Genomic DNA, 50981 nt, shown 5'->3' on the forward strand with positions numbered 1-50981 from the left:
CGGCAACGCCAGGGCAAAATCCTGAACGATCTGAATCGCACGGGACTCGACTTCGCTGTCGGCCTGCGCGCTGTGGCGGGCGACGTAACGCAGTTCCAGTCGCGTTTGCGCGAGCAATGCGTTCAACGCCACATCAAGGGTATGGCCGACGTAGAAGTCTTCACTTTCTTCGCGCAGATCCACCGGGCCCAGGCGCATCGGGAACAACGCGCCGCACAGCGCTTCAAGAATCTCCGCCATCGCCGCCCGCGACGGCAACTCGCGACCACCCTGCTCGCCGGACGCCCGGCCGTTCTGTGCCCGCCACTGATCCCGCGCGCTGCGCAGCTGGCTGACGATGGTCTGCAATTGCCAATGGCTGGAACGTTCGCTCACGGTTAAGACTCCTCACGGGCGGCCGGACTGTCTGGCCGCGTCAACGGCGACCACTTTACGGCATGCCTGCGAGGGCGAATTAAGAACCGATAGTGCTGGGCTCAGTCCATTTGGCTATAAGCGATTCACGGTTGCCCCTGCAAAAGCGCGTGCCTATAGTCCTTTCATCTTCCTCCGCCAGTACGGACTCATGATCAAACAACAGCTGGACCGCTTTAACCGCCTCGACCTGCTCGGCCACCCTACCCCTCTGGAAAAACTCGAGCGCCTGTCCACCTGGCTCGGTCGCGACGTGTACATCAAGCGCGATGACCTGACGCCACTGGCCATGGGCGGCAACAAGCTGCGCAAACTCGAATACCTCGCCGCCGACGCCCTGGCGCAAGGCGCCGATACGCTGATCACTGCCGGTGCACTGCAATCGAACCACGTACGCCAGACCGCCGCGCTCGCCGCCAAACTCGGTCTCGGCTGCGTGGCGCTGCTGGAAAATCCGCTGGGCACTGACGACAGTGATTACACCGGCAACGGCAACCGCCTGCTGCTGGATCTGTTCGATACCAAGGTCGAACTGGTCGACAACCTCGACAATGCCGACGGCCAACTGCAGGCCCTGGCAGATCGCCTGCGTAACAATGGCAAGAACCCATATGTAGTGCCGATTGGCGGTTCGAATGCCTTGGGTGCACTGGGCTACGTGCGCGCCGGCCTTGAGTTGGCCGAGCAGATCAAGGATACCGGCCTGACCTTTGCCGCCGTGGTCCTTGCCTCCGGGAGCGCCGGGACCCACAGCGGTCTGGCCTTGGCTTTGAGCGAAGTACTGCCGGATTTGCCAGTGATCGGGGTGACCGTATCGCGCAGCGATGAAGAGCAGCGCCCCAAGGTGCAGGGGCTGGCCGAGCGCACGGTAGAGCTGTTGGGTATGAGCCTGCCACCAGCCTTCAAAGTGCAACTGTGGGACGAGTATTTCGGCCCGCGTTATGGCGAGCCCAACGCCGGGACCTTGTCGGCCGTGAAACTGCTGGCGAGTCAGGAAGGCTTGTTGCTGGACCCGGTGTACACCGGCAAGGCCATGGCTGGCATGCTCGATGGGATTGGACGGCAGCGTTTTGATGAGGGACCGATCATTTTCCTGCACACGGGTGGGGCGCCGGCGTTGTTTGCTTACAAGGATTTCCTTTGACGGGTTGCAAGATCAAAAGATCGCAGCCTTCGGCAGCTCCTGCAATGGTGTGCCGCTTATTCTTTTAACGAATAAAAGAAGCTATATTTATTATTTTATTATCTATCGCCGTCATCTTATAGTCTCGCCGCAGGCGAATTTCGCGCAAGACGCATAAGCTGCTTTAGGGCACGATAACGCAGTCGCACGAATCACCCATTCGTCCACTTTCCTTCAGCGTCTTCCATAAGAAAACACAGGGGCTCGTCATGAATTTTTCCGCACTACGTCGCAATCTGCTGGTCGGTTCGCTGGGCCTGGCGCTGAGCGCTGGTCTGATTGGCCAGGCAGTGGCCGGTGAGCAGCTGCAACAGATCAAGGACAAAGGCGTTATCAACGTCGGCCTGGAAGGCACCTACCCACCGTTCAGCTTCGTCGATGCCGACGGCAAACTGTCCGGCTTCGAAGTCGAGCTCTCCGAAGCGCTGGCGCAAAAACTCGGTGTCAAAGCCAAGATTCAGCCGACCAAGTGGGACGGCATTCTCGCTGCGCTGGAATCCAAGCGTCTGGACGTTGTAGTCAACCAAGTGACCATCTCCGACGAGCGCAAGAAGAAGTATGACTTCTCCGAACCGTACACGGTCTCCGGGATTCAGGCGTTGGTGCTGAAGAGCAAGGAAGCCGCGCTGAACATCAAGACCGCCAATGACCTGTCCGGCAAGAAAGTCGGTGTCGGCCTGGGCACCAACTACGAACAATGGGTTCGCGCCAACGTGCCGGGCGCTGACGTGCGCACCTACGATGATGATCCGACCAAATTCGCCGACCTCAACAACGGCCGCACCGACGCCATCCTGATCGACCGTCTGGCCGCGCTTGAGTACGCCAAGAAAGCGCCGAAAACCGTCGCTGCCGGTGAAGCCTTCTCGCGTCAGGAATCCGGTATCGCCGTGCGCAAGGGCGAGCCTGAACTGCTGGCAGCCCTGAACAGGGCGATCGACAAGCTGCGTGCCGACGGCACACTGACCAAGCTGTCCGAAGAAGTACTTCAACGCTGACGTCACTAAATAATGGAAGAGGCTTTCCAACTCGCGCTGGATTCCGCGCCTTTCCTGCTGAAGGGCGCGTACTACACGGTGATCTTGAGCCTGGGCGGCATGTTTTTCGGCCTGCTGATGGGCTTTGGCCTGGCCTTGATGCGCTTGTCGCGCTTCAAGCTGGTGAGCTGGATCGCCCGCATCTACGTGTCGTTCTTTCGCGGCACACCGTTGCTGGTGCAACTGTTCGTGATCTATTACGGCTTGCCGCAACTGGGTGTCGAACTTGATCCGTTGCCAGCGGCCCTGATTGGCTTCTCGCTGAACATGGCCGCCTACGCCTGCGAAATCCTGCGGGCCGCGATCAGCTCCATCGAACGCGGCCAGTGGGAAGCCGCCGCGAGTATCGGCATGACCCGTGCGCAGACCTTGCGCCGGGCCATTCTTCCGCAAGCGATGCGCACGGCCCTGCCGCCACTGGGCAACAGCTTCATTTCGCTGGTCAAGGACACCGCCCTGGCAGCCACCATCCAGGTGCCGGAACTGTTCCGCCAGGCGCAGCTGATCACCGCTCGTACCTTCGAAATCTTCACCATGTATCTTGCCGCCGCACTGATCTACTGGATTCTGGCCACGGTGCTGTCGCACCTGCAGAACAAGTTGGAAGAGCGGGTCAATCGGCACGACCAGGAGTCCTGACCCAATGATTGTCGTGGAAAAACTGACAAAGCAGTTCAAGGGTCAGGTGGTGCTCAACGGCATCGACCTGCAGGTGAAGGCCGGCGAGGTGGTGGCGATCATCGGGCCTAGCGGCTCGGGCAAAACCACCTTCCTGCGCTGCCTGAACTTTCTTGAAGAACCCACCAGCGGCCGGATCAAGGTCGGCGACATCGAAATCGATGGCAGCCGTCCACTGAACCAGCAGCAAAGCCTGGTGCGCCGCCTGCGCCAGCATGTGGGCTTTGTGTTCCAGAACTTCAACCTGTTCCCCCATCGCACGGCGTTGGAAAACGTCATCGAAGGCCCGATCGTGGTCAAGAAGATGCCGCGTGAAAAAGCCACTGCCCTGGGCATGAAGCTGTTGGCCAAGGTCGGACTCGCCGGTAAAGAAGACGCCTATCCGCGTAGGCTCTCCGGTGGTCAGCAACAGCGTGTGGCGATTGCCCGGGCGCTGGCGATGGAGCCGGAAGTGATTTTGTTCGATGAACCGACTTCAGCGCTGGACCCGGAGCTGGTGGGTGAAGTGCTGGCGACCATCCGCGGCCTCGCCGAAGAAAAACGCACCATGGTTATCGTTACCCACGAAATGGGTTTCGCCCGTGATGTGGCCAACCGTGTGGTGTTTTTCGACAAGGGCGTGATCGTCGAGCAAGGTGAGGCCAAGGCGCTGTTTGCCAACCCGAAAGAAGAGCGCACACAACAGTTTCTCAGCAAGTTTCTGAACAACACCCACGCATAACCTCCCCGCAATACTTTTAACTTCCAAGGATGGAAGTCTCCCTTGCGTTACAAACTCAAAACCTGTGTGCGGCTCAAACCGGGACGTCTGCGTGGGAGTGAGAGTCAGCCATACCTTCTATGCATATTCCTAAAAGTTAGTTTATTTATTATTTATACACGCTTACGGTATATGCACCGGACCACCGGACATTCTTTCGTTCGCCGCACTTATGCGGCGTTTTTCATGAGATGTGAGGTAGGCAGTATGGTCCGGAACACAATCACCCCAGTGCAGATCGCCAGGGCATTGCGTGCAGCCAAGGAGCGGCACTGATGTCCAGTCTGGCAGATGCAAACGTCCAGTCTGATCTGGACATCGCCCCGTTGTTGTTGCCCGCGCAGGTTTTGCGCAACGACGCACAAGCCATCAAGGCCGCCCATGAGCTGGCGCAAGTCGCCCGTGTGCAGGCCGCCAAGCGCGACCGCCAGCGCAAGTTGCCGTGGTCGGAAATAGAACAGTTCACTCGCAGCGGTTTAGGCAGCATTGCCATCCCGCGCGAATACGGTGGCCCGCAGGTTTCATTCGTCACGTTGGCCGAGGTGTTTGCGATCATTTCCGCGGCTGACCCGGCGCTGGGGCAAATTCCGCAGAACCAGTTCGGCATCATCAACCTGGTGCTCGGCAGCGCCACCGAAGAACAGAAAAAACAGCTGTTCCAGAGCGTTCTCGAAGGCTGGCGCATCGGCAATGCCGGGCCTGAACGCGGCACGAAGAACACCCTGGAGCTGAAAGCGCGGATCACCGTCGATGGCGACGATTACGTGATCAACGGCCAGAAATTCTATTCCACCGGTGCTCTGTTTGCGCATTGGGTGGCCGTGAAGGCGCTCAACGACGATGGCAAGCAAGTGCTGGCCTTTGTCCGTCGTGGTACACCAGGTTTGCGCATCGTTGAAGACTGGTCGGGCTTCGGTCAGCGCACCACCGCCAGCGGCACCATCCTGCTGAACAACGTGCAGGTTGAACCTGAACTGGTCGTGGATAACTGGAAGATCAATGACACGCCCAATATCCAGGGCGCCGTCTCGCAGTTGATTCAGGCAGCGATTGACGCCGGTATCGCCCGAGGCGCCATTGATGACGCCATCGAGTTCGTCAAAACCCGCGCACGCCCCTGGATCGATGCCCAGGTCGAACGAGCCAGCGATGACCTCTACGTGATCGCCGACATCGGCAAGCTGAAAATCGAACTGCACGCAGCCGAAGCGCTGTTGCGCAAAGCCGGCAAGGTCCTTGATCAGGTCAGCGCCACGCCGCTGACTGCCGAGTCTGCGGCCCGAGCCTCGATAGCCGTGGCCGAAGCCAAAGTGCTGACCACCGAGATCTCGTTACAGGCCAGTGAAAAACTCTTCGAACTGGCTGGCAGTCGCGCCACCCTCGCCGAATTCAATCTCGACCGCCACTGGCGTAATGCGCGGGTGCACACGCTGCACGATCCGGTGCGCTGGAAATATCACGCGGTCGGCACTTACCACTTGAACGGCACCCTGCCGGCTCGTCATTCCTGGATTTGACCCCGGAACACTTTTGACCAGATCTCTGGAGAAGCACATGCCTCTTTCTCACCACGTCGCGGTCATAACCAGCGATGAGCAAGCCTTTGGTCGTCGCCAGTGACCTGGCCGATGATTTCAAACGCGACAGCGCCCTGCGCGACCGCGAACGCCGTTTGCCACACCCGGAACTTGAAGTGTTTTCGCGCTCGGGCCTCTGGGGCATCAGCGTGCCTAAAGAATATGGCGGCGCCGGCGTGTCCAACGTCACATTGGCCAAAGTTATCGCCCTGATCGCTCAGGCCGATGGCTCGCTCGGGCAGATTCCGCAGAACCATTTTTACGCGCTGGAAGTGCTGCGGGTTAACGGCAGTCACCCGCAGAAACAACGGCTGTATGCCGAAGTGCTCGCCGGCCAACGCTTTGGTAATGCCTTGGCGGAATTGGGCACCAAAACCGCCCATGACCGCGTCACCAGCCTCAAACGCGAGGGTGACGGTTATCGCATCAACGGTCGCAAGTTCTACGCGACCGGTGCGATTTACGCCCAGCGCATTCCGACCTCTGTGGTGGATGAAAACGGTGTGCAGCAACTGGCTTTCGTCCCGCGCACCAGCAAAGGCCTGACCGTGATCGACGACTGGAGCGGTTTCGGCCAACGCACCACCGGCAGCGGCTCAGTAGTATTCGAAGATGTGTTCGTCGCGGCCGAGGACGTGATCCCGTTTCAAAGCGCTTTCGAGCGGCCAACGCCAGTCGGCCCCCTGGCGCAGATTCTCCACGCGGCCATCGACACCGGTATCGCCCGCGCCGCCTACGAAGATGCGCTGCACTTCGTGCGCACCAAGACCCGGCCATGGATTGACGCCACCCACGAAAAGGCCACTGAAGACCCGCTGACCATCAAAAGCTTCGGCCACTTGAGCATTCGCCTGCACGCAGCCGAAGCGCTGCTGGAACGCGCTGGCGAATACCTCGACAAGGCCCAGGCCGACACCCAGGCCGCAACCGTCGCGGCAGCCTCGATTGCCGTCGCCGAAGCCCGCGCCATCAGCACCGAAATCTCTCTCGCGGCGGGCAGCACACTGTTCGAATTGGCAGGCAGCCAGGCGACCCTGATCGAACATGGCCTGGATCGCCACTGGCGCAACGCCCGGGTACATACCCTGCACGACCCGGTCCGCTGGAAATACCACGCCGTGGGCAACTACTACCTCAACGATGAAAACCCGCCACTACGGGGGACCATCTGATGACCGTTGCCAAGAAGAAGATCCTGCTCAATGCATTCAACATGAACTGCATCGGGCACATCAATCACGGCCTGTGGACCCATCCACGGGACAACTCAACCGAATATAAAACCATCGAATACTGGACCGAACTGGCGCAACTGCTCGAGCGCGGGCTGTTCGATGGCTTGTTCATCGCCGACATCGTCGGGGTGTATGACGTCTACCAGAATTCGGTGGACGTGCCGCTCAAAGAATCAATCCAGCTGCCCGTCAACGATCCCCTGCTGCTGGTTTCGGCCATGGCCGCCGTCACCCGCAATCTTGGTTTCGGCCTGACGGCAAACCTCACTTATGAGCCGCCGTACCTGTTCGCCCGGCGCATGTCCACGCTCGACCACCTGAGCCGAGGCCGGGTTGGCTGGAACATCGTCACCGGTTATCTCGACAGCGCGGCCAAGGCCATGGGCTTGCGCGAACAGGTCGAACACGACCGTCGCTACGACCAGGCTGATGAGTACCTGCAAGTGCTCTACAAGCTCTGGGAAGGCAGCTGGGAGGACGGTGCAGTGGTGAACGACCCCGTGCAACGCGTCTATGCGCAACCAGACAAAGTGCACAAGGTCGAGCACAAGGGCGAGTTCTATCAGGTCGAGGGTTATCACCTCTGCGAACCCTCACCGCAACGCACGCCGGTGCTGTTCCAGGCTGGCAGCTCGGATCGCGGGCTGCTGTTTGCCGGGCGTCACGCCGAGTGCGTGTTCATCAGCGGCCACAACAAACCATCGACCAGGGCCCAGGTGGACAAGGTGCGCGCCAGTGCCGTCGAGGCCGGGCGCAAGCCCGAGGACATCAAGGTGTTCATGGGGTGGAACGTGATCGTCGGCGCCACCGAAGAACTTGCCTGGAAAAAGCACGCCGAGTACCTGGAGCTACGCCAGCGCTGAAGCCGGCGTGGCGCACTTCTCGGCGTCTACCGGGATCGATTTTGCCGAATACGAAATCGATGAGCCGATCCAGTACGTAAAGAGCAACGCCATCCAGTCAGCGACCAAAAACCTGCAGAACAATGACTGGACCCGACGCAAATTGCTCGAACAACACGCCCTCGGTGGCCGCTACATCACCGTGGTCGGTTCGCCGGAACAAGTGGCGGATGAGCTGGAATCGTGGATCGCTGAAACCGGTCTGGACGGTTTCAACCTGACCCGCATCGTCACACCGGAAAGCTATGTGGATTTCATCGAGCTGGTGATTCCGGAGTTGCAGCGTCGAGGGTCGTACAAGACCGCTTACGACGACGGCAGCCTGCGGGAGAAGCTGTTCCACGCGCAGGCGCATTTGCCAGCGCAACACATCGGCGCCGAGTTCCGCCGCTAAGAGCATCGCGGGCAAGCCTTGCTCGCGATGACATTCGCACAAACGCCCAAATTCATGCCCTGACTGGAAAAACCATCATGACCAAAAAGCTCATCTCTCACCCAGTCAAAGTACTGGCCCTGGCCCTCGGCCTCTTCAGCTCGGTGACCTTCGCCGCTGACGCCCCACTGAAGATCGGTACCACCGCCGCCTTTGCCATTCCCCTGGAAGCCGCTGTCGAAGAGGCCAACAAGCAGGGCCTGAAAGTCGAACTCGTCGAATTCAGCGACTGGATCGCGCCGAACGTCAGCCTCGCTGCCGGCGACATCGACGTGAACTACTTCCAGCACATCCCCTTCCTCGAAAACGCCAAGGCCGCCGCAGGGTTTGACCTGGTGCCGTTCGCGCCAGGAATCATCAACAACGTCGGCCTCTATTCGAAAAAATACAAAAGCTTCGACGAGTTGCCGGAAGGCGCCAGCGTCGCCATCGCCAACGACCCGATCAACAGCGGCCGTGGTCTGCAACTGCTGGCCAAGGCTGGTTTGATTACGCTGAAACCGGGCGTTGGTTACAAGGCCAGCGAAGAAGACATCGTCGCCAACCCGAAGAAAATCAAAATCCTGCAAGTCGAAGCCGTGCAACTGGTGCGCGCCTACGACGACGCCGATCTGGTCCAGGGTTACCCGGCCTACATTCGGCTGGCGAAGACTTTCGATGCCGGTTCGGCGCTGCTGTTCGACGGCCTCGACCACAAGGAATACGTGATCCAGTTCGTCATCCAGCCGAAGAGCAAAACCGACCCGCGCCTGATCAAATTCGTCGATATCTATCAACACTCGCCGGCCGTTCGCGCCGCACTGGATAAGGCCCACGGCAAGCTGTATCAGGCCGGTTGGGAAAGCTGAACATGACGGCCGCGATCCAACGGCGACTGGAGACTCCAGAGCCACACAATGCTGAGAAGACCGAACTTCACCCTGAGTTGAATCGTGCCCACGTACGCTTCATCGGTTTGGGCAAAACCTACAACGGCCGGCAAGGCCCGGTCGCGGCGCTGCAAGGCATCGATCTGGCAATCCAGCGTGGCGAGGTGTTCGGCATCATCGGCCGTAGCGGCGCCGGCAAGTCGTCGTTGATCCGTACGATCAATCGTCTGGAACAGCCGACTTCAGGGCGCGTGCTGATCGATCAGGTGGACATCGGCGAGTTCGATGAGAATCGCCTGGTTGCCCTGCGCCGGCGCATCGGCATGATCTTTCAGCACTTCAATCTGATGTCAGCGAAAACGGTTTGGCAGAACGTCGAGCTGCCGCTGAAGGTAGCCGGCGTACCGAAAGAACAACGCGAGAAAAAGGTTCGCGAACTGCTCGAACTGGTGGGCCTGCAAGCCAAGCACAAAGCCTATCCGGCGCAGTTGTCCGGCGGGCAGAAACAGCGTGTCGGCATCGCCCGCGCGCTGGTGCATGACCCGGATATCTTGCTCTGCGACGAGGCGACCTCGGCGCTCGACCCGGAGACCACCCAATCGATCCTCGGCCTGCTGCGCGAGATCAATCAGCGCCTGGGCCTGACCATCGTGCTGATCACCCACGAGATGGCGGTGATCCGCGACATCTGCGACCGCGTCGTGGTGTTGGAGCATGGACACATCGTCGAGCAGGGCCCGGTCTGGGAAGTGTTTGGCAACCCGCAGCACGAAGTCAGCAAGACCCTGCTTGCGCCGCTGCAACACACCTTGCCGCAGGAACTGCAAAGCCGTTTGCAGCCGCAACCACCATCGCCGGATGCAGCGGTGGTGCTGCGTCTGCAGTTCACCGGCAGCGCCACCGACGAGCCCGACCTGGCTGCGCTGTTCAGCGCACTCGGCGGTCGCGTGCGCCTGCTGCAAGGTGGTGTGGAACGGATTCAGGGACATGCCCTGGGGCAACTGCTGCTGGCGGTGTCAGGCTCGTCTCTGGGCGCTCAGCAACTGCGCCAACGCGCCGGGCAATGGGCGCAACAGGTAGAGGTGCTTGGCTATGTGGTTTGATCGCTTGCTGCAAGGCTTTATCGACACCTTCCTGATGGTGGGTGTCTCGTCATTGATCGCGCTGCTGGCGGGCATTCCGCTGGCGGTCATTCTGGTCACCAGCGCCAAGGGCGGCATCTACGAAGCGCCGGCGCTCAACCGTGCATTGGGCGCGTTCGTGAACCTGTTTCGCTCGATCCCGTTCCTGATTCTGATGGTGGCCCTGATTCCATTCACCCGGCTGATCGTCGGCACCACCTACGGTGTCTGGGCGGCCGTAGTGCCCCTGACGATTGCCGCCACGCCATTCTTTGCGCGCATTGCCGAGGTCAGCCTGCGCGAGGTGGATCATGGGCTGATCGAAGCGGCGCAAGCGATGGGCTGCCGGCGCTGGCACATTGTCTGGCACGTGCTGTTGCCTGAAGCGCTGCCGGGGATTGTCGGCGGGTTCACCATCACCCTGGTCACCATGATCAACTCATCGGCGATGGCCGGCGCGATTGGTGCCGGTGGGCTGGGTGACATCGCGTATCGGTACGGCTATCAGCGGTTTGACAGCCAGATCATGTTGACGGTGATCGTGCTGCTGGTGGTCTTGGTGGCGATTATCCAGCTGGGCGGGGATCGCCTGGCGCGGGGGTTGAACAAGCGCTGAATCAAGATCAAAAGATCGTCCGATCGCGGCCCGAGCCTGCGGCAGCTCCTACAGGGATAGATGTTCACCGAGGATGTGCGGATCACCACGCTCCTGTAGGAGCTGCCGAAGGCTGCGATCCTGGAGATCGGAAAAACGCTGCAAACCGGGAATTCGCGGGGCTTGAACAAGTGCTGAATCAAGATCAAAAGATCGCAGCCTGCGGCAGCTCCTACAGGGATAGATGTTCACCTAGGATGTTGTGGATGACCACGTCCCCGGTAGGAGCTGCCGAAGGCTGCGATCTTGGCGATCGGAAAAACGCTACAAACCGGGAAGTTTTCTGACAGAAAAATCAGCGTTCCTACACGCATGTTCCCTTCCCTTTGCAGGAAATTTCCTAGATTATTTCGCCCGCTTGCGCCTACTGATTTCCGTGTCTAATCTCGGCCCGTCACTGCTCATCAGTGACCGGGTTTAGTAGCCCGAACAATAGGTGCATAGCGTCCCATGCTCATGCCGGCATTTTTTGCCGGGTATTGAATATGGCGGCTGTGCGTGGGGCACCTCCGGGTGCGCCGGGTTTCCTATTGACCGGTCTACTAACCTGCGCACAGCTGCCACCCTCGTTTTAGTAGGCGAGAAGTGTCGGCTCCCACGTGTCAATAGGAGCAACACGGATGAAAAAGCCTGTCCCCGATCCACCCTCCAATGCAACCAGGAACGATGACCTCCAAAGAGACCGCTCCGCACTCTACCGTGCCATCGATTTCTACCTGGCCGGCGAACAACCGTCGGCTCCCGATGAGCTCAGGTTCTACAACGTCAGCAACGATGTAAGCTTTGAAGACACCCAGCTCTACATCGCCGATTTGTTACGGTGCGCATCGGTCACGGCCTATCAGTGTGGCGACCACCTCAAGGGTGCCGACCGAGCCATGGTGTATTCGATTTGGCATTTGCTGGAGATCGCCAAGGCGATGGTTGACCGGTCGATTGATTGTCTGGGGATGAATCAGGTGAAGGACTGACTTGACGGGTTTTGCTGGAGGCCGCCTTCGCGAGCAAGCTCGCTCCCACAAGGTTGTGCGGCGCACACAGAATCACTGTAGGAGCGAGCTTGCTCGCGATGGACGTCAACGATTACGCGGGCTTACAGAATGCACGCGTCGTTCTTGAATTTTTCGCGAGCACGCTCGCTCCTACAGGGAATGCGGCTTGCTCGCGAATGGCTGCGCGGCAGCCACCAGCCTGATGGCGTATATTTGGCGCATCCCCATTGCCGCGCAGCCCACCATGAAGCAGACCCCCGACGACCTGGAAAAAATCACCGCCACCACCCTGGGCCATTACAACTCGGTGGCCGAGGGGTTTCGCGAAGGCACTCGCGATCATGATGTCAGCCAGAACATCGACGCTCTGCTGCGGCATATCCAGGGTAGCGCGCCTTTCGACATTCTCGATTTCGGCTGTGGCCCGGGGCGCGATCTGCAGACGTTTTCCCGCATGGGCCACACGGCTGTGGGCCTGGACGGCTCGGAGCAGTTCGCGCAGATGGCCCGTGCAGACAGTGGCTGTGAGGTCTGGCAGCAGGACTTTCTGAAGCTGGATTTGCCCGATGAACGCTTTGACGGGATTTTTGCCAATGCCGTGCTGTTTCACATCCCGCGCCAGGAGCTGCCGAGGGTGCTGAAGGAGTTGCGCGGGGCGTTGAAGCCAGGTGGTGTGTTGTTCAGCTCAAATCCTCGCGGGCAGAACGAGGAAGGTTGGAACGGGCCGCGGTATGGGGCCTATCACGACTGGCAGGCGTGGCAGCAATTGCTGGCCGAGGCGGGGTTTGTGGAGTTGGAGCATTACTATCGCCCGGCAGGGCTGCCGCAGGAGCAGCAGCCGTGGTTGGCGAGTGTGTGGCGTAAGCCCGGGTAATCTGGCAGGACGCCATCGCGGGCAAGCCCGCTCCCACAGTGATTCAGGTCGGACCACAAATTGTGATCCTCCCTGATACCTGTGCATTAAGGCAGGACCACAAATTGTGATCCTCCCTGGTACCTGTGCATTAAGGCAGGACCACAAATTGTGTGATCCTCCCTGATACCTGTGGGAGCGGGCTTGCCCGCGATGAGCGCAGAGCGCTCGCTTTACTGCGCTTCCGGTTTCGGCTCGCGAATCTTGTACCAGGCCACATACAGTGCCGGCAAAAACAGCAGCGTCAGCAAGGTCGCAATGATGATCCCGCCAATCATCGCGTAGGCCATGGGCCCCCAGAATACTTCCCGGGCAATCGGGATCATCCCCAGGCTCGCTGCCGCTGCCGTGAGCAGAATCGGCCGGCGCCGATGCTCCGTGGCTTGCACTACCGAGTCCCACGGCGAGTAGCCGTCTTTCTCAAAAGCCTCGATCTGCGTCACCAGGATCACCGAGTTACGGATGATGATACCGATCAGCGCAAGAATCCCCAGGATCGCCACGAAACCCATGGGCGTGCCGGTGGGGATCAGCGCCAGTACCACGCCGATCAATCCGAGCGGCGCGACGCTGGCCACCAGGAACAGCTTCTGCACGCTGTGCAACTGGATCATCAGGAACGTCGCCATCAGGAACAGCATCAGCGGCACGACCTTGGCGATCGGGCCCTGGGCCTTGCCGCTTTCCTCGACCGTACCACCGGTGGCGACCTTGTAGCCGACCGGCAATGTCGAGGCGAACTGCTCGATGGCCGGCTTGAGTTGCTTGACCAGGTCGGTGGGCTGAATCTCGTCCCGCACCGCCGCCTTGATGGTGATGGTCGGCTTGCGATCGCGACGCCACACCAGCGGCTGCTCAAGTTCATAGCGCACGGTGGCGAACGACAGCAGCGGAATCGACGTACCACTGGACGTCACGATCTGCAGGTTCTGCAGGGTCTCCGGCGTGCCGCGTTCGGCGTCCACTGCGCGTCCCACCACGTTGATCAGATAGATATCGTCATCTACCTGGGTCACGGGGGCGCCCACTACGATGCTGTTCATCAGGTTGGCCACGTCTTCCGAGGACAGCCCCAGCTGCCGTGCCTTGTCCTGGGCGATGTCGATGCGCAGGACTTTACCCGGCTCGTTCCAGTCGTAAATGATCTCGCCGATGTGCGAATTCTTGTCCAGCTCGGTGGCCAGCGCGATCGCATGCTTGCGCACTTGATCGATGTCCTTGCCGCTGACCCGGTACTGGATCGGTCGCCCGACCGGCGGGCCCATTTCCAGGGCCTGGACGTAGCTGCCAATGCCGACGAAATCCTTGCGCAGGCGTTCACGCAAGCGCTGGCTCAGGGCCTCGCGCGACTCCAGGCCCTTGCTGACGATGACCAGTTGCGCGTAGTACGGGTTCTGCAATTGCTGGTCGAGGGGCAGGTAGAAACGGATCGCACCTTCGCCGATATAGGTGCTCCAGCGCACGATATCCGGGTCGCCCTTGAGCGTTTCTTCGAGCTTGTTCACCGCCTTGCGGGTTTCGGCGATGGAAGCGTTTTGCGGCAGGTTCAGGTCGACGAGAATTTCCGGACGGTCCGAGGACGGGAAGAACTGGTTCTGCACGAATTGCATGCAGAACACCGACGCCGCGAACAGCGCAATGGTGATGCCGATCGCCCACCAGCGATTGCGCATGGCCCACAACATGCCGCCATTGAACGCCCGCCCGATACGGCCGGGTTCGGCGTTGTGCGGCTTCACATTGGCACTGAGAATATGCACGCCGATCACCGGGGCAAACAGCACCGCCACCACCCATGACACCAGCATCGCCACCGCGATCACCGCGAACAGCGTGAAGGTGTACTCACCCGCCGAGCTGGCGTTGAGGCCGATCGGGACGAAGCCGGCTACGGTTACCAGCGTACCGGTGAGCATCGGGAAGGCCGTGGAGGTATAGGCGAAGGTCGCCGCCTGCTCCTTGGTTTCGCCCATCTCCAGGCGCGTGACCATCATCTCCACCGTGATCATGGCGTCGTCCACCAGCAGGCCAAGGGCGATGATCAAGGCGCCCAGGGAGATCCGCTGCATGGTGATACCGCTGTACTCCATGAAGACGAAGACCATCGCCAGCACCAGCGGAATCGAGCACGCTACCACCAGTCCGGCGCGCACGCCGAGGCTGATAAAGCTCACCACCAGCACGATGATCACCGCTTCGAACAACGCGCTGGTGAAGCCGCCGACGGCCTCCTCCACCACCACCGCCTGATCGGACACCGTGTGCACGCCGACGCCCACGGGCAGGTCAGCGGTCAATTGGTCGATGCGTGCGTGCAGTGCCTTGCCGAACTCCTGCACGTTGCCGCCCTTCTGCATGGCAATCGCCAGGCCGATAGCCGGTTTGCCGTCGAAGCGGAACTCGGGGGTGGCCGGATCGACGTAACCACGGCTGATGTCAGCGATGTCGGCCAGACGATAGAAACGATCATTGAGCTTGAGATTGACCTCGGCCAGGTCCTTCTCGGAGGCAAACTGGCCCGAGGTGCGCACGGAGATCCGCTCGGGGCCGGCCTCGATGACACCTGCCGGGGTCACGGCGTTTTGCGATTGCAGGCTCTGCACCACCTGACGCTGATCGATCCCCAGCGCTGCGAGTTTGCGCGTGGAGAAGTTCAGGTAAATCACTTCGTCCTGCTGACCGACCATTTCGACCTTGCCCAACCCCGGCACGTCGCGGATCTGCGCGCGGACCTGCTCGACGTAATCGCGCAGCTGGCGCAGCGACAAACCATCAGAGGTGAAGGCGTACACCGAGCCGAACACATCACCGAACTCGTCGTTGAATCCCGGCCCTTGAATACCCTGCGGAAAATCACCGCGGATGTCGTTGATCTTTTTGCGCACCTGGTACCAGATTTCCGGGATGTCTTTGGCACTGGTGGTGTCGCGCAGGTAGACGAACACCGTGGATTCGCCGGGCCGGGTGTAGCTTTTGACGTAGTCGAGGGAATCAAGCTCTTCGAGTTTTTCTCGATGCGGTCAGTGACCTGCTTGAGGGTTTCCTCCTGGGTCGCACCCGGCCAGTTGGTCTGGATGACCATGGTCTTGATGGTGAACGAGGGGTCTTCCTCGCGGCCCAGGTTCATGTAGGAGAACACGCCCATCAGCAGCGCGACGAACATCAGATACCAGACGAAAGACTGATGCTTGAGGGCCCATTCGGAGAGGTTGAAAGACCCTTTCATTGTGGGCTTTCCTCGTCGATTTTCACTTTTTGCCCGGGTTTCAGGCTGTTCACGCCGGCACTGACCACACGCTCACCAGATTTCACGCCATCGGCCAGCACCACCGAGTCGTCCGTACGGCTGATCACATTGACGTCTCGCGGGGAAACGGTTTGACTTTGTGCATCGATCACCCAGATTCGCGTCTTGCCATCGACTTCCTGCAAGGCGGTGACCGGCAATTCGATACGCGGTTTGATCGCCGAACTGAGCGTCACGCTGATGGCCGTGCCCAGGCGAAAGCCAGGGGGTGAATCGGCCAGGGTCAGGCGCGCGCGCCGGGTGCGGGTTGCGCTCTGCGCCTGAGGTTCGATTTCGCGAACGATGGCCGTGCTGGTGATACTCGGGTCCAGCTGCGAGGCCACCTGGAACACCACGTCCGGTGGCAACTGGTCGACCAGGGTGTCCGGCAGGTCAATCACTGCCTCCTTGATATCCGGTTGGGCCAGTGTGACGACTTGCTGACCTGCGGTGACGACCTGGCCTGCTTCGGCATTCCACGCGGTGACGATGGCCCTGTGATCGGTCCGCAGCTCGACGTAGCCGAGCTGGTCCTTGGCCTGATTGACGGCGGCCTTGGCTTGATCAAGGGACGCCTGGGTGGTTTTCAGGTCGGTCTGGGCAATGTCCAGCTGAGCCTGCGCGCCGACGCCGCGATTGAACAGCTCCTGCTGGCGCCGGGCATTGGCCTGGGCGTTGATGAGCTGGGCCTGGATCTTCGCCAGATCACCCTGGGCAGCGCGCAACTGGTTCTGCTGATCCGTGGGGTCGAGCGTGGCGAGCAAAGCGCCTTTCTCGACTTCGGCGCCGACATCCACATTACGGCTGGCGATGCGCCCGGGCACACGAAACCCGACGTTACTCTCGTAGCGCGCCTGGATACTGCCGGCGAAGCGACCGAGGGTTTCCTCGTTGAGCGCCTGGACCTTGATCGACAGCACCGGGCGCACCGGCTCCGGCGGTGGCTCTTTCTTCGAGCAGGCTGCCAACATGACCCCGGCCATTACCAGCAACAGGCGCTTCATGGCTGGTTCCCCACTTCCAGATCCTTGTAGGTGTTCTCGGCGATTTCCACTTTTACCCCAGGGTGCAACAATTGCCCGCCGGCGATGATGACTTTGTCGCCCGCATTCAAGCCGTCGCTGATGATGACTTTACCGGTCAGGTATCGGCCGACAGTGACCGTGTGCAGTTGCGCCTTGCCCTCCCCGTCCACTCGCCACACTGCAGGCTCGCTGATGTTTTTGGTCAGCGCCGACCACGGCAGCACCACGGCAGACTTGCCCGGGGTCTTGGCCGTGGCACTCACCACAGAACCCAATTGCATGCCATCAGGCAAATCATGAAGCGTGACCTTGACCTGTACGGTGCCGGTTTGTGCAGAGACCGCAGGCGTGACTTCGCGAACGGTGCCGGTGGTCTTGATTGCCGGGTTGTCCAGCAGGCTGACGACCACCGTCTTGTCTTCCGGGGCTTCGGTCAGCAGCGATTCATAGACGTTGAACACCGCATCGCGCTCGCCATCCCGGGCCAGGCTGAAAATCGGCACCGTGGCCTGCACCACCTGGCCGACTTCAGCCTGGCGCGCAGTAATCACGCCGGGTGCGTCAGCGATCAACGAGGTGTAGCTCAGTTGTTCACGCGCATTGGCCAACTGAGCCTGGGCGGCCGTCAACGCGCTCTGGCTGCTGCGTAAGGCGGCTTGGGCCGAATCGTATTCGCTTTGGCTGGTGTACCCCTTGGGCAGGAGCTTTTGCTGGCGCACGAACGCCGCAGCAGTCTGTTTGACCCGCGCCTGTTCGGCGGTGACCTGGGCCTGCGCCGAGTCGACATTGGTCTGCAGGTCCTTGGGGTCCAGCTTGGCCAACACTTGCCTGGCCGTCACGCGGTCCCCGACATCGACCATGCGCTGGATGATCTTGCCGCCGACCCGAAACGAAAGTTCGGTCTGCACCCGTGCCTGGACATCCCCCGTCAGGGTCACCGAAGCCGCGTAATCCGCCGGTTTGACCTCTTGCACGAACACCCGCGGGCGGTCCTTCTCGACCGGTTTTTCGTCACCGCAGGCAGTCAGCAAAGCCAACAGGCTCAGCCCAACCACCAGTTTTATTCCAGGACCAGCCATGCAGACTCCTTTGCGTAGTACGGGCGTGCGAATGTCGATACGACTGTGAGCTTAGAACAGGGTTCCAAGGGTGCCTCTGATGGGCGTCAAATAAACCGATTATGCTACTGCCGCGCCGGGCTGTTGAACCGCATCAGCACCGGGTTGAAGGCCCGATGTCCATTCCCGCACTCAAATCCAATGGCTGACACCTGTCAGAGATGCTTTTCGGGGGCATAAAAAAACGCCGACGCTCTATCAGCCGTCGGCGTTTGCAACCGTAATGCGGTTAGCGGACAAATCAGAACGCAGGCAGTACCGCGCCGCTGTATTTCTTCGCAATGAACGCTTTCACTTCAGGACTGGTCAACGCCTTGGCCAGTTTCTGGATAGCGTCGCTGTTCTTGTTGTCCTCACGGGCAACGAGGAAGTTCACGTAAGGCGAATCAGCACCTTCGATCACCAGCGCATCCTTGGTCGGATTCAGTTTGGCTTCCAGCGCGTAGTTGGTGTTGATCATGTCCAGATCAACTTCCTTGAGAACGCGCGGCAGCAGCGCCGATTCGAGTTCCTTGAACTTGAAGTTGTGCGGGTTCTTGGCGATGTCTTTCGGGGTCGCCAGAGCGTTTTTCGGATCTTTCAGTTCGATCAGGCCAGCCTTCTGCAGCAGGATCAGGGCACGGCCGCTGTTGCTGCCTTCGTTCGGGATGGCGATGGTCGCGCCGTCCGGCAGTTCAGCCAGGGTTTTGTATTTGCTCGAATAGCCGCCGAACGGTTCAATGTGCACGCCTTGCACGGTCACCAGGTTAGTGCCTTTGCCTTCGTTGAAGCTGTTCAGGTACGGCAGGGTCTGGAAGTAGTTGGCGTCCAGACGCTTCTGATCGACTTGTACGTTCGGCTGAACGTAGTCGGTGAAGACCTTGATTTCCAGGTCCACGCCTTCTTTGGCGAGGGTCGGCTTGATCAGTTCCAGAATCTCGGCGTGTGGAACCGGAGTCGCCGCCACTACCAGTTTTTCGCCGGCCTGGGCCAGGCCCGCGGTCAGGGCAGCCGCCAATGCGGTGAACAACAGAACCTTTTTCATGCAGTGTCCTTATCGAAAATCGCGATCGTCATCGACGACGGCTAAGAGTACGAGTGCCAGTGAAGTGCTATCGCTGGCGTGACGCGGACAATACCGGGATTTTTTATTCCTTAACAATATCTTTTATTCACTTTGATATTCCATTTTGTTCATACAGGAAATCACGCACTTTTCTGTAGGAGCCCGCTTTGCTGGAGCAATAGCTTCAAGGCAGCCTTCTCGTTATCGGAACCCTTTGCGAGAACATGCCTGAGCTGCCGTTCAATTTGCTCAAGCGCACTCGGCACCGTCGGCAAATTCAAATGCTCCGGCAGAATCTCGTCGCCCGTACTGACCAGCAACGCAAAATGAATAACGTTCTCCAGCTCCCGGGTATTGCCCGGCCAACTGTGCTGCTCCAGCACTTGCTGCGCCGCCTCGCTGATCAACGGCACCGGCAAGTCCAGGCGCTGGCTATAGATGCCGAGGAAGTATTCGGACAATGACAGAATATCGCCCACTCGATCACGTAACGCCGGTAGCTCCAGCTGGCCTTCGCTGAGGTAGTGATACAAACGTTCGTGGAATTTCCCGGCAGCTACGGCTTGCGCCAGGTCAATGCTGGTGGCGGCCACCAATCGCACGTCCACCGGGCTTGGCTGATGAGCGCCCACGCGGGTGACCTCATGATTTTCCAGGGCCGCCAGCAATTTGATCTGAATAGGCAGCGGCAGGTCGCCGATCTCATCCAGGTACAAGGTGCCGCCGTTCGCCGACCCAAACCAGCCCGCGCGGCTGCTCGCTGCCCCGGTGTAGCTGCCGGCGGCGTAACCGAACAATTCGGCATCCGCATAGGTCGGGCTGATTGCACCGCAATTGACCGACACGAAAAGCCCGCTGCGATCGCTGGCGCGATGGATGTGCCGCGCCAGCAGCTCCTTGCCGCTACCGGTCTCGCCACGAATCAGCACGCAAATCGCACGCGGCGCCAATTGCTCGAGCTCTTGGCGCAACTGCCGCGAGCGTGGATCGACAAACACCAGCGCCTTGGCGCGGATACTCAGTGGGCTTTTTTCTGCGTCGGGGAAGGTCAGCAGCGGCTGACCGAAGGCTTCAAAACTCATGGCAGACTCCCGCCCAAAACCGCCGTAGGGCGGGGGCGTTAAAAAAGAGGAAAAATCAGGCGCGACGCAGGGCGTGATGTTCCATACGGTTCTGCAGGCGATACAGGTAGGCAAAACCCTGCTCCCAGCGCTGGTGGCCGGACTTCACATTGATGTGCCCTGCCCCCGCCAGGATCCCCGCCTCGGCGCCCCAGTTACGCGCCAGTTCCAGCGCTCGCGGGGCACTGACGGCACTGTCGTTGTCGGAGCTGACGACCTGACTCGGAAACGGCAGCAGGTCGGTCGGAATCGGTGCGAAGTTGCGCAAGGCGGGCACGCAGGCCGGACGCTCCACGTCTGCCGGAGCGACGAGCAACGCGCCGCGCACCTGACGCAAAAACTGCACGGGCGCGGCAGCCGCCCAATGGGCGACCGTGATGCAGCCCAGGCTGTGAGCAATCAGGATAACCGGCGTACTGTCCGCAGCAATCGCCTCGGCCAGCGCCGCGACCCAGTCCTCACGACGGGGCGTCAGCCAGTCGGCCTGCTCCACCCGTGCGCTGTTCGGCAAACTGTTCTTGCCAGTGGCTCTGCCAATGATCATCTGGCGATCCTTGCCAGCCCGGCACAATCAGGTAGCGAATTGATTCGTTGCGCATGGGGGAACTCTCCTGCTGCGTGTCTGTTCCTGAACGAGTATAGGGAGTAGAGTTATATCCGTTAAGGAATAAGAAGCTATTTATTAAGATCACTATCGAATAACACCGTAGGAGCTGCCGCAGGCTGCGCTCTTTTGATCTTGTTTGTAAAAGACAAAAAAATCGCAGCCTGCGAGGTGTTTTTTCAGGCAAAAAAAAGGGCCGCACCCTGCCAAGGAGACGGCCCCGGAAAAACGTAAATTCTGTTAACGCGCGGTGATCACCGACAACTTGGTAATCCCCGCCCGCTCAATCGAAGCCATGGCGCGCGCCACTTCGCCGTAATTCACCCCATCATCCGCCTGCAATTGCACGCGCACTTCCGGGTCCTTGGCCTTGGCCGATTTCAGGTTGAATTCCAGCAAGTCCGGCTGAATTTCGTCCTTGTTGATAAACAGTTTGCCGGCGCCATCAATGCTCACCACCAGCGGATCCTTCTGCTCGACCGGCGCCACCGCCTCAGTCTTCGGCAGGTTGATCGGGATCGCATTGGTCAGCAGGGGTGCGGTGACGATAAACACCACCAGCAACACCAGCATGACGTCTACCAGCGGTGTGACGTTGATCTCGCTCAGCACCTCATCACTGTCTTGCGTGGAGAAGGCCATATCAGGACGCCTCCTTCACTTTTTGCGCGTTGCCCGGCGCAGCAGCCTTGTGCGCCGTCGGGTGGACCAGCACACGGAACGAACTCTTTTGCGCCAGGCTGTAGAAGTCATGGGCGAAGTCGTCCAGGTCCGCCGCCGTCAGTTTCAGGCGCCGCAAAAGTAGTTGTAAACCAGTACTGCCGGCACCGCGACGGCGATCCCCACACCGGTCGCAACCAGTGCCGCGCCAATCGGCCCTGCCACGGTTTCGAGGCTGGCCGAGCCTGCCGCGCTGATGCCTTTCAACGCTTCCATGATCCCCCACACCGTGCCGAACAAACCAATGAACGGCGACGTGCTGCCAATACTTGCCACCACTGCCAGCCCGGTTTCCAGCGAGCGGCGCTCTCGCACGATCTGCTGACGCAGGGCCCGCTCGAGGCGATCCTGATGGTTGATCGCCTGGCTCAGATCCGCCGCGTGTGGCGCTTCACCGACCTGGATCGCCGCGTAGCCGGCCTGAGCCACCCGCGCCGCAGCGCCTGGCTGGGTCTCGGCCAACTCCGCCGCTGAATCAAGGCTCGACGCCGCCCAGAACTGCTTGTGGAACTTGCGATCCTGCGCTTTCAGGCGGCCAAACTGCACGCCCTTGAGCAAGGCCAGGCCCCAGGTGGCCACGGAAAAACCACCAGCAGCCAGATCACCGCGCTTTCGATGGACTCAAGTGGAGATGCCAATAACGTCATGATGAATTCCTCGTGTAAACGTTTCGCGTGAAATAGGTTTCTGTTTAATGAATCTTGAAATCGATGGGCACGCTGACCCAGCCATCCTGGGCGACATCACCCTGCTTGGCGGGCACGAAGCTCCAGCGTTTCACGGCGCTCAGGGCCGCCTCATCGAGGGCCTCGCGACCGCTGCTTTTCTGGATCTGGATCTCACCCGGCTTGCCGCTGGCGAGCACATGGACCCGTAACAACACCGTGCCTTCCCAACCGCGCCGCTTGAGCCAGCGAGGGGTATTCCGGCGCCGGGTTTTCAGGTACCCGGCGCTGGCCGATGCCGGCGTCACGGGTGCTGGCGCAGGGGAGCGGGGGCGCCGGGGCCGCAACAGGCGCGGCCGGCTGTGGCGGCGCTGGTGGTTGTTGAACCGCTTTGGGCACCGGCTTCGGAATCGGTTTGGCGACCGGTTTCGGCTTGGGAATCGGTTTCGGTGGTGGCGGTTTCACTGCCAGTTCGTCTTCAACCGGCGGGGTGGCTCGACCACCTCTTGAACAGGTGGCGGTGGTGGTGGCGGCTCGACCACGGGCGGTGCCGGTTGCGAAAACTCGATGGTCATCGGCGGAATCTCCGGCGGCACCACCGGCAACACGGCGGTCGGCTGCTGGTTGACCCAATAGATCACCGCACCGTGCACGAGCAGTGCCAGCACCCCCAGCAAAATTGTTTCCCGGCGGCTGAGGATGCCCCTTGGGGCGCGCTGCAAACGCTGCTGCCCCAAAGGCACGCGATGTACCCGGCCGAGGTCGACCAACTCGCCACCTGGACCCTGGCGCCACAGCACCTCTTGTGCACTGGCGGCGGTCTGGACATTACCCATTGCTTTACTCCTGCGGTCTCTTTGCGAATAACCCGATAGGCCGGACCCGACATCCCCCGTACGACGTATCGATGGGTGAATCATTGGGCTAGACGCTTATCTCTTAAAGTAATCTTTAAAGTTAGGAATAGACCGAAAACGAATATGCGAAATCTTCGATGGCCTGTAGGCCTTGTTCTGCAAGGACTCCCGTCGACGGGCAGGCTCGCCATGCTTTTCAGGCATTAAAAACATTCCCTGCAAGCATGGTTTTTGGCGCCTTTTTCCAGCATTGATCAGCGACTGGCGCTGGTCTGCCGGGTTATCAGAAGTCATAACGGCCGGTCACACCCAAAGTCCGAGGCGTGCCGAGCAGGCTTCATAACCGCCGTTGCCGCCGGTCCAGAGGGTGGAGTAATAGGTTTTATCAAAGGCGTTTTTCAGCCACAGCGAGACATCCCACTGGCCTTGCTTGAAGTCGCCGCGCAGGCCGGTAGACAGGTTGACCACGGCGTAGCTTGGGATCTGGCCGTAGTCAGAGTCTTCCACCGTGCCCACCGCTTTGGAGCGGAAGGCATAGCTGGCGGTGACGTACTCTTCAAAGCCGTTACTCAGGTTCCATTTGTATCTCGCCGTTGGCGTTGCCGATCCATTTCGAAGCGCCGACAACCTGGTGTCCCGTGAGGTCGCAAGACGCAGGGGCGCCGGGTGCCAGGCTGACTTCAGGCGGGCACGGCGCATCTTTGTAGGAGAGGTAACTGACATCGTTGTACGATCCGTTGATGTTCAGGGTCAGGCCGCGCAAGGGGATCAGCGTGCTTTCGACTTCAACGCCGCGCGAGCGCACGGAACCGGCGTTGGTCAGGTATTGCACGCGGTTGACGTCGTCGTAGGCGTTAGTCTGATAGGCATTGACCTGGGTCCAGAACACGTTGGCATTGAGTTGCAGGCGTCGGTCCCACAGCGTGCTTTTTGAAACCGAGTTCGGCGTTGTTGGCGCGCTCGGTACCGATCAGCAACGAGTCGGCACCCGCCGTTGGAGCGGAGCCCACTGCCAGGTTCACACCCCCCGATTTCTCGCCGTGGGACAACGTGGCGTATCCTAGCAGGTCGTCGTTGAAGCGATAGCTGAGGTTCAGCAATCCCGAGGGGCTGGAGCTGTACTGATTCAAGTCGCCCGAGTCATAGGCCCCGGCGCGGCCGCGTCTTGCCGTTGCCGCGGCGCCTGTCACTGCCGCACCGCCCTCTGGCGCGTCGCGGGTCACCCACGCATTTTTCTGCTCATAGGTACCACGCACGCCGGCGGTGAAGTCCAGGCGTTCGCTCAGGTGCCAGGTGCCTTGGGCGAACAGCGCAAAACTGTCGGTCTTGATGTGGCCATTACCGACGCTGTTGACGTTGGCCAGCGCACCGGCCGGCGTGCCGTTCCAGATGTCGGCCTGGGGGCCGTAATAGGCAAAGGATTTGTTGTCCAGGTCGTTGCCGAAGTAGTACGCGCCCACCACGTAATCGAAGAACTCGCCCTTGGGCGAGGCCAGGCGAAATTCCTGCGAATACTGTTTGTCTTCCACCGAAACCCCGGCGTTGTAGCTCGCCGGCACGTTGAGACCATCATCGTTTTTCGGGGTGAAATTCCAGAACCGATACGAGCTGATCGAGGTCAGCGTGAAGTCACTCGGCAATGTCCAATTGGCCTCAACCGACGTACCGCCCTGATGCACGGTGACGTGCTGGTCGTTGTCCAGGTTGACCTTGCGGTGCGAACCGTTGACCAACGTCGCGCCGGCAGCGGCCGCGCGGGCCGAGTAGAGATTGACGCCATTGATGGTCGGCCCGGTGTTGTACAACACGCGGGTGCCGGCACTGGAATCCTCTTCGTTGTAGTCGCCGATCCAGCGCAGGTTGAAGTCTTCGTTGGGTTTGAACAGCAACTGCGCGCGGAAACCATCGCGCGAACCGCCGTTGAGGTCGTGGCCGTTGTATTCGTTTTTGATGTCGCCGTCGCTGCGCGTGCGATAAGCCGAAAAACGTCCGGCCAACTCATCGTTCAACGGCCCGGAAATCGTGCCCTTGGTTTGAAAGTAGCCGTCCTCGCCGACCGAGGTTTCGATGCTGCGTTCAGGTGTGAATGTCGGCGCGCGGGTACTGATGTTGAGCACGCCGGCCGTGGTGTTCTTGCCGAACAGCGTGCCCTGCGGCCCGCGCAGGACTTCCAGCTGTTCGATGTCCATCAGGTCGAACACCGCCATCCCCGGACGGCCCAGATACACGTTGTCGATGTACAAACCGACGCTGCCTTCCAGGCCGTCACTGGCCGGGTTGTTGCCCAAACCACGGATCGACACGCTGGACTGCCGTGCGTGCATGTAGGCGACGTTGACGCTGGGTACCAGTTGCTGCAAATCCTGGATCCGGTAAACCCTTTGCGTCTCCAGCGCCTGGCCGCTGACCACACTCATTGGCGTCGGCACGTCCTGCGAACTCTCTTCGCGGCGTCGAGTGGTGACGGTCACGGTTTCCAGCTGTGAACCGTCAGCCGTGACTTTACTGGCAGGCGCCGGTGCAGGGTCCGCTGTTGCGGCGGCATAACCCTGGGTCCAACTGGCGCTCCCGGCCAGCAACAAGGCCAGGGGCAGGCGTTTGAGCCGTCGGGGGGCAAGGGGTGAAGCGAGGTTCAACGGACTCATGAAGCGGCTCCTGGTCAAAAATGCGCAATGACATTTCAACGACGCATATTCTTTAAAGTTATTTATTTATGTTTTTACAAACTTTTACTGCATAAGAGATAGCCTTTATAAGGAGTCGGCCTAATGCATATCCAATGCATTTACCCGATATTTTTTATGTGAAAAATGCATATCGATTTGCGTCAACTACGTCACTTCATCGCTCTGGCGGATCAGCGCAGCTTTGTCGCCGGCGCGCTGGCCGTGAACCTCTCGCAATCGGCGTTCAGCCGCAGCATCCAGGCCCTGGAACACAGCGTCGGGTGTCAGCTGGTAGATCGCGGACGTAAGGACCTGGCGCCGACCAAGCAGGGGCAGGTGCTGCTTGAGCACGCACGACGCCTGGTCAGCGGGGCGCAGCAGATGGCTAACGAGATCAACCAGTTCAATGGGCTGGAAGCGGGCGAGCTACGTTTCGGTTGCGGCCCGGCGCCGGCGGCGGGGCTGATACCGAGGGCGATCGGCAGCTTCATTGGCCGCTATCCGAAAGCGCGGGTGCAGTTTCAGGTGGATGACTGGCAAAGCCTGAGCAAGCGTCTGTTGAGCGAGGAATTCGAATTTTTTGTGGCTGACACCCGGCAATTCGAGGCCGACCCGGTTTACCTGACCCATCGCCTGCGCCCGCGTAAATGGCATTTCTGCTGCCGCGTCGGACATCCACTGGCGGGCCGCGACAGCGTCAGTGCAACCGAGTTGATGAGTTATCCGATGGCAGTGACTATCCGCCCGCCGAACCTGCGCAAGGTGATCGTCGACCTCAGCGGCCGCCCGGATTTCACGCCGAATGTGGAGTGCGAAAACAGCTACAGCCTCCTGAGTGTGGTGATGCGTTCAGACGCCATCGGTATTGTCGGCGCCTACGCTGATGCGCTGCATCACGCCAAGGGTGAGCTGGTGTGTTTGAAGGTCGAGGGGCTGGCTGATGACCTGGAGGAGATGTACACGCGCTATGGGATTGTCAGCCGCGCGGGGTATCGGTTATCGCCGCTGGCAGAGGCGATGATCGCGCAGATCAAAGAGGTTGATGAGCAGGATGAAGACGTCTATTCGCTGGAAAATCTTGCCGTTTGAAACACCAACAAGGGCGGTCCGGCCGGTCCGGCGATTACCAGCGCACGTAGATCCGCACCGGCAGCTTTGCATCTCTGACATCCCTTTTGGTGCCGTCCCCTTTCACTGCCCAGCCACGAGCTCCTTTACTGCCGTTTTTCCTCCACCGGCAGCGCCTCCACTGCCAATTCTACGAAACAGATTCCCATCGACATCGACGGTGGCGCTGTCCTCAACCCAACCATCCATCAAGTACGGCGTGACAAAACCCAGCGCCCACGGCCCGGCATCCGGGTCCAAGCGCCCCCAAGAGAGACCCGAAGCCTGACAACCGCTGAGAAACAAAGCTCCTAACAAGATCCATGGTGTTCGCATAATCGTGGCTCCTAGTCGGGCACATGGGGATGCTGCACGCGGACCCCGCTCGTGGTGGGTGCATTAATGAGCTACGAGGATGAAACCCATCACCGGATAGCGAAAGCCCGCCGAGTGGCGAGCTAAAACTACGACGATTTACCAGCTCCCATAGGGGATTCCGTATTGTTCGACATAGCGTTTGGAGGCTTCAGATTGCGGGAAGTAACTTCCGCCGGAGAGCCCGAGAGCAGGCCCCTTGGGTTCTATCTCAGCCTGACCGCGTGCGACTTTGACTGGATGCATACACTCATCAAGTACCCAGATTTGCACAACGCCGCCAGGTGCTAGGCCGAGCCTTACAGAAGCAATCTTTAATATCGAGGCCGTCTCGGGGAATTGTTGGCAATCCTTGCGCAACGCCGCGCGCATGACCTGCCGCGCACTTTCCGGTATCTCAATCCAGCCTTGATAGGTTTGCGGTTCGACCACCGACTGCCAGCGCACGTAAATCCGCACCGGCAGCTTTGCATCTCTGACATTCCTCTCGGTGCCTCCCCCTTTACTGCCCAGCCACGGGCCAGCTCAGTGCCATTTTTCCCTCCGCCGGCGGCCCACCCACTGCCAATTCGACGGTAAAAGTTCCCATCGACATCTACGGTGGCACTCTCCTCAACCCAGCCCCCCATCAAGTACGGCGTGACAAAACCCAGCGCCCACGGCCCGGCATCCGGGTCCGAGCGCCCCCAAGAGAGACCCGAAGCCTGACAACCGCTGAGAAACAAAGCGCCTAACAAGATCCATGGTGTTCGCATAGTCGTGACTCCTAGTCGGGGACATGAGGATGCTGCACGCGGATCCCGTCCGTGGTGGGTGCATTAATGAGCTGTGGGGATGGAACCCATCATCGGATAGCGAAAGCCCGCCGAGTGGCGAGCTAAACCTACGACGATTTACCAGCTGCCGTAGGGAATGCCATATTGTTCGATGTAACGTTTGGAGGCTTCCTGCATGGGGGATATCCAGATCGTCCAAGATCAGGACCCTTGGGCTCGATCTCAGCCTGACCGCGTGCGACTTTGACCGGATGCATACACTCATCAAGTACCCAGATTTGCACAACGCCGCCAGGTGCTAGGCCGAGCCTTACAGAAGCAATCTTTAATATCGAGGCCGTCTCGGGGAATTGTTGGCAATCCTTGCGCAACGCCGCGCGCATGACCTGCCGCGCACTTTCCGGTATCTCAATCCAGCCTTGATAGGTTTGCGGTTCGACCACCGATTGCCAGCGCACGTAAATCCGCACCGGCAGCTTTGCATCTCTGACATTCCTCTCGGTACCTCCCCCTTTACTGCCCAGCCACGAGCTCCTTTACTGCCGTTTTTTCCTCCACCGGCAGCGCCTCCACTGCCAATTCTACGAAACAGATTCCCATCGACATCGACGGTGGCGCTGTCCTCAACCCAACCATCCATCAAGTACGGCGTGACAAAACCCAGCGCCCACGGCCCGGCATCCGGGTCCAAGCGCCCCCAAGAGAGACCCGAAGCCTGACAACCGCTGAGAAACAAAGCTCCTAACAAGATCCATGGTGTTCGCATAATCGTGACTCCTAGTCGGGGATATGGGGATGCTGCACGCGGATTCCGTCCGTCGTGGGGGCATTGAAATACAGTAGTCCGGCACTGGTCCTTGGCACGGAGCCACGCAGAATGGTGGGAGGATTCCAGTTGGCAGAGGTATGGATATACCTTAGTTTGAGCAGGTGCTCTTCCTCGGCTGTGGTGCTGTAGTCCCCCGCGATAAAGCGGTCACACAGTGCTTGAAGTTCCGCTGGAATTGCATGGCTCGAAAGATGCTCCCTGAACGGTATGAAACGCACTCCCTGTCGCTTAGCAAACTCGTACATCACCCGCAGATACACCCGCGACAACTCGCCTCGCACGGATCGCTTGAGTTGCAATGCTGCATAAACGCGCTTGTAAGGGTTCATACGGTCCTGCTCAGAAGGTCGTAACCCCCGAACATACGGCGTCACGACCTCCAGCATTTCGGCCGGCCAGCCCTTGGCTTCCCACTGGGCTTTTGCCTGTTGCGCGTCACGATAGATCGAGGTGTATTTAACGTCCGTGGTGACGGGAACATCCAGCGCCTGCATCGGGCTGACCAGCAAGAGTTCATCGGACTCAGGAAGTAACCACCACCGATGTCAGAATGGACCCCGGGCAGCGTGTATTCAGGATGATCTGCTTTAACACGGGTCAAAGGGAAGTTGGCACGAACTTCATCGCGCGCGGCCAATTGGACGACGTTGGGGAACAAGCTTCGGGGCAGGTGGAGTTTGATCCCCGGCGCCTTTTGGCTACGGATATAACCCAGGTTATCCAGCCCACCCACAGCAGCCACAGTATCGAACAGTCCGATAAAGCCCATCTCAATATCACGCTGGTAGTCACCGCTGAAGGTCTCGTGAAACGCTCGGCGATTTGTTTTGATGGTTTGCCCCAAGGGACCGTGCTGACCCAGCGCTACTTCGTTGGCAAAGTGCCGTGCTGCCGCTGCGCCACGGCTGAAACCAAAGGTGTCGAACGTCAGGTTGAGGATTTTAGAGTCCGGCTTGACTTGAATGAAACTGAAGATGATTCTTTCTATTTCACTAAAAGCCTGCTCTACCTTGCCGCTCACGCCTGTTGCACCACGGCCCATACCGGCGCCCATCAAACTATCCGCTTGGCCCGATGACGTACCGATGCCCTCTATGTAGAGCATTCGAAACAGCTGATGCTGCTCACCGGCGTCCTGAATCTCATTCAGGAGCAAAATACAAATCACTGAGCTTTTTGATGTTTGACTCGTCGTTCGCATAGCTGCTGTCCCGATCACTCATGTACGGTTTACAAGTCGCATCCAGGTCTGCGGGTTTGATGGGGTGGCTTGCACCACACAGCAGACCGAGCGCACCGTTGTTCGCATTGTTGAGCGTGCCATCGAAAAACACGCCAATACGCAGGGTGATGCCAGCGGGTGGTGCTTCCTCCGACGCTTCCAGTTCCTCCTCTTCTTCCTCCTCCTCTGGATCGGAGCTGCCCGCAACAACGGTTGATGCGGGCGTGGACGGCGGATTGGCGATAGTCGCCTGGGTTGCGCCAACCGGCACCTGTGCGGCCTGAAGCGAAGGAACACCTGCTACAGGTGCCCCACCCTCAACAATGTCCACGCTGCTAAAAATGCCCCTGAGTTGATCACGATATGTTGACCACCCGCCGCAAGCGTCAGGCTCATGCCGGCATCGATCACCACATTGGTCGCGGTGACATGGGCTTGGGATCCAGCCTGAATGACCAACGTGCCGCTCGCGGTGGTACTGCTGTTGCCAGTGATGGAAATCAGGTCATTGCCACCGATCAGCGTGTTGCGCTCGCCGTGGGTGGTGTGCTGCTCGTTGCCCTGGACAAGGCTGGTGCTGTGGTTATCGACCTGTTCAAAGCGGTCACGCCCAATCAGGCTACGACTGTCCTGAGTGATCTGCTCACGGCGGTCCTGGCCGATCTGGGTCTCACTGTCGTTGAGGATCAACTGTTTCAGGTCGCGCTGGGCACGCAGGTAGATCTGCTCCTGTCCGGCGCGGTCTTCAATTGACAGTTCGTTGTAGCCGCCATTGCGCGGCGAGCTGTCACTGCGCAGCACGGTTCGGGTCTTATTCGCCGGCAAGGGATACGGCACAGGCATGACCTTATTGGACACGCAACCGGTGATCAACGGATCATCGGGGTTACCCTCCAGGTAGGTGACCACCACTTCCATACCGATGCGCGGGATCGTTACCGCGCCAAAGCTTTCTCCAGCCCAGCTCGATGAGACCCGCAGCCAACAACTGCTCTTTTCACTGCCACGCTCGCTCCGGTCCCAATGGAACTCGACTTTCACCCGACCGTATTCATCACAATAAATCTCTTCCCCGGCTGGACCAGTGACCCGCGCCGTCTGGCTGACCAGTACCGACGGGCGCGTGACCAGCGGTGGACGATAGAACACGTCCCAGGGAATGGCGCTAAAGCTGTTGCGGTAGCCTTGGGTGAAGCCATCCTCTGGCTTGACATCGCTGCTGATGGACTCTTCCAGCACCTGCGGCTGCTTGCCTTCGTGCTGCACACCGAGCAGTAACCACAAGGCGTTACAGGACGAACGCGGATGCTCGCTCAGCGTGAAAAAATGCCCGCTGCGCAGGTTCGGCTGATCACTTTTACCTTCGGTCAACTGGTAGTCAGCGCGGTGCCGCTCCAGAGCCTGACGGGCCAGCTGGCGGCCGCGCCGCTTACTGTCGATCAACAGTGGCGAACGGTAGTCCTCCAGCGCCGGGTTGAATTGCGCGCTGCACTGGCCTTCCAGCAACAGGCTGGGGCGGGTGAAGTCGTAATGGTGGCGGGTGACCTTGCTGGTCCGGGTGCTGAAACGTTGGCTGAAATGCCGCACCACCGGATGATCGGCCACTTGGCCACTACCTTGCTGGTACGGCGTGGTCCCGAGGGTAGGAAAGAAAGTCTGATCGTCAGTGAAGACCAGATGATGCCCCTGTGGACTGTGCTGATGGTGCCAGGCCATGCCCTCTTCACTACACAGGCGCTGGACAAACTGGAAATCACTTTCTCCGTACTGGGTGCAGTATTCGCGTGCTGGGCTGCTGCTGACATGAAAGGTATAGGCATCGGCCAAAATGCCGTGGCCCTTGAGGACCTGGGCAATGATTTGCGCGACCGTCAGTTGCTGAAAAATCCGTTGCTGGTGGCAGAACTGCAAGTAGTGCAGGGCCGGGACCAGTGTCAGGTGATAACGAGTCAAGCGTGGACCGGCGTCGCCCACCCACACATCTTCGATGCAGCCATGCAGACCTTCGCCATTGAGGCCAAATTGAAGAAACGCCGGTTGTCTGAGCAAGCCTTCCAGATCGATATCGGGGCGCTGGCTGACCAGCTCCAACTGCAGCGCATACAAGCTGCTGAGAGTCTCACTGCCGTGAAACGCCAGCACTTTAAAGTCATGGCGCACCGCGAGATCAGCAGGTCGAACTGCGCGGTATTGGCCGAAGCGAACATAAGCGTGTCCTTGGTCGAAAGTTAGAGTCCGTTGAAATGAACGCCAAGTCCTGCACCCGCTGACCGCAGGTACAGAGCATGACCACACGCGGCTGAACGTCTCAGCCACGCGCAGCGCCCGACGCTGTCGCAACAGGCCGGGCCGAGGCGGGTCGCTCAGGTTTAGCCGGCGACAGGGGTGCGCCAGTCATCGGAGCCGGAAGTGCCGCAGACTTCATGGGTCCAGGTGATCTTGCGGTAGGTGAAGTGCACGTCTTCCAGGTGAGTGAAGTGCGAATTCGCTGGATCCTGGCAGTTGAGCATGTAGTCCTTGATGTCGACGATGATCGCGTCTTCCAGCTTGGTGGTGTAGTAGTGCTCCTGCGTGCCCGCAGCCGAGGTGCGGTACCACTGGATTTCGATCGAGGTCAGACGCTCGCCGGAAGTCAAGGCGGCCAACAGCAGTGGCGAGGCCTTGTCGAAGACCTTGGTAATGACCACTGGCTTGTGCACACGTTGACCGGTCGGCTGGCCCGACTGCGGGTCACGCGGGATGATCACTTCGTGGCTGAAGCCTTGCACCATGACCTGGTCTTCGTGACCTTCCTGATAGGTATTGCCAACGGAATCGGCGGTGAATGCGCCGGCGGTGATCAGGCCTTGTTTGGTGCCGGTGATGGACATGTAAGCGGGTGTAGCCATGGTGATGCTCCTTGCTGGATAAAGGGGACCTCAGAGGCCGAATTGCCTGCCAAGGCCTGACTTAACAGATCAAGGTTTATGCCAAGTTTAAAATATCGTTAAATTACAATGAGATAGATTTATTTTTGCTATAAGGCTCATTTTTTAGTGCGCAACTTCTTGCGCAACTTTTTCGGAAAAGTGCGCAACTTCTTGCGCAGTAGTGCGCAAGAAGTTGCGCACCACGCCTCATCCCCACTACAAAGTATTTTCGCTACTACCGCGTCAATTGAATTACGTAAAAAGGTCCCCATTGCGCTCTCTATCACGGGGCATAGTTTGGCCCCTAGGCTGTTCATCCAGCACCAGCCTGGCGATAAAGCAGTTGCGAGTTGTGTTCAAAGGAATAGAAGCATTTGCAGGTGATCAAGGATGTATATTTACGAAATGATTCAAGCATCACCAAACATTGAAGTTAAAGCGAAGGAACATTGGGGAAATGAAGCCGCAGGTTATCTACAGAATGTGGTTAACGCTCATGCCGAGGATGGCTGCGCGTTCTATCGATCGACACTATCGGCGTTTCCGTCAAGCCTGGTTGTTTCGATGCGTTATTGGGGAAGAAAAATGGAGCCTGACCGCGGGGGCGTGTGCCACACGGCATCCCGCGGATCAGGCGAAACTGCGACGCAAACGCATGTTGATAAATAAACCCGGCCTATTTGCCGGGTACCCGCCACAAGTACCAGCAAGCCACTGTCCGATAAGGTTTCCAGTCAAGCCCGATCTCAATCATCTGCCGGCGAGTAGGCTGCACCTCCAAACCCTTCAACCGCCGATACCCCTCACGCACCCCGAAGTCATCCGCCGGCAGAATATCCGGGCGCTCAAGGCCGTAGATCAGCAGCATCTCCACGGTCCAGCGGCCAACCCCGCGCAGGGTGATCAAGCGCTCGATCAGCGCTTCATCGTCCATCACCCGCGCGGTGTTGTAATCGGGCACCACGCCACTCACCGCCGCTTCGGCGATGCCCTGAATGGTCGCTATCTTGCTTGCCGAAAAACCGCAGCTGCGCAGCGCGTCAAAATCAGTCGCGATGATCTGCTCCGGGCGCGGAAAATTTCCTGGGGGAATAACGCCAGTAAACGCCCGACGATCGCGTCGCCGGCCCTGGCATGCAGTTGTTGGTAGGCAATCGAGCGCACCAGGGATTCATAGGGATCCCGTGTTGGGTGTGGCTTGTGCAGGCAAGGACCAACGGTGGCGATGTGTCGGCGCCAGTCATCATCGATGCCGGCCAGAAACTCGCTGGCAGCCGACCACGCGTCGGGCAGGGCGCTCATGCTTCTTCGCGCGCCATGCCCGGCAGGCTCAACTGGCTGAGCTGCAGTGCCGCGTTCTCCAGGCGCAGCAGGAATGCCTTGCGCGGCTGGCCGCCGCCGTAGCCAGTCAACGAGCCATCGGCGCCGATCACCCGGTGGCAAGGGACGACGATGGAGACCCGGTTGTGCCCGTTGGCCAGGCCGACGGCGCGGCTGGCGCCGGGCTTGCCGAGAATCGCGGCAATGGCGCCATAGGTACTGGTCTGGCCGTAGGGGATTTTCACCAGCTCGGCCCACACTTGCCTGGAAAATTCGCTGCCTGGCAGATGCAGCGCGACCCTGAATTCGCAGAGCTTGCCCGCAAAGTATTGCGCCAGTTCGTCTTCGATCTGGCGCAAATGGGCGTTGTGCCCGGGCGCTATCACGTAGCCATAGCGGTTTTGCAGCGCTTCAAGCTCCCGGGTCAGTGCCGGTCGGTCAAGAAACTCAAGCATCACCAGCCCGCGCCGCTCCGCCATGGCGATCATCGGCCCCAGGGGCGTGGTCAGGCGGGTGAAGAGCAGGGGCTCACTGTCGGCTGCTTTGCCTGGGGTGATGTGGAATGACTTTTGAAACGCGTCGCGAAAACCGCTCAGGGATTCATATCCCGAATCGAACGCCGCGTGGTCGATGGACTCACCCTGGCGAATGCCGCCCAGCGCCATGCCCAATCTGCGGGTGCGTAGCCACGCGTGGAAGGTCATGCCGAAATGTTGTTTGAACCAGCGCCGAAGCTTCAACGGCTCGATGCCCTCGGCCAGCAGTTGCGCATCGGACCATTGTCGCTCCGGGGTGGCGTCTACCGCGCCCAGTAGCCTTTGCACCCAGTCCGGGGCAATGGCCGCAGCGTCCAGTGGCTTGCAGCGCAGGCAGGCACGATAGCCCGCCGACAGGCATTCATCGGCATGGGCGAAGAACTCGACATTCTCCGGTTTCGGTTTGCGCGCCGTGCAGCTGGGACGGCAAAAGATGCCGGTGGTCTTGACCGCGGTAAAGAACACCCCCTCGTAGGCGGTGTCACGTTCAAGCATGGCGCGGACCATCTCGTTGCGGGGCGGTAAGGAAGCGTTTTGTAGGTTCATGGCGTGAGCATAGGGGGCGTCGCGCCGGGGCTCCACCGGTAAATCGACAAAGAATTCGCCCGGAGCGTCAGGAGTGCTCCCGGCGGCAGGTGCGTGCGCCTGCCCAGGGGTGTTTTGTTCAATACTCGGGGCTGGCAATTTCTTAGTCTGGGGGCCAATTCAACCGAGTGGAAGAGGTTTGCGATGAGTTTGATTGTTTCCATGGCCGCGTTTGCGCTGGTGGCTTCGATCACCCCCGGGCCGGTGAATATTGTGGCCTTGAGTTCCGGCGCGCAGTTTGGCCTGCGCGCCAGCCAACGGCATGTTCTGGGCGCCACGTTGGGTTTCGTGGTGTTACTGGTGTTGATGGGGCTGGGGTTGCATGAAGTGTTGCAGCGCTGGCCGGCGCTGACGCAGGTGGTGCGACTGGCGGGTGTGGCATTCCTGCTGTTCATGGCCTGGAAACTGGCGGCCGACGATGGCCAGGTCGATACTGCGAGGTCGACCCGCGCGCCCTCGATGCTGTATGGCGCGATCATGCAGTGGCTCAACCCGAAAGCCTGGCTGGCCTGCGTGGCGGGCATGGGCGCGTTTGTCGCTGACGGTGAGGCACGGCTGGTCTGGCAATTTGCGGCGGTGTACCTGGTGATCTGTTATCTGTCGGTTGGGTGCTGGGCCTACGCCGGGACTTTTTGCGCGGGTATCTGAACAACCCGCGGGGGATGCGCCTGTTCAATCGGGCGATGGCGGCCTTGCTGGTGATGAGTGCGGGTTATCTGCTGTTGCCTTGATATTGGCCGGGCGTAGCGGCGAGGTGGTGTTTGAACGCACGCTGAAAATGCGCCTGATCGGAAAATCCCGCTTCAAGCGCCACATCGGCAATCAACTTGCCGCTGCGCAGACGGTCCTGGGCAAACTGGATGCGGCGATTGATCAGGAAGGCGTGGGGCGTCATCCCATAATGTTGTTTGAACGCGCGGATCAGATACGACGGCGATAACTGGGCGGCCGCGCATATGTCTTCAAGCTTGAGCAACCGAGTGCAGTGGTCGCGAATGAAATCCGCTGCACGTTCCAGCTTGAAGTTGGGCTCGCGCAGCGCTTGCCCGGCCGGGTTCAGCCGCAGCTGCAGGTCGCTGAAAAACTCCACCAGGACGCTGTGTTTGTGCAGGTGGTCCTGCTGCGGATCGATCAGCGCCTCATACACCCCGATCAGTCCCTCAAACAGGCTGGTATCGCGCACGTGCGTAAGGGAAAAGCGGCGAAACGCCAGGTCGGGGCTGAAGCCCAGTTGGTGCTGCAGATCGGTAAGCCAGGCCGTGTCGACATAAAACATCAGGTACGACCAGGGCTCATCGTCGATGGGATTGCAGGCGTGCACGTCGCCAGGGTTCATCAGCACGACGGTGCCGGCGCTGACTTGCGAGTGCGCTTGATCGTGGAGATAGGTACTGCGTCCAGCCGTGATCGCACCGATGGAAAAATGCGCGTGGGAATGGCGCGTATAACACACCTCGCGACCGTCGGCGATGGAACGCGCTTCGATAAAGGGCAGGGCATCATCGCGCCAGAACAGCGGACGCTGATCTTCATTCCTGGCAACCGCGCGCTTCATGTTCGAATCCTTGGCAGGTGAGTCGTTGAGTGTAATGGCTCCGGCGGCCAAAGGCTCGGTCTGGCGAATATGTATGGCATAGTCATTCGGACAACTTTTGGAGTCAAATCGACCTCAGTAAACGATTGTCATTATGACTTGATGCGCTCCATCTCATTGATTTTCAAGGCGCAGGAAGCTGGCACGAGACTTGATATATCTCTCGTACCCGAACAACGTCAGGAGTACCGGAAAATGTTCAGCTTCTTCAGCCATCCCCAGAATGTCCTGCTCCTGTCCAGCCGCATCCTCGGAGCCGGCCTTGCCCTGCTCGTGGCCGGCATCTACGGCGCCTATTTGTACGGCGGACATTTGCCTATCCCCGCTTTGGTGTCGTTTCACGCCATGACCATCATCGGGCCCACCCTGCTAAAGATAGGCTACGTGATGCGCCTGTTAGCCCAGCATCATTTGGGTCAGCGCCTCACAGGGGTAAGCGCTTGATGCGCACCCCTGGCTCGGGCCATTGCACACTGGCTGGCTACTCTAATGGCATGACCGGTGGTCGATGAACCGGTCTCGCCCGCTATTTTGCGCTTAGCTGTAGGGATAACTCGAGGCGTGCGTGGGCATTGATCGGCCACAGCGACGCTCCTTCAGAACACCGTGAGTCTGAGGAAACCCGCAATGCTGACGCTTAACATCAATGGCAAGGACCAGGCTCTGGATGTCCCTGCGGACATGCCGCTACTGTGGGTGCTGCGCGATGTCGCGCACCTGACTGGAACCAAATTTGGCTGTGGCATGGCGCAATGCGGGGCCTGCACCGTGCACGTCGACGGCGCGCCGCTGCGATCCTGCATCACGCCCGCTACAGCCGTGGCCCATGGGCAGAAAATCCTCACCATCGAAGGCCTGTCCGCCGATGGTTCGCACCCGGTGCAGCAAGCCTGGGCCGAACTCGACGTGGTGCAGTGCGGTTACTGCCAGTCGGGACAGATCATGTCTGCCGCTGCATTGCTGGCGAAAATCCCCAAACCCACCGACAGCGATATCGATCAGGCGCTCTCCGGCAACATCTGCCGCTGCGGCACTTATCCGCGGATCCGCGCAGCGGTAAAGCGTGCATCCGAAATCGGCTGATTCAATCTGTGGGAGGTAGCTGATGAACAGTCCAGTATCGCGTCGGGGTTTTCTCAAGGGCAGTGCCGTGTTGGGCGGCGGGTTGGTGGTGGCGTTTGTCGTCCCCGGTGCTCACCGCTTCGCCCAAGGCGCGGAGAATCAGGGCAATGTATTCGCACCGAATGCGTTCTTGCGAATCGGCAACGACAACAGCGTCACCGTGCTGCTCGGGCACTCGGAAATGGGCCAGGGTATCTGGACCGGCCTGACCATGTTGATTGCCGAGGAGCTGGACGCTGACTGGTCGAAAATCCGTGTTGAACACTCGCCCGCATCAGCGGCGGATTACGGCATGCCGGGGTTTGGCGGCATGCAGATCACCGGCGGCTCGACCTCCACCTGGATGGAGTTCGATCGCTACCGCCAGGCGGGTGCGGCGGCGCGCTTGATGCTGATCGACGCGGCGGCCAAGCGCTTCAATGTCGCGCCCTCGACGATCCGTACCGAATCGGGGGTGGTCATCGCCGCAGATAATCGGGTCACCTACGGTGAACTGGCCGATGAAGCCGGCCAGTTGCCGGTGCCGGACCCGGCCTCGATCAATCTCAAGGAGCCCAAGGACTGGAAGCTGATCGGCAAACCCACCAAGCGCCTGGACACGCCGGAGAAAATCACCGGCAGGGCCAGGTTCGGCATGGATGTGCAGTTCGAAGGGTTGATGACCGCCATGGTTGCTCGCACGCCGGTGTTCGGTGGCCACGTCAAATCTTTTGAAGGCGCCGAGGCACTGGCGATACCGGGCGTGCACAAAGTGGTGCAGGTGCCCAGCGGAGTGGCGGTGATCGCCGATCACTATTGGGCGGCGAAGCTGGGACGCGATGCACTCAAGATTGACTGGGACCTGGGGCCGAACACTGGCCTGGACAGCCAGCAATTGCTGGAGAGTTTCCGCAAGCTGGCCGGCACCCCGGGCCTGCCTGCCAGTAAGGCCGGGGATGCCAAGGCCGCCCTGGCCAAGGCGGCGAAAACCATCGATGTCGAATACAGCGTGCCTTACCTGGCCCACGCACCGATGGAACCGCTCAATTGCACGGTGAAAATCACCCAGGACAAGTGCGAGATCTGGACGGGCACCCAGTTTCAGACGCTGGACCAGATGATCGCCGGGAAAATTACCGGGTTGAAGCCCGAGCAGGTGGAGATTCATACCGAGTTCCTTGGAGGTGGCTTTGGCCGCCGCGCCAATCCGACTTCGGATTTTGTTGCCGAAGCGGTGCAGGTGGCCAAGGCCGCAGGCGCGCCGGTGAAGACGGTGTGGTCCCGCGAAGACGACATCCGTGGCGGCTATTACCGCTCGGCATTCCTGCATCAGGCGCGCATTGGCCTGGATGCGGGTGGGTTGCCCATCGCCTGGCAGCATGTATTGGTCGGGCAGTCGATCATGGCCGGCACCATGCTCGAGGCAACGATGGTCAAGGATGGCATCGACAAGACCTCTGTCGAGGGCGTGGCGGACAGTCCCTATCTGCAGCACCTGGCCAACCATCAGGTCGAACTGCATTCGCCGAGCACGGGCATCAATGTGCTGTGGCTGCGTTCCGTGGGGCATACCCATACCGGATTCGTCATGGAATCGCTCATCGACGAACTGGCCGAGGCGGCGGGCCAGGATCCGGTGGAGTACCGACGAACCCTGCTAAAGCAGCATCCGCGGCATCTCGGCGTGCTGAACCTGGCCGTGGAAAAAGCCAACTGGAAGGCAACGTTGCCGGATGGCCATGCGTTGGGCGTGGCGGTGCACGAGTCATTCGGCAGTTACGTCGCCCAGGTGGCCGAGGTGTCCCAGGACAACCTGGCGATTCGCGTGCATCGGGTGGTGTGCGCGGTGGACTGCGGCATTGCGGTCAACCCGCAGAGCATCGCGGCGCAGATGGAGTCGTGCATTACCTTCGGCCTGGGGTTTGCCTTGCACAGCAAACTGACCTTCAAGAACGGCAAGGTGGAGCAGTCCAATTACCACGACTATCAAGTGCTGCGCCTCAATGAGATGCCGGTGGTTGAAGTGCATATCGTGCCCAGTTCCGAGAAGCCCGGCGGCATCGGCGAGGCCGGTGTGCCGCCGACCGCTCCGGCGGTGGCCAACGCCGTGTTCGCGCTGACCGGGCAGCGCCTGCGTGAGTTGCCGCTGCAACTGTCGGGGGTGTGAGATGAGACGACATCTGTTATTGGGCACCGTGGTTTTGCTGGGGTTGGGTGGTTATGCCTCGGATCTGTTTGCCGATGATCAGGAGGCGTTGAAAGCCTTCGGCACGGTGCAGAAAGTGTTCCAGAGCCCGCGCTGTCAGAACTGCCATATTCCCGGTGATTCGCCGTTGCAGTTCGACGCGGGCATTCCTCATGCAATGAACGTGGTGCGCGGCATGGACGGCAAGGGGGCCGCCGGTTTGCCGTGCGCCACCTGTCACGCGCAAAACAATCCGCCGGCCAGTTACGGCCCGCACGCGCCACCGGGTGCGCCGCACTGGAGCCTGCCACCGGCATCCCACAAAATGGCCTGGATCGGCCTGCCACCGGACAAACTCTGCGCGCTGATCAAGGATCGTTCGAGCAACGGCGATCGCGACTTTGCCGCGCTGATCAAACACGTCAGCGAGGACAAACTGGTGCTCTGGGGCTGGAACCCCGGAGCAGGGCGGGCGCCCGTGCCGGTACCACACGATATTTTTGTCGAGCAATTCAAGCTGTGGGCCGATGCGGGCGGGCCATGCCCGGTGGCGGGCATCTGACTCGGAACTGAACTCAAAAAACCCGCCGGAGTCGGCGGGTTTTTATGGGCCAGGCGAAGATTACTCTTCGATGTTACCCATGGCGGTGGTGTTGAAGCCGCCGTCTACGTACATGATTTCGCCGCTGATGCCCGACGCCAGGTCGGAGCACAGGAAGGCGCCGGCATTGCCGACTTCGTCGATGGTGACGTTGCGACGCAGCGGCGTTTGCGCTTCGTTGGCGGCCAGCATTTTACGGAAGTTCTTGATGCCCGACGCTGCCAGGGTACGGATCGGGCCAGCCGATACGCAGTTGACGCGGGTGCCGTCCGGGCCCAGGGAGCCGGCCAGGTAACGTACGCCAGCTTCCAGCGAAGCCTTGGCCATGCCCATTACGTTGTAGTTAGGCATGGTGCGCTCGGCGCCCAGGTACGACAGGGTCAGCAGGCTGCCGTTGCGGCCTTTCATCATTTCGCGGCCGGCTTTGGCCAGGGCCACGAAGCTGTAGGCGCTGATGTCGTGAGCGATGCGGAAACCGTCACGGGTGGTGGCTTCGGTGAAGTCGCCGTCCAGTTGGTCGCCCGGTGCGAAACCAACGGAGTGGACGATGCAGTCCAGGCCGTCCCACTTCTTGCTCAGTGCTTCGAAGACCTTGGCGATTTCTTCATCGCTGGCCACGTCGCACGGGAAGCACAGCTCAGGGCTCGAACCCCAGCCTTGGGCGAATTCTTCAACACGACCTTTCAGTTTGTCGTTCTGATAAGTGAAGGCAAGCTCAGCGCCCTCGCGATGCATGGCGGCAGCGATGCCGGATGCGATGGACAGCTTGCTGGCGACACCGACGATCAGTACGCGCTTACCGGCGAGAAAACCCATGTGTTGCTCCTCTTTCAGGTTATTGCGCAGTGGCTGGTGCCAAAAAAGCGGCTTCCAGCAACTGCTGTGTATACGGATGTTGGGGGCGGCAAAGATACTTTGCGCGTCTCCCTGTTCGACCACTTGGCCCTGCTTGACCACCATCAACTGGTGGCTCAGCGCTTTAACAACAGCCAAATCATGGCTGATGAACAAATACGTCAGGTTGTACTTGGCTTGCAGTGAACGCAACAGCTCCACCACTTGCCGCTGCACCGTCCGGTCGAGCGCCGAAGTTGGCTCGTCCAGCAGGATCAGCGCCGGTTTCAGCACCAGGGCCCGGGCAATGGCGATGCGTTGCCGTTGCCCACCGGAAAATTCGTGGGGGTAGCGGTGCCGGGTTTCCGGATCCAGACCTACCTCCTTCAATGCCGCAATAATCGCCGCCTGTTGTTCCTCGGCGGTGCCCATCTTGTGAATCCGCAGGCCTTCGCCAACGATGTCACTGACACACATGCGCGGGCTCAGGCTGCCAAACGGGTCCTGAAATACCACCTGCATCTCCCGACGCAACGGGCGAACCTCATTCTGCGTCAGGCAGTCTAGCTGCTTGCCTTCAAAACGGATCGCGCCTTTGCTGCCGATCAGCCGCAAAATCGCCAGGCCCAGGGTGGATTTACCGGAACCGCTTTCACCGACAATCCCCAAGGTCTGACCCTGAGGCAGGCTGAAATTGATGCCGTCCACTGCCTTGACGTAATCCACCGTGCGCTTGAGCAGGCCTTTCTTGATCGGGAACCAGACTTTCAGGTTCTCGACTTCGAGCAACGGCGCCCCGATTTTATTGGTCGCCGGGCCTCCGCTGGGCTCCGCGCCGAGCAATTCCCGAGTGTACGGATGCTGCGGCGAACGGAACAGCTCTGCGCACGATGCCTGTTCGACGATGCAACCGCGCTGCATGACACATACGCGATGCGCAATTCTTCGTACCAGGTTCAAATCGTGACTGATCAGTAACAGCGACATGCCCAATCTGGCCTGCAATTCCTTGAGCAAATCGAGGATTTTCAGCTGAACGGTCACGTCCAGAGCAGTGGTCGGCTCATCGGCAATCAGCAGCTCAGGCTCGTTGGCCAGGGCCATGGCGATCATCACGCGCTGGCGTTGGCCGCCAGACAATTCGTGGGGCAGGGCCTTGAGGCGCTTGTGTGGCTCGGGGATGCCGACCATCTCCAGCAGTTCCAGCGTGCGCTTGGTCGCGACTTTGCCGGTCAGGCCCTTGTGGATGCCGAGGACTTCGTTGATCTGCTTCTCGATGGAATGCAGAGGGTTGAGCGAAGTCATCGGCTCCTGAAAGATCATCGCGATACGGTTGCCGCGAATGTGACGGAGGGTCTTTTCGCTGAGGCCCAGCAGGTTTTGCCCGGAGTAGTTGATGCTGCCGGCCGGGTGGCGCGCCATCGGGTAGGGCAGCAAGCGCAGGATCGAATGCGCCGTCACGGATTTGCCCGAGCCGGATTCGCCGACCAGCGCAAGGGTTTCGCCGCGTTTAATGTCGAAGCTCACGCCTTCGACGACGCGATGCACGCGCTCGCCGAAACCGAATTCAACGGCGAGGTCGCGCACTTCGACCAGATTGTCCTGATTCATTTCACTTCCTCGGGTCGAAGGCATCGCGAGCGGACTCGCCGATAAACACCAGCAAACTCAACATCAACGCCAGTACCGCGAAGGCGCTCATGCCTAGCCAGGGCGCCTGCAGGTTGGATTTGCCCTGGGCCACCAGTTCACCCAGGGACGGCGCACCAGGCGGCAGGCCGAAACCCAGGAAGTCGAGGGCGGTGAGGGTGCCGATGGCGCCGGTCAGGATGAACGGCATGAAAGTCATGGTCGAGACCATGGCGTTGGGCAGGATATGGCGGAACATGATTGCACCATTCTGCATCCCCAGCGCCCGCGCCGCGCGCACGTATTCGAGGTTGCGCCCGCGCAGGAACTCGGCGCGCACCACGTCGACCAGGCTCATCCACGAGAACAGCAACATGATCCCCAGCAGCCACCAGAAATTCGGCTGGACGAAACTGGCGAGAATGATCAGCAGGTACAGCACCGGCAGCCCGGACCAGATCTCCAGGAAGCGCTGCCCGGCCAGGTCGACCCAGCCGCCATAAAAACCCTGAAGGGCGCCGGCAATCACACCGATGATCGAACTCAACACGGTCAGTGTCAGCGCGAACAGCACCGAAATGCGGAAGCCGTAAATCACCCGCGCCAGCACGTCGCGGCCCTGGTCATCGGTGCCCAGCAGGTTGTCCGCTGAAGGTGGCGCCGGGGCCGGGACTTTCAGGTCGTAGTTGATGCTTTGGTAGTTGTAGGGAATCGGCGCCCACAGCACCCACGCCTCCTTGGCCTTGAGCAGTTCGCGGATGTACGGGCTCTTGTAGTTGGCTTCCAGCGGGAATTCGCCGCCGAAGGTGGTTTCCGGGTAGCGCTTGATCGCCGGGAAATACCAGCCGTCGTCGTAATGCACCACCAGCGGTTTGTCGTTGGCGATCAATTCGGCGCCCAGGCTCAGGCCGAACAGCACCAAAAACAGCCACAGCGACCACCAGCCGCGCTTGTTGGCCTTGAACAGTTCAAATCGCCGACGATTGAGTGGGGACAGGTTCATCTCAATGCTCCCGGCTTTCGAAGTCGATACGCGGATCGACAAAGGTGTAGGTGAGGTCGCCGATCAACTTCACCACCAGGCCCAGCAGGGTGAAGATGAACAACGTGCCGAACACGACCGGGTAATCGCGGTTGATCGCCGCTTCGAAACTCATCAGGCCGAGACCGTCGAGGGAGAAGATCACTTCCACCAGCAACGAGCCAGTGAAGAAGATGCCGATGAACGCCGAGGGAAATCCGGCGATCACCAGCAGCATGGCGTTGCGAAACACATGGCCGTACAGCACGCGATGGCGGGTCAGGCCCTTGGCCTTGGCGGTGACCACGTATTGCTTGTTGATCTCGTCGAGGAAGCTGTTTTTGGTCAGCAGGGTCATGGTCGCGAAATTGCCGATCACCAGCGCCGTGACCGGCAATGCCAAGTGCCAGAAGTAATCGAGGATCTTGCCGCCGAAGCTCAGTTCATCGAAGTTGTTCGAGGTCAGCCCGCGCAACGGGAACCAGTCCAGATAACTGCCGCCGGCGAACACCACGATCAGCAGGATCGCAAACAGGAACGCCGGGATCGCATAGCCGACGATGATCGCCGAGCTGGTCCAGACGTCGAAGTGGCTGCCGTGTCGCGTGGCCTTGGCGATCCCCAGCGGGATCGACACCAGGTACATGATCAGCGTGCTCCACAGCCCCAGCGAGATCGACACCGGCATCTTTTCCTTGATCAGGTCGATGACCTTGGCGTCGCGGAAAAAGCTGTCGCCGAAGTCCAGCGAAGCGTAGTTCTTGACCATGATCCACAGGCGTTCCGGGGCCGACTTGTCGAACCCGTACATGTGCTCGATTTCCTTGATCAGCGCCGGGTCCAGCCCTTGCGCGCCGCGATACGAGGAGCCCGCCACCGACACCTCGGCACCGCCGCCGGCAATGCGGCTGGTGGCGCCTTCGAAGCCTTCGAGCTTGGCGATCATCTGTTCCACCGGGCCGCCGGGGCGGCCTGGATGATCACGAAGTTGATCAGCAGAATGCCCAGCAAGGTCGGGATGATCAGCAGCAGTCGTCGAAAAATGTACGCCAGCATCTGATTACTCCGTGCCCGCAGCGTCGGTTTGCAGTTTGGTTTCGACCTCTATCGCCGGTTTGGCATCCGGCTTGATCCACCAGGTGTTGATGCCGATATCGTAGGTCGGTGAGATTTTCGGATGGCCGATGTGGTTCCAGTAAGCCACGCGCCAGGTCTTGATGTGCCAGTTGGGGATCACGTAATACCCCCATTGCAGCACGCGGTCCAGCGCCCGGGCGTGGGCCACCAGGCTTTTGCGCGAATCGGCGTTGATCAGTTGCTCGACCAGCTGGTCGACCACCGGGTCCTTGAGACCCATGGAGTTGCGGCTGCCGGGCTTGTCGGCGGCGGCAGACATCCAGAACTCCCGTTGTTCATTGCCTGGCGAGTTGGACTGCGGGAAGCCGCCGACGATCATGTCGAAGTCCCGAGAGCGCACCCGGTTGATGTACTGGGAGACGTCGACCCGACGGATCACCAGGTCGATCCCCAGATCGCTGAGGTTGCGCTTGAACGGCAGCAGCACCCGCTCGAATTCAGTCTGGGCCAGCAGGAACTCGATGGTCACCGGTTTGCCGGTGGCATCGACCATCTTGTCGTCGACGATGCGCCAGCCGGCCTCCTGCAGCAGTTGATAGGCCTGACGCTGCTGGTTTCGAATCATGCCGCTGGCATCGGTGTGCGGGTTCTGGAACGCCTCGCTGAACACCTGCTCGGGAATTTTTCCGCGAAAGGGGTCGAGGATTGCCAGCTGGTCGGCATCCGGCAGGCCCGTGGCAGCCATTTCCGAGTTTTCGAAGTAACTGCGGGTGCGCACATAGGCGCCGTTGAACAGTTGTTTGTTGGTCCATTCGAAATCGAACAGCAGGCCGAGCGCCCGACGTACCCGCACATCCTGAAACACCGGGCGACGCAGGTTGAAGACGAAACCCTGCATGCCGGTCGGGTTGCTGTTGGGGATCAACTCCTTGATCAAACGCCCCTCGGTGACGGCCGGAATGTTGTAAGCGTTGGCCCAGTTTTTTGCGGTCATCTCCAGCCAGTAGTCGAACTGACCGGCCTTCAACGCTTCGACGGCAACGGTGTTGTCGCGGTAGTAATCGCTGGTCATCGTGTCGAAGTTGTAGAAGCCACGATTGACTGGCAGATCCTTGCCCCAGTAATCCTTGACCCGCTCGTACCGTATCGAACGGCCGGCCTTTACTTCGGCGACCTTGTACGGGCCGCTGCCCAGCGGGATCTCCAGATTACCCTTGGTGAAATCGCGGTCGGCCCACCAGTGTTTTGGCAACACCGGCAATTGGCCGAGAATCAGCGGTAGTTCGCGGTTATTGGTGTGCTTGAACTTGAACAGCACGGTCAGCGGGTCTTCCGCGATGACTTCGGCCACGTCGCTGTAATAGCCGCGATACAGCGGCGAGCCTTCCTTGGTCAGCGTGTTGAAGCTGAATACCACATCGTCGGCGCGCACCGGATGACCGTCGTGGAAGCGCGCTTCGGGGCGCAGATAGAAACGCACCCAGCTGTTGTCCGGGGCTTTTTCGATCTTGCTGGCGATCAGACCGTATTCGGTGAAGGGCTCGTCGAGGCTGTGTTTGGTCAGGGTGTCGTAGATCTGCCCGATATCATCGGCGGGCACGCCTTTACTGATGAACGGGTTGAGGCTGTCGAAGCCGCCGAACCCGGCCTGACGGAAGAGGCCGCCCTTTGGCGCGTCGGGGTTCACGTAATCGAAATGTTTGAAATCGGCCGGGTATTTCGGCGGCTCGTTATACAGGGTCACGGCGTGTTGCGGGGCGGCAAAGGCCAGCCCGGCGAACAGCAAGCCGCTGGCCTGGACGAGCAGGGCGCGGATGGGCTTCATCGATCTTTCTCCGAAGACTTCAGCCACCATGCGCTCAGGCCCAGGGTATAGGGCGGCGTGGTGACGAAGGCCAACCGGTTGCGGTAGGCCAGGCGGTGGTAATTGAGGTACCAGTTGGGAATGCTGTAGTGCTGCCAGAGCAGCACGCGGTCGAGCGCTTTGCCGGCGGCGACCTGTTCGTCGCGGTTGCGCGCGGCGAGTAATTGTTCGAGCAGGTGATCGACCACCGGGTTGGCGATGCCCGCGTAATTCTTGCTGCCCTTGACCCCGGCCTGACTGGAGTGGAAGTACTGCCACTGCTCAAGGCCTGGGCTGAGGGTCTGATTGAGCGTCATCAGGATCATGTCGAAATCGAACTGGTCGAGACGTTGCTTGTACTGCGCGCGATCGACCGTTCGCAACCGGGCATCGACGCCGATGCTCGTGAGGTTCTCGATGTACGGCTGGAGGATGCGTTCCAGATTCGGGTTGACCAGCAGCAGCTCAAAACTCAGCGGTTGACCGGCGGCGTTCTGCAGGCGTTGGCCATTGAGCTTCCAGCCAGCCTCGGCCAGCAGCGCCAGGGCTTTGCGCAGGGTTTCCCGGGGAATGCCACGGCCATCGGTTTGCGGCAACGTGAACGGCTCGCTGAACAGCTTGGCCGGCAATTGTTCCTTGTACGGCTTGAGCATCAGCCATTCATGGCCGACCGGCAGACCGCTGGCGCTGAATTCGCTGTTGGGGTAGTAACTGGTAGTGCGTTTGTAGGCGTCGCTGAACAGTGCGCGGTTGGTCCACTCGAAGTCGAACATCAGGCCCAGCGCTTCGCGGGTTTTGACGTCAGAGAAGGTTGCTCGTCGAGTGTTCATGAACAGACCCTGACTCTGCGTCGGGATCTGATGCGGGATTTGCGCCTTGATCACGTCGCCACGGCGCACGGCCGGGAAGTTGTAGCCGTTGGCCCAGTTCTTCGCCTGATGCTCGATGTAGATATCGAATTCGCCGGCCTTGAACGCTTCGAAGGCGACGTCGCTGTCGCGATAGAACTCGACTTCCATGCGATCGAAGTTGTACTTGCCGCGATTGACCGCGAGATCCTTTCCCCAGTAATCCTTGACTCGCTCGAAGATCAACTGCCGCCCCGGCGTCACCGAGGTAATGCGGTAAGGGCCGCTGCCCAGCGGCGGCTCGAAGGTGGTGGCCTTGAAGTCGCGGTCTTTCCAGTAATGCTGCGGCAGCACCGGCAGTTCACCAAGGCGCAGGATCAGCAACGGATTGCCGGAGCGTTTCATCACGAAGCGAATGCGCTGCGAGTTGAGGATGTCGACCCGCGACACTTCCTGCAACGCAGTGCGGTACAGCGGATGACCTTCCTTGAGCAGCAGTCGATAGGAGAACGCGACGTCGTAGGCGGTGATCGGCGTACCGTCATGAAAACGGGCTTCCGGGCGCAGATTGAACACCACCCAGCTGCGATCTTCGCTGTATTCCACCGACTGCGCGATCAAGCCGTAACTGGACGCCGGCTCATCGCCGGACGGCGAGTACTGGCCGGTGCCGACCATCAACGGCTCGTTCAGCTCGTTGATGCCGTATTGAAGGAAATTGGCGGTAGTGACCGGGCTGGTGCCCTTGAAGGTGTAAGGGTTGACCGTATCGAAGGTGCCGAACGCCATCACCCGCAACGTACCGCCCTTGGGCGCTTGCGGGTTGACCCAGTCGAAGTGGGTAAATCTGGCCGGGTACTTGAGCGTGCCGAACTGCGCATAACCGTGGCTTTCGGTGATCGTCGCGCTTGCGGTTGAGCTCAAGGCCAGGCTGATGAGGAGCAGGAGGAGGGGACGCTTCAAGTCAGATCCGATCCAGGCGGCTTGGGCTTTGTGGGCCGTACAGTAACAGCTTGTCTGGACAGGAAAAAGATAGCGTATTTGGAAGGACGGGCTTGCTCGCGATGGTCGATCACGATAACGCTGGGAATCTGTCACCCCGCGGCGCTCTCAGGTTCTTCGCGAGCAAGTTCGCTCCTGCAGGGGTGTGTGAGTCTTGGAAAAACAGCCCCTGGGTCCAGGGGCTCTTCTGTCAGTGCGGCTGATAAACCGTGAGCATCTGCCCCGGCTTCAATGCCTTGCCCGCACCCGGATTCCAGCGCTTGAGATGCTGCATCTCAACGTTGAATCGCTTGGCTACGACGTACAGCGTGTCGCCGCGCTTGACCTTGTACTGGGTCTGCTGCGCGCTGTCGGCTTTGCCTTTGGTCTTGCTGTTGGCCGCCACCACGGTGTTGACCCGACCATTGCTGCGGGCCGGGCTGCGCTTGCTGGTGTCCTGCATGACCAGGGTCTGGCCAACCTTGAGGTTCTTGCCGCTGAGCTTGTTCCAGCGTTGCAGGTCTTTCACTTCGACCTTGTTGGCCTTGGCGATAGAGCCAAGGTTGTCGCCGCGCTTCACGCGATACGCGCGCTTGAGCTTGGCCACTTCGGATGGATCGGCACCCTCGAACACTGGTTTCAGCGAACGTGTGCTGATCAGCTCTTCAGGGCGCATGGTCTGCAAACTGGCAGTCAGCAACTGCGCCTTCGACGTGGGTACCAGCAAATGCTGCGGGCCGTCGATGGTGGTGCGCTGCTTGAAGGCCGGGTTGAGCTGGAACAGTTCGTCTTCGTCGATATTGGCAACCGCAGCGACCTTGGACAGATCCATGCGCTGGTTGATTTCGACGACCTGGAAGTACGGCTCGTTGGCGATCGGGTTGAGGTTCACCCCGTATGCCTCTGGCGCCAGTACCACTTGCGACAGCGCCAGCAGTTTCGGCACGTACGCTTGAGTTTCCGCCGGCAGCGGCAGGTTCCAGTAGTCGGTAGGCAAGCCCAGTTTTTCATTGCGCTCGATCGCCCGGCTGACCGTACCTTCGCCGGCGTTGTAGGCCGCGAGGGCCAGCAGCCAGTCACCGTTGAACATATCGTGCAGACGGGTCAGGTAATCCATGGCCGCTGTGGTCGACGCAGTGATATCGCGACGGCCATCGTAGAAGCGGGTCTGACGCAGGTTGAAGTAACGGCCGGTGGACGGAATGAACTGCCACAGCCCCGAGGCATCGGCCCGCGAATAGGCCATCGGGTTGTAGGCGCTTTCAATCACTGGCAGCAGGGCCAGTTCCAGCGGCATGTTGCGCTCTTCGAGGCGTTCGACGATGTAGTGGATATAGAGACTGCCGCGTTCGCCGGCATTCTCGAGGAAAGACGGGTTACTGGCGAACCACAGGCGCTGTTGCTCGATGCGCGGGTTCAGGCCGACGCTGTCCTGCAACTGGAAGCCCTGGCGCATGCGCTCCCAGAGGCATCCCTGCCGGATTGCGGGTGCAGGCGACCTGTTCCTGTAAGTACAGGACGAGACGGCGGCGGCTGTGTCTGGCCTCCCCTCGGCGCCCGCCGGCGCTCTCCGTCGACGACACGCCTGAGACAGCCGTGATGAAGCCGTCGGCTGGACTACGATGGTCTTTGGTCGATTGGTTTACCACCCTGACTCTTACCTGACATAACAACGACGGTAAAACGGTCAGCCAGCCGCTGGGAGCGCCCCGTGTGCACGGCGAAACCCAAT

28 protein-coding genes and 16 pseudogenes are annotated in these 50981 nt (G+C 60.0%); 19 read left to right on the plus strand and 25 right to left on the minus strand.

Features of this window, described 5'->3' with window-relative positions; translation table 11 throughout:
- A pseudogene (locus tag JFT80_RS16000) lies at window positions 1–375 on the minus strand (serine acetyltransferase); the annotation flags it as partial.
- A gap of 190 nt (window positions 376–565) precedes the next feature.
- Between JFT80_RS16000 and JFT80_RS16005 the strand changes: the two are divergent.
- The 12 genes and pseudogenes from JFT80_RS16005 (at window position 566) to JFT80_RS16060 (ending at window position 12730) form a co-directional block, all read left to right on the plus strand.
- Window positions 566–1558, plus strand: coding sequence for a D-cysteine desulfhydrase (locus JFT80_RS16005; protein WP_201148531.1), 993 nt, complete (start codon window positions 566–568; stop codon window positions 1556–1558).
- Between the two features lie 248 nt (window positions 1559–1806).
- Window positions 1807–2608: pseudogene (gene tcyJ / locus JFT80_RS16010) on the plus strand (cystine ABC transporter substrate-binding protein).
- Window positions 2608–3273, plus strand: coding sequence for a cystine ABC transporter permease (gene tcyL, locus JFT80_RS16015; protein WP_122840762.1), 666 nt, complete (start codon window positions 2608–2610; stop codon window positions 3271–3273). The pseudogene tcyJ and the gene tcyL overlap by 1 nt, the downstream one beginning before the upstream one ends.
- A 4-nt stretch (window positions 3274–3277) precedes the next feature.
- Window positions 3278–4033: an L-cystine ABC transporter ATP-binding protein TcyN gene (gene tcyN, locus JFT80_RS16020; protein WP_201148532.1), complete on the plus strand. Its 756-nt coding sequence runs from the start codon at window positions 3278–3280 to the stop codon at window positions 4031–4033.
- 314 nt (window positions 4034–4347) lie between these two features.
- A complete protein-coding gene (locus tag JFT80_RS16025) occupies window positions 4348–5589 on the plus strand; it encodes an SfnB family sulfur acquisition oxidoreductase (protein WP_201148533.1) in 1242 nt (413 codons plus the stop codon).
- A gap of 37 nt (window positions 5590–5626) precedes the next feature.
- Window positions 5627–6821: pseudogene (locus JFT80_RS16030) on the plus strand (SfnB family sulfur acquisition oxidoreductase).
- A pseudogene (locus JFT80_RS16035) lies at window positions 6821–8180 on the plus strand (LLM class flavin-dependent oxidoreductase). The pseudogenes JFT80_RS16030 and JFT80_RS16035 overlap by 1 nt, the downstream one beginning before the upstream one ends.
- Window positions 8181–8257: 77 nt before the next feature.
- Window positions 8258–9067, plus strand: coding sequence for a MetQ/NlpA family ABC transporter substrate-binding protein (locus tag JFT80_RS16040; RefSeq protein WP_201148534.1), 810 nt, complete (start codon window positions 8258–8260; stop codon window positions 9065–9067).
- 2 nt (window positions 9068–9069) lie between these two features.
- Complete coding sequence (locus JFT80_RS16045; protein ID WP_201148535.1) at window positions 9070–10191, plus strand: methionine ABC transporter ATP-binding protein; 1122 nt, start codon at window positions 9070–9072, stop codon at window positions 10189–10191.
- Window positions 10181–10825, plus strand: coding sequence for a methionine ABC transporter permease (locus JFT80_RS16050; RefSeq protein WP_045061295.1), 645 nt, complete (start codon window positions 10181–10183; stop codon window positions 10823–10825). The genes JFT80_RS16045 and JFT80_RS16050 overlap by 11 nt, the downstream gene beginning before the upstream one ends.
- 659 nt (window positions 10826–11484) lie before the next feature.
- Window positions 11485–11835: a DUF6124 family protein gene (locus JFT80_RS16055; RefSeq protein WP_201148524.1), complete on the plus strand. Its 351-nt coding sequence runs from the start codon at window positions 11485–11487 to the stop codon at window positions 11833–11835.
- 265 nt (window positions 11836–12100) lie between these two features.
- The gene (locus JFT80_RS16060; RefSeq protein WP_201148523.1) at window positions 12101–12730 is read left to right on the plus strand and encodes a bifunctional 2-polyprenyl-6-hydroxyphenol methylase/3-demethylubiquinol 3-O-methyltransferase UbiG; all 630 of its coding nucleotides are present in this window, start codon (window positions 12101–12103) and stop codon (window positions 12728–12730) included.
- Between the two features lie 212 nt (window positions 12731–12942).
- On the opposite strand, the pseudogene JFT80_RS16065 reads toward JFT80_RS16060, so the two are convergent.
- The 10 genes and pseudogenes from JFT80_RS16065 to JFT80_RS16110 form a co-directional block, all read right to left on the minus strand.
- Window positions 12943–15995, minus strand: a pseudogene (locus JFT80_RS16065) (efflux RND transporter permease subunit).
- On the minus strand, window positions 15992–17059 hold the full coding sequence (locus JFT80_RS16070; protein ID WP_201148536.1) for an efflux RND transporter periplasmic adaptor subunit: 1068 nt from the start codon (window positions 17057–17059) through the stop codon (window positions 15992–15994). Before JFT80_RS16070 ends, JFT80_RS16065 begins: the two are co-directional and overlap by 4 nt.
- Entirely contained in the window at window positions 17056–18159 is a 1104-nt protein-coding gene (locus JFT80_RS16075) for an efflux RND transporter periplasmic adaptor subunit (RefSeq protein ID WP_201148537.1), read from the minus strand. Before JFT80_RS16075 ends, JFT80_RS16070 begins: the two co-directional genes overlap by 4 nt.
- A 280-nt stretch (window positions 18160–18439) precedes the next feature.
- On the minus strand, window positions 18440–19222 hold the full coding sequence (locus JFT80_RS16080) for a MetQ/NlpA family ABC transporter substrate-binding protein (protein ID WP_201148538.1): 783 nt from the start codon (window positions 19220–19222) through the stop codon (window positions 18440–18442).
- Window positions 19223–19383: 161 nt separating this feature from the next.
- Window positions 19384–20325 carry a sigma 54-interacting transcriptional regulator gene (locus JFT80_RS16085; protein ID WP_122840774.1) on the minus strand — a complete coding sequence of 314 codons (942 nt, stop codon included), beginning with the start codon at window positions 20323–20325 and terminating at the stop codon, window positions 19384–19386.
- 55 nt (window positions 20326–20380) lie between these two features.
- Window positions 20381–20963 (minus strand): annotated as a pseudogene (locus JFT80_RS16090) (alpha/beta hydrolase).
- Window positions 20964–21208: 245 nt separating this feature from the next.
- The gene (locus JFT80_RS16095; protein ID WP_003220570.1) at window positions 21209–21610 is read right to left on the minus strand and encodes a biopolymer transporter ExbD; all 402 of its coding nucleotides are present in this window, start codon (window positions 21608–21610) and stop codon (window positions 21209–21211) included.
- Window position 21611: 1 nt separating this feature from the next.
- A pseudogene (locus JFT80_RS16100) lies at window positions 21612–22335 on the minus strand (MotA/TolQ/ExbB proton channel family protein).
- Window positions 22336–22379: 44 nt separating this feature from the next.
- A pseudogene (locus JFT80_RS16105) lies at window positions 22380–23189 on the minus strand (energy transducer TonB).
- Between the two features lie 304 nt (window positions 23190–23493).
- Window positions 23494–25855, minus strand: a pseudogene (locus JFT80_RS16110) (TonB-dependent receptor).
- 165 nt (window positions 25856–26020) lie between these two features.
- Here JFT80_RS16110 and JFT80_RS16115 point away from each other — a divergent pair.
- Window positions 26021–26965, plus strand: a complete 945-nt coding sequence (locus JFT80_RS16115) for a LysR family transcriptional regulator (RefSeq protein ID WP_201148516.1) — start codon at window positions 26021–26023, stop codon at window positions 26963–26965.
- A 492-nt stretch (window positions 26966–27457) separates the two neighbouring features.
- Here the strand turns inward: JFT80_RS16115 and JFT80_RS25580 are convergent.
- From JFT80_RS25580 to JFT80_RS16145, 4 genes and pseudogenes are all read right to left on the minus strand, one after another.
- Window positions 27458–28113: pseudogene (locus JFT80_RS25580) on the minus strand (DUF2931 family protein).
- 138 nt (window positions 28114–28251) lie between these two features.
- Window positions 28252–28900 (minus strand): annotated as a pseudogene (locus tag JFT80_RS16125) (DUF2931 family protein).
- A gap of 11 nt (window positions 28901–28911) precedes the next feature.
- Window positions 28912–32392 (minus strand): annotated as a pseudogene (gene tssI, locus JFT80_RS25585) (type VI secretion system tip protein TssI/VgrG).
- Window positions 32393–32554: 162 nt separating this feature from the next.
- Window positions 32555–33073 carry an Hcp family type VI secretion system effector gene (locus JFT80_RS16145; protein WP_201148541.1) on the minus strand — a complete coding sequence of 173 codons (519 nt, stop codon included), beginning with the start codon at window positions 33071–33073 and terminating at the stop codon, window positions 32555–32557.
- A gap of 411 nt (window positions 33074–33484) precedes the next feature.
- On the opposite strand from JFT80_RS16145, the gene JFT80_RS16150 reads away from it, so the two are divergent.
- Window positions 33485–33763 (plus strand): hypothetical protein, encoded by a 279-nt coding sequence (locus JFT80_RS16150; protein WP_242482966.1) that lies wholly within the window; start codon window positions 33485–33487, stop codon window positions 33761–33763.
- 7 nt (window positions 33764–33770) lie between these two features.
- On the opposite strand, the pseudogene JFT80_RS16155 reads toward JFT80_RS16150, so the two are convergent.
- A pseudogene (locus JFT80_RS16155) lies at window positions 33771–34396 on the minus strand (DNA-3-methyladenine glycosylase).
- The gene (locus JFT80_RS16160; protein ID WP_122839651.1) at window positions 34393–35496 is read right to left on the minus strand and encodes a bifunctional transcriptional activator/DNA repair enzyme AdaA; all 1104 of its coding nucleotides are present in this window, start codon (window positions 35494–35496) and stop codon (window positions 34393–34395) included. Before JFT80_RS16160 ends, JFT80_RS16155 begins: the two are co-directional and overlap by 4 nt.
- A gap of 183 nt (window positions 35497–35679) precedes the next feature.
- Between JFT80_RS16160 and JFT80_RS16165 the strand changes: the two are divergent.
- A pseudogene (locus JFT80_RS16165) lies at window positions 35680–36266 on the plus strand (LysE family translocator).
- Here the strand turns inward: JFT80_RS16165 and JFT80_RS16170 are convergent.
- Entirely contained in the window at window positions 36248–37090 is an 843-nt protein-coding gene (locus tag JFT80_RS16170) for an AraC family transcriptional regulator (protein ID WP_201148542.1), read from the minus strand. The pseudogene JFT80_RS16165 and the gene JFT80_RS16170 sit on opposite strands and share 19 nt — an antisense overlap.
- 234 nt (window positions 37091–37324) lie before the next feature.
- Here JFT80_RS16170 and JFT80_RS16175 point away from each other — a divergent pair, with 234 nt between their 5' ends.
- From JFT80_RS16175 to JFT80_RS16190, 4 genes are all read left to right on the plus strand, one after another.
- Window positions 37325–37573: a transmembrane sensor/regulator PpyR gene (locus JFT80_RS16175; protein ID WP_122839654.1), complete on the plus strand. Its 249-nt coding sequence runs from the start codon at window positions 37325–37327 to the stop codon at window positions 37571–37573.
- A gap of 183 nt (window positions 37574–37756) precedes the next feature.
- Window positions 37757–38212 (plus strand): (2Fe-2S)-binding protein, encoded by a 456-nt coding sequence (locus JFT80_RS16180; RefSeq protein WP_201148543.1) that lies wholly within the window; start codon window positions 37757–37759, stop codon window positions 38210–38212.
- A 22-nt stretch (window positions 38213–38234) separates the two neighbouring features.
- Window positions 38235–40397 carry a xanthine dehydrogenase family protein molybdopterin-binding subunit gene (locus JFT80_RS16185; protein WP_201148544.1) on the plus strand — a complete coding sequence of 721 codons (2163 nt, stop codon included), beginning with the start codon at window positions 38235–38237 and terminating at the stop codon, window positions 40395–40397.
- Between the two features lies 1 nt (window position 40398).
- Window positions 40399–40977 carry a hypothetical protein gene (locus JFT80_RS16190; RefSeq protein WP_201148545.1) on the plus strand — a complete coding sequence of 193 codons (579 nt, stop codon included), beginning with the start codon at window positions 40399–40401 and terminating at the stop codon, window positions 40975–40977.
- A 60-nt stretch (window positions 40978–41037) separates the two neighbouring features.
- Here the strand turns inward: JFT80_RS16190 and fabI are convergent, their stop codons facing one another.
- From fabI to JFT80_RS16225, 7 genes and pseudogenes are all read right to left on the minus strand, one after another.
- The gene (gene fabI / locus JFT80_RS16195) at window positions 41038–41832 is read right to left on the minus strand and encodes an enoyl-ACP reductase FabI (protein WP_007910591.1); all 795 of its coding nucleotides are present in this window, start codon (window positions 41830–41832) and stop codon (window positions 41038–41040) included.
- Window positions 41833–41851: 19 nt separating this feature from the next.
- Window positions 41852–43461, minus strand: a pseudogene (locus tag JFT80_RS16200) (ABC transporter ATP-binding protein).
- Window position 43462: 1 nt separating this feature from the next.
- A complete protein-coding gene (locus JFT80_RS16205; RefSeq protein WP_201148546.1) occupies window positions 43463–44482 on the minus strand; it encodes an ABC transporter permease in 1020 nt (339 codons plus the stop codon).
- Window position 44483: 1 nt separating this feature from the next.
- A pseudogene (locus JFT80_RS16210) lies at window positions 44484–45556 on the minus strand (microcin C ABC transporter permease YejB).
- 4 nt (window positions 45557–45560) lie between these two features.
- Entirely contained in the window at window positions 45561–47402 is a 1842-nt protein-coding gene (locus JFT80_RS16215) for an extracellular solute-binding protein (protein WP_201148547.1), read from the minus strand.
- Entirely contained in the window at window positions 47399–49231 is a 1833-nt protein-coding gene (locus JFT80_RS16220; protein WP_201148548.1) for an extracellular solute-binding protein, read from the minus strand. The genes JFT80_RS16215 and JFT80_RS16220 overlap by 4 nt, the downstream gene beginning before the upstream one ends.
- A 229-nt stretch (window positions 49232–49460) precedes the next feature.
- Window positions 49461–50873 (minus strand): LysM peptidoglycan-binding domain-containing protein, encoded by a 1413-nt coding sequence (locus JFT80_RS16225; protein WP_374091365.1) that lies wholly within the window; start codon window positions 50871–50873, stop codon window positions 49461–49463.
- Window positions 50874–50981 lie beyond the last annotated feature (108 nt).

This window comes from Pseudomonas sp. TH10, assembly GCF_016651255.1.
Classification (GTDB): domain Bacteria; phylum Pseudomonadota; class Gammaproteobacteria; order Pseudomonadales; family Pseudomonadaceae; genus Aquipseudomonas.

Coding starts and splice junctions, on each gene's coding strand:
- JFT80_RS16185 (WP_201148544.1), top strand. CDS start 38,235: ATGAACAGTCCAGTATCGCGTCGGGGTTTTCTCAAGGGCAGTGCCGTG.
- JFT80_RS16095 (WP_003220570.1), bottom strand. CDS start 21,610: ATGGCCTTCTCCACGCAAGACAGTGATGAGGTGCTGAGCGAGATCAAC.
- JFT80_RS16175 (WP_122839654.1), top strand. CDS start 37,325: ATGTTCAGCTTCTTCAGCCATCCCCAGAATGTCCTGCTCCTGTCCAGC.
- JFT80_RS16070 (WP_201148536.1), bottom strand. CDS start 17,059: ATGAAGCGCCTGTTGCTGGTAATGGCCGGGGTCATGTTGGCAGCCTGC.
- JFT80_RS16205 (WP_201148546.1), bottom strand. CDS start 44,482: ATGAACCTGTCCCCACTCAATCGTCGGCGATTTGAACTGTTCAAGGCC.
- JFT80_RS16150 (WP_242482966.1), top strand. CDS start 33,485: ATGTATATTTACGAAATGATTCAAGCATCACCAAACATTGAAGTTAAA.
- fabI (WP_007910591.1), bottom strand. CDS start 41,832: ATGGGTTTTCTCGCCGGTAAGCGCGTACTGATCGTCGGTGTCGCCAGC.
- JFT80_RS16040 (WP_201148534.1), top strand. CDS start 8,258: ATGACCAAAAAGCTCATCTCTCACCCAGTCAAAGTACTGGCCCTGGCC.
- JFT80_RS16190 (WP_201148545.1), top strand. CDS start 40,399: ATGAGACGACATCTGTTATTGGGCACCGTGGTTTTGCTGGGGTTGGGT.
- JFT80_RS16160 (WP_122839651.1), bottom strand. CDS start 35,496: ATGAACCTACAAAACGCTTCCTTACCGCCCCGCAACGAGATGGTCCGC.
- JFT80_RS16085 (WP_122840774.1), bottom strand. CDS start 20,325: ATGAGTTTTGAAGCCTTCGGTCAGCCGCTGCTGACCTTCCCCGACGCA.
- JFT80_RS16180 (WP_201148543.1), top strand. CDS start 37,757: ATGCTGACGCTTAACATCAATGGCAAGGACCAGGCTCTGGATGTCCCT.
- JFT80_RS16055 (WP_201148524.1), top strand. CDS start 11,485: ATGAAAAAGCCTGTCCCCGATCCACCCTCCAATGCAACCAGGAACGAT.
- JFT80_RS16145 (WP_201148541.1), bottom strand. CDS start 33,073: ATGGCTACACCCGCTTACATGTCCATCACCGGCACCAAACAAGGCCTG.
- JFT80_RS16170 (WP_201148542.1), bottom strand. CDS start 37,090: ATGAAGCGCGCGGTTGCCAGGAATGAAGATCAGCGTCCGCTGTTCTGG.
- JFT80_RS16075 (WP_201148537.1), bottom strand. CDS start 18,159: ATGGCTGGTCCTGGAATAAAACTGGTGGTTGGGCTGAGCCTGTTGGCT.
- JFT80_RS16080 (WP_201148538.1), bottom strand. CDS start 19,222: ATGAAAAAGGTTCTGTTGTTCACCGCATTGGCGGCTGCCCTGACCGCG.
- JFT80_RS16005 (WP_201148531.1), top strand. CDS start 566: ATGATCAAACAACAGCTGGACCGCTTTAACCGCCTCGACCTGCTCGGC.
- JFT80_RS16025 (WP_201148533.1), top strand. CDS start 4,348: ATGTCCAGTCTGGCAGATGCAAACGTCCAGTCTGATCTGGACATCGCC.
- tcyN (WP_201148532.1), top strand. CDS start 3,278: ATGATTGTCGTGGAAAAACTGACAAAGCAGTTCAAGGGTCAGGTGGTG.
- JFT80_RS16215 (WP_201148547.1), bottom strand. CDS start 47,402: ATGAAGCCCATCCGCGCCCTGCTCGTCCAGGCCAGCGGCTTGCTGTTC.
- JFT80_RS16045 (WP_201148535.1), top strand. CDS start 9,070: ATGACGGCCGCGATCCAACGGCGACTGGAGACTCCAGAGCCACACAAT.
- JFT80_RS16060 (WP_201148523.1), top strand. CDS start 12,101: ATGAAGCAGACCCCCGACGACCTGGAAAAAATCACCGCCACCACCCTG.
- JFT80_RS16050 (WP_045061295.1), top strand. CDS start 10,181: ATGTGGTTTGATCGCTTGCTGCAAGGCTTTATCGACACCTTCCTGATG.
- JFT80_RS16115 (WP_201148516.1), top strand. CDS start 26,021: ATGCATATCGATTTGCGTCAACTACGTCACTTCATCGCTCTGGCGGAT.
- tcyL (WP_122840762.1), top strand. CDS start 2,608: ATGGAAGAGGCTTTCCAACTCGCGCTGGATTCCGCGCCTTTCCTGCTG.